Here is a 57,671-nt window from a genome sequence, read left to right on the forward strand (position 1 = left end):
AAGTGTCTTATGCGATTGGCGTTGCTGAACCGACATCTATTTCAATCAACACATTCAACACTGGCAAAGTGTCCGATGAATTGATTGTTCAATTGGTTCGTGAGCATTTTGACCTTCGCCCATATGGCATTACCCGCATGCTTGACCTCATTCAGCCAATGTATAAACAAACTGCGGCATATGGCCACTTCGGCCGTGAAGGTTCAGATACTGCATTTACATGGGAAAAAACAGACAAAGTTGAAGCGCTTAAAGCATCTGCTGGCCTTTAATTTTTCTTGCCGTCCCTAAAGCCTGCATTTATGTAGGCTTTTTTATCGCCTCAATTTATCTGTGCGTTCAAAATTTGACTCAAATTCCCTAAAAAATACCAATCTAAAACAAAATGACTGTGAATTTATCATGCATTGTTCTGATGAAGAATTGCATATCGTCATGGCAGCCTTTCCCTACTTTCAGTACCCCCATGCTGTCAAATAAACTGAATACACAGTGAATCTGACTTTACAAAGTGTTGATAGCATCCTTGAGAGTTGCAATTGCCAAACGCAGCAACTGGATAAATGATGGCGGCATTCGGCAGATGCTGCCATCGCGGTAAAAGTTTTACTGAATGACTGGATCAAAAATGTCTATGCATCAATTTTATTGCCAGCAACAATTGAAGTTTTAATGCGATTTAGATTCTTAGAATAGATAAAGAGGTCAACACTAAAAAATAAAAAATTACACTTAATCAACAATTTTCGTTCAGATCTTGATTGTTCTTTCGGCTAATATATTTTTCAGCCCATGCTACGGGCATAACAAAAAGAGGAATAACACAATGAATAAATTACTTGTTGCTTTAGGCTTGGCCGCTACTGTTGCGCTTGTAGGCTGTAACAAAGAAAAAGCGCCTGAAACCGGCGCGACTACTGGTGAACATTTAGAAAATGCAGCCAGCCAAGCAACTCATGACATTAAGAATGCAGCAGATCATGCCGCATCTGAAACTACAGCCGCTGCTGATCACGCTGCAGCTAAAATTGATGCAGCAGCTGATGAAGCGGCTGCTAAAACTGAGGCCGCTGCTCATGATGTAAAAGAAGTCACTAAAGAAGCAACGGCTGATGCCGCCGCCGCTGTTGAAAAAGGTGCAGCTGACGTGAAAGAAAAAGCGCAGCACTAAATCAGTTTCATAAAAAAGCCTTCTTTATGAAGGCTTTTTTTTCATCAAATCAGAGTTGTGAGCTTGCATCCTCAACTTAATTATGTTCTTTATACAATAAATGAACGCCACGAGTACGCTTCATGCCATTATCACATCATAGTGAAAAACATTATATTCATCGCACTGGCTGGCTCCGCGCAGCAGTATTGGGTGCAAACGACGGCATTATTTCAGTCACCAGCCTTATTATGGGCATGGCTGCCAGCGGCGCATCATCACATACCTTACTCATCACGTGTGTTGCAGGATTAATCTCTGGCGCAAGCTCAATGGCGGCTGGCGAATATATTTCAGTCAAGTCTCAAGTTGATATTGAAGAAGCTGACCTTCACATGGAAGCCAAAGAACTGGAAAAAAATCCGCACCATGAATTAAAGGAGCTGACCCAAATCTATATTCTCCGCGGTTTGACTCCGGAACTGGCACATGAGGTTGCACTGCAATTAACAGAAAAAGATGCATTAGAAGCACATGCCCGTGATGAAATCGGCATTCATGAAAACACCTCCGCCAATCCTTTGCAGGCAGCAGGTTCATCCGCACTGGCATTCTCCGTTGGCGCACTATTTCCAATGTTTTCCATATTGCTTAGCCCAGATCAATATATATCTGTCAGTGTGATGATTGTAGGCATATTATCCCTTGCATGCCTTGGCGCACTTTCCAGTTATGCTGCAGGGACACCTCTGCTCAAAGGCGCTATCCGGGTTACTGCATGGGGAATCGCGGCGATGCTGTTTTCCAGCTGGATAGGTTCTTTATTCAATGTTTCAGCAATGCCGTAGGTAAACCATGATAAGCAGCCAGCGCTCCATTATCCCAAGCTAAATGTATATTTCTGCAATGGGTTAGGGGGTTAAAGCCCCGCGCAAGTTGCAGCCAAAACCCATCCCCAGCTGCGCTTGCTTATATGTTGTATGCTCTTCCAAAATAAAGGTATAGAAAGCGTCTGCATTGGCAAATTTGCTTTTCAGGTTAGATGCAGGCGCATTGTTCATCTTCACCCCATCAAGCTGATTCAAATTAAAATGCCCTAAACGGTACAGCTCATTGAAATAAGCGTTCATCATTTTACAATAAGCTTCTTTGCTGGGTTTTAACGAAGTCGAACTGACTGTATGTAAATTCAGGGTTTTTAAATTATTCACATCTAAAACCGATTGATCTGAAAAAGCCAAACTTTCTGCCTGCTTAAAGCGCTTAAAATCTTCAGAAAATTGCATATTCAGCTGATTGATTTTCTGCTGTAAATCTTGCGCATCTTTGGCTGCATATGCTGCTTCATTCACCGCCGGCTGTTGCGGCTCTTGATTGGAACACGCCGTAAATAGCGCACTGGAAAATACTGCAGCAGCGGCAATTCGCTTCATATCTACCCTAAATTTAATTTCAATCTTGCGCGCCATTATGCCTGAAATCGCATATTTGAACAGGGAAACTCCATGTTCAGCAAAGCTTCGCAGCGGCTATTTTCAATATAGCCAATACCCTGCCCTTAAATTTGGAGCTCACCATACAGCAACTGTCAGCAAGCGTCCTATATATTATTCTCCGAAAAAATAGCGAATATAATTTGCTTAATGCACGCTCCTTGGGCAAAGTGAAGAGATACAAGGAGATAAGTGCATGAGCTTATTAAAACATTTGGGCATTAAACACCCAATTTTTTTAGCGCCAATGGCGGGCGTTTCAACACCTGAACTGGCCGCGGAAGTTTCCAATCAAGGCGGTTTAGGCGCTTTAGGCTTAGGCGCCAGTACGGTGTCCTCTGCACGGGATCAAATTTTAAAAACACAAGCACTGACAGATCAGCCTTTTCAAGTTAATTTTTTCTGCCATCAGCCCGCGGTTTTAGATCCGCATAAGGCTCAGCAATGGATTGACTACCTTAAACCCCAATTCAATACATACGGCGCAATGCCTCCGGCACAGCTGAATTGTATCTACCCAAGCTTTTTAGATAATGATGACTTTTTACAGCTGATCTTGGAAACACGCCCTCAAGCCGTCAGTTTCCATTTTGGCATACCGCATGCACATCAGATTCTGGCTTTAAAGTCCGCGGGCATTCTGACCATGGTTTCCGCAACAAATTTGGCGGAAGCTCTAGCAATTGAAGCGGCAGGCATCGATATCATTATTGCGCAAGGCATAGAAGCTGGCGGACACCGGGGCATCTTCAATGAAAGCTTTGACAGCAGTGTCAGAACTGCTGATTTAGTTCAATTATTTAAACAGCATTGTCAGCTGCCAATCGTGGCAGCCGGCGGAATTATGTCAGGCCAGCAGGCAAAGGGTTTGCTTAATTTGGGCGCAGATGGCGTACAGCTTGGCACTGCATTTGTTCAATGCAAAAGCTCCAACGCCAATGGCGCCTATCGCAAAGCGCTGTTTGACCAGCCAATCACCCAAATCACAGCCAGTATTTCAGGCCGCCCTGCGCGGGGATTAATCAATCATTGGCACATGGATATTGATACGCCCGACAGACCGTCAGTTCCCGCTTATCCTTATGCCTATGATATCGGCAAACAGCTGCATGCAGCCGCATCACAGCAAGGCGATCATGGTTTTGGCGCATTCTGGGCCGGCAGCAATGTAGCGCAGATCCGTGAATTAGAGGCGGCTGACCTGATTAATCAGCTGGTGCTGGAAATGAATTTTGCCTGAGCGCCAGCTTGTATTTTTGACAGCTATTCAGCTGAAAATAGCCGGTTCTGTTTTCAGCATTTTTTCATCAGCAATTGAAAACTGTCGATTTATTTATGCAAAAACAGCAAAAGGAATTGCAAAACTTGGTCACAAGGTAAACCTAAGTTTTTAAAATATTGAAAAATACCTAAAAATAGGGATACCGCATTTCGTTATAATTATGTAAATTTAGACACAATAATTTAAATAAAAGTTCAACACTATGGCTATCGCTCTGCTTGCATTGGTTTTAATCGGTTTCTCAGCGGATACAGCGATGCATATTAAGGCAGACCATGCTGCCGCCAGCAATTCATCTGTGCAATTGAGCCCAGAAAAGGTCAAAACGGATCCAGCCGCACAAAGTCAAACTGACGCATTGGCTAAAATTGAAGCTCCGCCTCAAAACATAAAATAAATGATGCAATGTATGCCAATGATTTTTTAAACCTCTTTAGGCATAAGAATAGATGCTGTTCAAAAATTAATGATCCAATAAATTTACAGCTTCTGCTTGCACATCACTCATAATTTCGCCATGCGCTAAAAGATGGTCAAAATATTCTTCAACAACTTTGTATTGATCGGCTGTGGATTCCACCTTGTACATATTTTGACGGAATTCATTGCTGGAACGCAGGCCTTTGGTATACCAGGCAATATGCTTGCGCGAAATCCGGCAGCCTGAGTATTCGCCATAAAACTCATACAGCTCGCTTAAATGGCCAAGCAATACAGTTTTGACTTCTTCAATATTAGGTGCAGTCAAATACTCGCCTGTTTCCAGATAATGGGCAATTTCACGGAAAATCCACGGACGCCCCTGCGCAGCGCGGCCAATCATCACGGCATCCGCACCTGTATAATCCAGCACATATTTAGCTTTTTCAGGGCTGTCAATATCGCCATTGGCAATCACTGGAATGTTCAGCATGCTTTTCACGTCTTTAATCAGCGAATAGCGAGCCGTGTTTAAATACATGTCTTCACGGGTCCGGCCATGCAAGGCTAAGGCGGCAATACCCGCTTCTTCTGCGCGCTTTGCAACACGCATAATATTTTCATGTCCATTTAAATAGCCCAAGCGTGTTTTCAGCGTGACCGGAACATCTACAGCTGCCACAACCGTATCCAAGATACGCGCAACCAAATCTTCATCCTGCAGCAAAGCGGAACCTGCCAGCTTATTGCAGACTTTTTTTGCAGGGCAGCCCATATTAATATCAACAATCTGCGCACCATTAGCAACTTGATAGCGCGCTGCTTCAGCAAGCTCTTGCGGATCTGAACCGGCAATTTGCGCTGAAATTGGCGCAATTTCACCATCAAAATTCGCGCGGTATAAACTCTTTTTGCTCATACGCAGCGTTTTATCTGCAGTCATCATTTCACTGACTGCATGGCCTGCACCAAAGTATTTGCACAATGTTCTGAATGGGCGGTCAGTGACGCCCGCCATCGGCGCAACCCATAGTTTTTTCCCAATAGGTTTATCAAACAATTCTTTGATTACAATATGCTGAGTCATGCAAAAGTGTCCACGCGCGATGATGATGCTGTACGTTGTGCAAAATGCCTTGCTGAATGGCCAAATAGAAAACGCCGTTTTCTAAATAGCCTGCAAAGGAAACCGCCATGCTGATATACAAGCAAAGAGAACGTGACAGCCCTTGAAGGAGAAATTTCAATGGGAAGCAAGTCTAAAACTTTCTGCACAAAAACTCTAGCCAATGCTGAGCAAATATAATAAGCCCTGACTGTGAAAGTTTTGGATGCAGCAGTCAGGACATTCAGCCAAGCGATTCAAAATTTAAGTTTCAATGCGCACAATTTTTCCCTGTTCATCATGATGAACAATACTGATTTTCTGCTGGCGCCCTTGCTCCACTTCCTGTACAGGCACATTAAAATGATGCACATAATCGGTCATGGTTTTTTGCTGTGTTTTTTGCACAGTCTTAGCAGGCATATAGTTAGACCACAGCAGTAAAGCTGCTGCGCAGGCCAGCAATGCGGTTATGCCGTGCTCTAGGCCCAAACCAAAAGCGCCGAATAAATGCTGCAATACATGGTGCTTTTGCAGGCTGATGAAACCTGCAACCAGCAGCACCGGACGCCACAGCAGCAGCCATACCGCCCACATCACGGCCGTACTGGTACTGGATGCATAGCGCTTATGCCATGGCAGATGACGGCGCAAATCAATAATTAAGCCGTTATTTTTCATTTGTTTTATTCTCTAATGAATTGTTGATGCGTATGCCGCGGTCTGGACTGACCCAGCGCGCACGCTGCCCCGTACCTAATTTTAAAACTTTTGGAAAAGCCACAATGCTTGCGGTGATGGTAATCAGCCAAAATACAAAGGGGTACCAAATCATCCAATAATAATTCTTCGCTAAGGCGGGCTCATAACGGCTGTCCATCCATTTGCTGACCGCAAATTGGAGCAGGCAGGTTGCCCCCAGCAACATCCCCGTTCCATACGGCAAAAATGGTGAACCGACATCTCCAACACCGGTGATAGGCACAATAAAATGCACTAGCCAGACCACGGCCAAGAGGAGCATCAAATAGGACCAAACCAGAGTCAAAATAAGTTCCATCATCAACGGCCATAAGAAATTCAGCTGCGGCTTCATCAAGACATCAATATTTTTCAGCAGCACTTGCGCCCCGCCCATGGCCCAGCGCAGGCGCTGTTTCCATAAGCCATTCAATGTTTCAGGCATCAGGATCCAAACCAGTGCATTGGGTTCAAAATGGATATTCCAGCCTGCCCGCTGCAGCTTCCAAGTGATGTCGATATCTTCAGTCAGCATATCTGGCGACCAATATCCAACAGAGTGCACAGCGCTTTTACGAAAAGCGGTAATGACCCCCGATACCGTAAACAGCCTGCCAAAGCTTTGCTGCGCACGTTTAATCATGCCGACAATGGAGGAAAATTCACCGACCTGAATCCGCCCGATTAATGTGGAACGGGTGCGGATACGCGGATTTCCGGTTACAGCGGCCACGGTTTCATCTTCAAGAAAGTGGCGCATCATCCATGACGCCGCATGCGGGTCGAGCAGCGCATCACCATCAATGCCAATTAAATATTCGGCATCCGTCAATAAACTGCCCGCCTGCAAGGCCATCGCTTTGCCTTGGTTTTGCGCCAAATGCACCACGCGCAGCTTTTCATGCTGCAGGGCGAGGCGGTTTAAAACCTCTGCCGTATTGTCAGAACTGCCATCATTGATCGCAATCACTTCAAAATTCGGGTACTGCAGCGCCAGCGCATGGCTGAGTGTTTCTTCCGCATTGTCACCTTCATTAAAGCAAGGCACCAAAACTGCAACTTTGGGATATTCCGTTAAAGCTGCAGGCTGCTGATACGGCGGATCTTTGCGCTCTTTCCAGTAGAAAATCAGTGCCCCAACCATCCAAAGGTATGACATAAACAATGGATAATAAAAAACAAAGTGCAAAGCCGAATGCCAAAAATGCTGAAATGCCGACATAATCAATTCCTCTAAGGAATAAGTTTGCTTGATTTCAAATCAAAGGCTTTGCGCATTACGCTGCTGTCTGGATGATCTTTAATCGGATCATCCGGATAATAGGCAACATGCATTGCACCCTGTTCATACAAGGACTGAATGGTTTTAGCCATCTCATCGGATGGAATCTTTTGATTGCTGCGCCAATCTACCGCCTGCAGTTCAAATACAGTCTTCTTAATGCCATTTGGATATTTTTCAACCCGATTGACAATATCCTGATAAAACTGCGCGGTATTCGGCGCCTGCTCCATATATGGCATCGCCATAATGGCCGTGAAATCATAGCGTCTTAAAGATTCCTCTAAAGACTGCGAATACCAGTTTTCCGCATAAGGCTTTAGCGCAACCTGCGCATACAGGTTACGCGCAGTCAGCAGAAATGGCTGATACTGGCGGACATCCGCAGCCAAAGACAAAGCAAAGTCATCAATCGATTTTGTTTTAAACGCGGTCCATTTCTGCAAATCGGCATCATTGCTGCGGATTACGGCCAGATCACTTGGCAGCCCAATAGACGCATAGGCTTGCATGGCTTGAGGACTGGCATCCTCATAATCGGACAAAGTCGTATCGTCGTGGAACAGAATTCCATTAAAAGGCACAGACTTTGCCAAATCTGTATAAATGCCGGCAATGGTTTTACGCGCATCTGAAGAAAAAGGGCTGAGGCGCTTATAGCCCATATTTAAATGTGCGCTGTCGCCGCTTTGCTGCGTGACGACAACATCATCCGCCACCGGATTATTTTTTGGCAGCTCCCACGCCAGCAAAGGCATCCACGCATATACACGGCTGACATGGGTGCGGGTTTGAATCTGCCAAGCCACCCGGTTGAATAAGTCCGCACGCATTGGCAAATAGCGGTTCGGGAAGTACACCATATCCGCAGAGCCATTCGCATCAGGATCTGAAAACGCCTGCAAATACACTGTATTCACTTTCATGGTTTCTATGCGGTCCAGCAGGTTGCTGAGATTCCGCTCCTGCTGTGCAGGATTCGAATCATAGATATAGTCCAAATCAATATGCATGATTTTCTGCGGGCGGTTGTTATCACCCAAATTCTTCTGCCGGTTTTCAATTTCCTGCGCCAAATCACTGGTGGACATATTGCCGTCTACCAAGATCCGGTTTAATTGGTTCAGCGCGCTTTTTGCAGAGTCAGCGCCATCATCCAGGCTAATGGCTATCGGCATGCCCAAATGCTTGGCAATAGACACTGTTTGCAAATTATAGCGTCCGTAAGGCCAAACCATCACACGCGGTGATTGAATGCCATGCGCTTTCAAAAGCTGATTGTTGTGCCTTAAATCTTCAGTAATGCGCTGCTGATAATGCAGGTCATCTTCATAAGAGGCTGTTTTCGGGTCATAGAGGCGTGTTACCGCAGCCGGCTCTGAATTGCCTTGCGGGTTGCCTAAAATACCGCGGTGCAGATTGTAGCTGTGGCTGGCAATTTCAACCAAACCGCTGTTTTGCATTTCTTTCAGCTGTTCCCACGACAGCATTGCATTGCGCGGAATGATCTCATCTGAGAAATTGACTTTCTGATTTTCCGCCGGTTCCAGCCAAGAGCCGACCACAGCCAGCACTGCAGGTATTTTATTGGCCTTAATGATTGGGTAAGCATTTTGATAAAAAGACTCATAGCCGTCATCTACGGTCAATAATACCGGTTTAACGGGCAAGCGTGCTTTGCCTGCATGCGCCTGCAGCAATTGATCGACACTGATAAAATGATAGCCATTCTTTTTCAGCCATTCGATATGCTTTTCAAATTGAGCCGAACTTACAGCATACTCAGGAATGAGCGCATTTTGCTTATTGATAATTTCATGATAGCCAATCACAGTCAAAGTTTGGTCGCTGGATGCTGCTTTCGCCCATGCCATAGGGGTGTAAAATACAGAGGCTGAAAGTGATGCTGCAAGAATATTAAGAAGAAAACGAATTTTCATGGAGATTTGCTCAAAATTAAAAGCAGAAACTGAATCTTGAACTTACATCATCCAGATATTTTCGTTTTCCTTAACAAAAATTCAAGTTCAGTTTCCGTTTATACTTTTTACCAACTCAAGATGAAATGAATCTTAAAATCACCATGCAGAAGAGCAATTTAGACTGAAAATCCTATTTAACAAACCACCTATACCCACTGCAGGCATGAAACACTCAAACTGTATTATTTTATTCGTTGGCGCCTCATCGCGCTGCGGCATTTTCACAGGTATGTGAATGTCCGCTTTCTGCACTTCAAGCTTCTGACAAGCCTTAGAACCTGCAAATCATTGCCGATATGATAAGCCGCATTAACTGCCGAATAACCTGAAGATATGCAACAAAACAGCACCAATAAAATAGTTGCTCAGCAGCATAGACAAAGGCCAAAAACTTGCTGTATTTTCAAGAAGGATACAAGATTAGTTCATCCTTTTGCCAGCAGCCATAGTATACTGCCCCTGCGGCTCATCTTTTCGGAACATGCTTTCTACGATATGAAAAAAACTTTTGCATACTCTGCCAGTGTTAGAACAATATCTGTTTTGGCCCTCTCAATCAGTTTAGCGGCTTGCGGCAATGGGTCTTGGTGGTCTAAAAATGATGAGCCCACCTTAAATGCAGAACAAATCCGCAAGGCGATTCCGCCGCGTGTGCAAAACCGCTCATCCTGGGCGCAAGATATTTACGACATTACTGATCAGCTGGGCATTCCTCAGACCAAGCAAAACATCTGCTCGATTGTGGCTGTGATTGATCAGGAATCCAACTTTGTTGCTGACCCGCAAGTGCCGGGCCTCGGTGAAAAAGCGGTTAAAGAAGTGCAAACCCGTTTGGACGAGAAGTTTAAAGAAAAATTAGGCGACGGTATTGGCGGTACAATGGCGGGCTATTTTGAAGAAGTCCTGAAAACCCAGCCCAGCCCAGACAATAACTATTTAAGCCAAATGCGCAAAGTCACAACAGAACGTCAGCTGGACGAGCTGTACCGCGAAATTTTTGACTATATGTCTAAGCACTACCATGTCAGCGCATTAACCGGCGCAGCCAAGCTGGTCGGTCAGGACATTGGTGAAAAAATGAACCCTATTACCACTCTGGGTTCTATGCAGGTTCATATTGGCTATGCCAAAGCGCATAAACGCCAAGGCGGCAGTATCGCTGAACTGCGTTCAGATATGTATACCCAGTACGGCGGCATGTATTACGGCATCCACCGCCTCATGATGTACCCGGCTGATTATGATAAGCCTATTTACCGCTTTGCCGACTACAACTCAGGGCGCTATTCGAGCCGCAATGCGGCCTTTCAAAGCATGCTGAATGATTTGACAGAAGCCGAATTAAGTCTGGATGGTGACTTATTGCTGTATGATAAAGACGGCTCGCCGCGTTCAGCAAAAAGTGAATCTGAACGCGAATTGCTTAAAGTCTTTTCGGCCAATAACGTGATTTTGACGCCGCGCCAAATCAGAGCTGATTTAAAGAAAGAAAAAGACCAAGATTTTGAAGATACAGCCACCTACCGTGCTGTCACCAAGTTGTACAAAGAAAAAACCGGCAAAGAGCCTTTTTATGCCATGATGCCGGAGGTTGTCATTTCGGGGCCAAAACTGAGCAGAGAATACAACACCAATTGGTTCGCGAGCAGAGTAAACGGACGCTATCAAACATGCATGAACAGAATAAAGCATCTAAAAATTTAGCACTTTTTGATTTTGATGGAACCCTGTGCAGCAAAGACAGTTTTACAGGGTTTATTTTTTATTCGCTTCGGAAGCGGCATATTGTCCGTCAAGGGATTAAAATCCTGCCGTGGATTCAAGGCTACTATTTAAATCTTTACCCCGCGCATGCCATGCGCCCAAAACTGTACCGCGCCATGTTCAGCAATTCGGATGCGCTTGATGTACAGCGCATCGCGGAAGAATATGCCGAAAAACTGCTGGACTCACTGAACCCTGCCCTGCTCAAGCAGCTGCGCGAACATCAAAATTTAGGACATGATGTCGCGCTGGTTTCCGCGTCAGTCGATCTGTATTTAAAACCCATCTGCCAATTATTAGGCATAGACCTAATCTGCTCTGAAGTCGAAATTAAAAACCAAAAAATTACAGGGCACTATCAGACTGCAGACTGCAGCGGTGAACAGAAAAAACTGCGCATTTTAGAAAAATTCAATCTGCAGGATTACGCCAATATCTATGCCTATGGCAACAGTTTTGAAGATCAGGAAATGCTGGAACTGGCAAACCACCGCTTTATGGTTGGAAACGATGCAGATCTGCCAAAATTGACTCATCCTCCCTCAAGCAGCTATGCCCATACACCTTAAATCATTCCTAAACTGATTCAATCTTAAAACAACGTAATTCTGCACAATAAAAAAGCCATGCATTGCATGGCTTTTTTATTGTGCAATTTATATTGCATACGGCTTACTTTTTAAATGGAAACGCATATTTCACAATACGCTTAATGACGCTGCCATACTGTTTAACCAGACTGGCATTGTTATAGTTCAAGCCATATTTTTCACAAACTGCCTGCACTTTTGGCGCCATTTTGCGGTAACGGCGCGCCGGAACATCCGGGTATAAGTGATGCTCAATTTGATGGCTTAAATGGCCAGTTAAAATATGGAAGGCCTCTGAACCTGTTAAGTTTGAAGAACCACGGATTTGACGCATGTACCAGTGACCGCGGCTTTCATTTTGCAGTACAGATTTAGGGAACACTTCCACATCTTTGGTAAAGTGGCCGCAGAAAATAATGCTGAAAGTCCAAATATTTCGGATTCCGTTTGCAACCAAGTTTCCAGTAAAGACCGGTAAAGCCGCTGGTCCGGCAATTAATGGAAAAAAGACATAGTCCTTAAACAATTGCTTGGTGATTTTTTTCTGCATCGGCTTCCATTCTTCTTTGGCCTGCGCTTTAGTCTTGCGTCCATACAGCAGTTTGCCGATTTCTAGGTTCTGAATGGCAACCCCCCATTGGAACAGCAAACAAAATGGAATGCTGTACAGCGGCTGTAGAAGATAGCCCGGTTTCCAGCGCTGCTCAGGGAACAGGCGCACCATACCATAACCGATGTCATCATCCATGCCTTTAATATTGGTATAAGTATGATGCTTATAGTTGTGGGTTTGACGCCAGTTGTCTGAAGTGCCGACAATATCCCACTCGTAGCTCGGCCCATGGAACTTCGGATCATTCATCCAGTCATATTGGCCATGCATGACATTATGGCCCAATTCCATATTTTCCATAATTTTGGCAAAGCCAAGAAGGCCTGTGCCCAGTACCCACGCCGGCGGAAACCATCCTGCAAATAACAGCGCGCGGCCTGCCAATGACGAATAGCGGATCGTTGAATACACGCGGCGGATATATTTGGCATCTTTTTCACCAATATCATCCAGCACTTCTTGCTTAATGGCATCCAGCTCAAGCGCAAGATTATCCAAGTCAGCCTGGCTCAGCTCACGATTTTTCGGGTTTTTAAAATATTCAAATTTTACAGGCATATTCATGTTAATTGTCCTACCTTATAAATCAATCACGAGATCGGACTGGGCCGAGTTCACGCAAATTTTCAATGCATTGCCAGGCTCTGAGTTTTGTGCGCCGTTCAGTAAATTTTTAGTTGCGCCTTCAGCCTTGTTGCACACGCATTTATTGCAGATGCCCATCCGGCAGCCATGTGTCGGCTTAAGATTCTGCTGTTCCAAGCCCGCTAAAATAGACTGGCCTTTTGGAATGCTGACCACTTTATTGGATTGCGTTAATGTAACATTCACAAAGCCAATATCGTCAGTTTGCGCAAGGCTCATACTGAATGCTTCACTTTTAAACACTTGCGCAGTTTGAGCAAATAATTCTTCTGCTTTGCCAGAAAAGCCTGAAGGCCCGCAAGCAAAGACTGCGCTTTCCTCTAAATCTGCAATTTCAGCCGCATGAGCTTCATTCAAGCGCGCATCGTGATCCGCTTCTTGTGTATAGAAAATCTGAACACTGAAATTTGGGTTTATTTCCGCCCACTGTTCAAAAATCGCTTTAAACGCCGCATCTTCATAATGCTTTACCCAATACATCAATTGGATCGGCTGTGCGTTGAGCTGATTGTTTTGGTTCAAGGATTTCAGCAAACTGTACATCGGCGTAATGCCGCTGCCTGCCGCCAGCAAAACCAAAGGTTTATCCATTGGAACGGTCATGTCACCGAATGGAATGCCAAATTCAAGAATATCGCCTGCTTTTGCCTGCTCTGTCAGCCATGTGCTAACTTTGCCTGCTTCTACTTTTTTTACACTCAGCAGCACATGCTGATGATCCAATTGAGTCAAACTGTAAGTCCGTTCATAACGCACGCCATTGACCGTTACAAATATTGGATGATGCTGACCTGCTTCACCGAATTTAAAATGGCGGTTGACCTGCAAAGTCAAACTGACCATGTCATCCGCGGCAAATTCCTTATGCACGACTTTCGCCAAAGCTTGATTGCTTGACCAAAGCGGATTGAATTTCTGCAGCCAAAAATTGACAGCATTGAAGTCGATAACGCTTTCTGTAAAGAAACTCAAAGGCTGTTTCGTTTTCTGAAGTGCATGCATTGTCATAGACATCTCATTGCGGTTTTATAATTATTATACACATGTATATATATTTGTATATATATTCGTTCATTTTATCTAAACCCTACAAAAACTGTAAGCTTTTGCGATAATATGGTATGGTTTCTAATCCCTTGAAAAATATGACTCCGTCTGCATTGAAAGCGAAAATAGGTACTATGCTCCAAGAACAAGCAATCCCTGAAACAAATGCTGTCCGCACAGTTGGCCGTAAAGCGACCATTACAAAAGAAGAACTGTTTCAAGCAGCATTGCATTTAATTGGTCCGCAAAAAAGCATCGCCTCATTGAGCCTGCGTGAAGTCGCACGGGAAGCCGGCATTGCGCCAAATAGCTTTTACCGCCATTTCAAAGATATTGATGAGCTGGCTATTGAACTGATTGACCGTTCAGGCTTGGTGCTGCGTCAAATTCTGCATGAAGCGCGGCTGAAAGCATCTAAACAGAACAGTATTATCCGCAGTTCTGTTGAAGTCTTTATAGAGCAGCTCAATATTGATAAAGGCAATTTAAGCCTATTGCTGCGCGAAGGCTATACAGGTTCAGCATCGTACAAGCAGGCGGTCGAACGCCAGCTGAACTTTTTCCAGCAAGAGCTGAAAGAAGACCTGATTGTTCTGGAAAGGCTCAACCAAAGCAAATTGGCGCATCCGGACATTGTCGCCAAGGGCATTACGCAGCTGGTATTTAATATGGGCGCAAAAGTGATTGATTTGCCGGCAGATGAACGCAAAGAAGTGGCCGAACAAACCATGATTATGATTCGGATGATTCTGGAAGGCGCTCGCCATCTGGATGAAGCGAAGATTCGTTAGATTGTAAATAGCGCAGCCTTAATGGATTAATCCAATCTGCTTGGCTGCGTGAATAGCTTTAGTTCTAGAATTCACAGCTAATTTCTGATAAATATTTTTTACATGCACATCTACCGTAAATTTTGAAATATTGAGTTCGGCACCAATTTCACGGTTGCTTAAGCCTGTTGCTACGCAAGCCAATATCTCCCTTTCTCTCGCTGATAAATTAAAATCATTTTTTTCATTTTGCTCTAATGATGGAATAGTAGTTGAGGTTAAATTTTTTAAAATTTTCTTTGCAATCACCGGATCAATAATTGCACCGCCATTTAGCATGGTCCGTATAGAGAACATGAGTTCAAAATCATCTTTTTCTTTCAAAACATAGCCTGTTGCACCCGCATGCAAAGCTTTATAAATAACATCGAATGTATTCCATGAAGAAAACACCATAATTGGAACAGTGCTTGCAATTTTATCCCGAATGCTTTGAATAAAATCAATACCGCTGCCATCAGGCAGATTTAAATCTACCAGCATAAATTCAACTGGATTTGAACGGCAGATATTTTTAGCAAAATCAATTGTTTGAGAAAATAAAATATCCTGCTTTTCATAACCAAAACTTTCCAAAATGTTATAAATTCTAGACTGATGTGCTGGATCATCTTCCAGAATCAGTATTGGCTTAAGTAAAGGGAAGTTCAGATTCAGCATTTTACTGTCCGATATATTTTTTTATATTTTTTGCTATATTTTGTAAAATTCCTATCCCTAGAATTGGGGATTTATTGATTAGGCATTCACTCTTTTTTTAGATAATTTTTAGCAGCTTAGCAAGCCAAAAGGCGGAAATTCAACTGAACAGCTTAGGCGGATTCTCGCGTGTCGCCGCATTGAATCATGACTGGGCTAGAAAGGCCTTTTTCCAAATAGAAACTTTATTAAAAAAATATCAGGCTGCTGTACAGTTCTGATTTTTTATGCAGCTCAGCGGATCAGAAATACTAAAAGCTGCGCAGCCTTTAGTATTTCTTCAAGCAGCTTACTTGATTGGCAGCGTATCGTAGAAGCCTTCCAATACTGCAGCGCCTTCCAGCGGTTTAAAAACTAAAGCCCACTTAGTTGTATTAACAGCATTCGGGTAAATTGGCTTAACTTCCACCTCAAAGCAGTAATGCGTTCCAGCAACAACCTGCTCATAATAAGCCGTTAAGGTATATTCACAGCCCAGAAGCTTTGAAAAAATTTCATCAAATGTTTTCCATACTGGACTGCCCAACAGTGGAGTTTTTTTCGCACTCCAAGCGCCAACTGCATGATTCATAATATTTTCCTTGTTATCATAATGCTTTATAAGCGTTAAATACTGCCTGATGGAATACTTAACGCTTATTTTTATAGTCATTTTAATTTTTCATGGGCATACCTAAAAATAAGTATTTTTCATGCGGGCCGAAAATTCATGATATATACCTAAATTTAGGTATCGCTAAAACTGCATTGCAGCAGCATAGTTTCACTTACTATGAAATAAGTTAAAGCTGACTGCTCATGCTCAAAATTAAAAATTTAGCTTTTTTAAGCGCAATACTCAGCTGCACGTTTACATTGAACAGCTACGCCGACAACTGCACCGTTACGGCGCCAGTCACAAATGTTAATTTAAATTACGCTCAAGCTGGGCGCGTATCTGCAAATTTTAAAAATTGTAAAATTCGAGTGCGCCCTTCTTTTCAATGGTCTAATCCCGCAGGCAATAGTTCAGTCTTCCGTTTAGACGGCAAACCCGATGTTTATATTCCGGTCAGCTTCTATTCCAGAATCGGAGGAGATTGGGATGGCAACTATCCTGTCGTAGGTGCATCAATGACCGCCGCAAATGCTTATGCAGATTTCAACGTCCACTTCAACAGCTCAAGCCAAACCAAAAACCTGAACACTTATGCAGAACTTTCTTCCTCTCACTATAAAGATTTAGCACAATATCCAGTCGGCACTTACAGAGCCAGCCTCACTTTATCCGCAGTTGAATGGTAGCGCTGCGTCATTCAATATTAAGGTTTTGGGTTATTAGGTTTTATTCATCAGGCTGATGATCAAACAATGCGCCGAATGAATTCAAAATACCTAAATTTAGTTATTCCCTAAAAATCATTCAAATCTAAACTCAATCATATATTTAACATTTTATAAATATATTTTTATTCAGCTATAACACAGCCCGTTTTTTAAGCCTTGGGAAATTAAAAACATGAAATTACTATTCAAACTAACCAGCGCCTTGCTGCTTGGAACAAGCGCTTTTGCAGCGCATGCAGCAACACAAAGTGTCACTGTGCAGTATACATTGACTGTTCCAACCGCATGTACGCTCTCCAAAGCCGGCACGACAGTTGCAAAGTCGCTGCCAGTTGATGGCACGCCTGTAAACGAAACTTTCAGCGTCATGTGCAATGCGGATTATACAATTTCGGCCCAAACCAAGAACTCTAGCGGTTCTGTAAATCAATCATGGCTGCGCTATGCCGGCCCTAAAGGAACCTCACTTATTTCATATCCAATTACCTTATCCAGCCCTTTACGCAATGTGCCTGTGAATAATGCGGCAGGCACTAAAGTTACAGCGGGGCTGTCAGCCACGCCTGAAATTTACACATTAACCGCAAGCGCTCCAGCTTTTTCGCTGTCCTCATTACTTGCAACAGACTACACCGACGAAGTTACGATTGAAATATCCTATTAATTGGTTTTATTAAGAAACATAAATTCATTTTATGTTTCTTAACTTATGTATTTTTAAGCCATGCTGCCTCAAAATATTTTAGCTGGCAAGCCTGTAATTGAACCGAACTGATTTTAAATAAATCATCTGAAGTCATGAGTAAATTAAATCTGCGCTGCGGAATGTTTAATTTATTTTGTTTATAAAATCATATACTTCCATCAAGCCGATTCATTCTCCCGAAGGGCTTTTTATGTGCCAGAAAAGACCTGCAGCTGTTTTTGAATTGCTTTGATTTTTAGATTTATTAGGGGAAAAAAGAATAAATGCCTTCCATCTTGAACAAATTATCGTGCCTGCTTATTGCTTCAATCGGGGCAGTCAGCATCCCCGCACATGCTGATTTGTCTATTTTTCCAATCAAGCTTTTCATCACTGGCGATAATGGGCAGCGCACAACCACGATGAATGTGATTTCTTCAAATGAAGAACCGCCGCAAAGCTATGAAGTTCATGTATTCCGCTGGACGCAGGATGACAAGGGCCATGAACTCTTAACTCCAGATACAGAGTTGATGATCAATCCGCTTACTTTTATGCTTGAACCGAACAGCAAGCGCATTATCCGCATGGGGTTCAAGCAGCCTATTGCGTCCATGCAGCTGCAGCAAGAAGCCGCCTGGCGGATCAAATTTATTCCCCTTCCTGATGCCGAGAAAGCTAAAGGCTTAAAATATGCTTACAGTTTTAATGTCCCATTATTTGCTGGTACGAACTTTAAGCCTGAGATGTCTTTTCAGCTGGCGAAAAACAATAAAAATCAGCCAGTGCTGCTGGCAAAAAATTCAGGTACCGCCCATTTTCAAATCACGGGTTTCAAACTACAGAATGCTGCTGGAAAAGAAATTTTTAATTCCCAAGAACTGAAGTATGTTTTGCCGCATAAACAAGTTGCATTTGATTTAAATACATTGGCTGTTAAGCCTGATTCAAACCTTAAGCTTATTGTTCAAACAGCAGACTCTAAAACACTGCAATTTGATGTGTCGGAGTAATGACAATGCTGATAAGACAATTATGCAAGATCCGCAAATCCCCGCCTGTGCTGATCCTGCTGCTGTGCTGCATTCAGTTAGAACATACGCAAGCGCAGGACGTTTCGCCTGCATCCGTAGCAAAGCCGCCTGTAAGCAGCCCAAATTCAGAAAATGCAATTTTGGGGCTTTGGATTAATGGTGTAGACCTGAAGCAGGATGCATTTATTTTAAGGGAAAACGGCCAGACCTATATCGAATGCAGCCTTTTAAAGGGCGGATTTGTCGATATATCCAAATTTATCCATTTAAATAAAGACAATCTGCAATATTGTTTAATTGACCGCCCGGATATCAGCAGTCAAATGGATGAACAGCATCAATTATTCAAGCTCAGCATTCCTGCGCAATATATGCTGGCGCAAAAGCTGTCATCTCAGCAGCCATACCTGCCGGATCTGCCCAATTTAGGCGGTTTTGTAAACTACAATCTCTATTTTCAAGATGGGGATTTTAATAAGCAGGCAAATGCCTCTACAGACTTAAATCTCTTCTGGAAAAATATACTCTTCAACAGCAGCCATGTTTTCCGGAAAAACTATAATCATGAGCAGGCTAATGTCCAGAACAGCAGCCGTTTAAATACCTCATTGAGTTTTGAGTTTCCAAAACAGATGAGCAGTTTAAAACTGGGCGATAATATCAGCACCTATACCGGCTTAAACCAGTCCTTCTATTTTGGCGGATTCAGCTTTGGCACCAACTTTACCAGCCGCCCCAATTATATCTATTGGAACACACCCTCGATTGAAGGCAGCGCGCTGACTCAATCCAGCGTCGATTTAATTATTAATGGCACACAAGCCTATAATGCCAAAGTCAATCCAGGCCAGTTCAATATAGACAGCAATCTTGGCTTTAATGGCCTCGGCAATGCTGAAATTGTCGTAAAGGACATACTAGGCAATACAACGGTTAAAAGCATACCGATCTTTGTCAATCAGCGCCTGCTGCGCCCCGGATTGACGGATTATAATATTTCCGCCGGCAAGCTCCGCTATAACTATGCCTATGATGACAATGATTACCGCGACTGGTTCGGAAGCGCCTATATCCGCAGAGGCATCAGCTCATCCACGACATTGGGCGCTGTTGCCGACTACAGCAAAAAACTGGAAAGCGCCGGGCTGTTATGGAGTCAGTATCTGTATAAGCTTGGCTTGCTGGAAGTGAATTCTTCCTATAGCCATGCAGATGGCCTCGGTTTAGAAGGCTATACCGTCAATACTGAATTTAAGCGTGATACGCAATCGTACAGTATTGGCTTGCGCGCTCAGTATTACAGCCCAGAATTCCGCATGCTGGGTTTAGATGACTATACAGCCAGTTACCTGCCTAAACAGGAAAGCCAAATCTACTTATCCAGAAATCAAATTCCATTCATTAACAACTTATCGTTAAGCTATGTTGAAAGAAAATACCGCGAAGGCACTGACCGGCAGGATCAGCGGATTTTCAACTTAAGAACCAGCCAATCCCTCGCAAAAGGGCTTTTTGGCAGCTTCGGCGTGGCCTATGATGCAGAAAGCGGCGACCGCGCCAGTGTCGATTTGATGCTGAGCTATAACTTTGATGACCGCAAGCATTCCGTCACCTTCTCACAGCATGATGATGACGAGACCAGCCTGCAGTTCAACAAGTATTCTTATGAAAACACAGGTTTTGACTACACGGTCGGCGCAAGCCGCTCACATGATGTATATTCCGGCAATCTCAGTACACGCTTTAAAACCAACGCCGGCGACTTGAATTTACAGTATTTGCAAACAGATGATCAAAAATATTACACCGCAAGCTATATGGGGTCACTCGTTTGGCTGGGCAATCGCTTTGACCTGAGCAAATACATCAACAACAGCTTTTCGCTCGTCCGCTTAGAAAATACGCCAAACATTGATGTGTACAGCAATGGCTCATATATAGGAAAAACCGATAAAAATGGGGAGATTTTCAGCTACAACTTAGCAGGCTATACCAAAAACAGCATTGCCTTTGATGAAAGCCAAGTCGGCATTGATGCCAATATTGCCGAAACATTCCATACCTTTATGCCAATGAATCAGCGCGGCTACATCGTTGATTTTCCAATTAGCAATCATCAAAGCAGAGATGTAACCTTCAGGTTTATTGATGTAAATCAGCAGGCTTTAGCCAGTGGCAGCGTGGTCCATATTTTAGGCATTCCAAATGCGAAATATCCGATTGCCAGCAGCAGTCTCGTTACATTCTATGACTTGATGCCTAGAGATTACAGTTTGGAAGTTCAAACTGCGGATAAAGTCTGTAAAAGTGAATTTACCTTGGGTCCCGATACAAAGGTCGATGAGCCAATTACCCTCACTTGCCAATAACACTCAAAAAACATTAAAAGGAGATTCTTAAGAATCTCCTTTTTTTACGGCCTGTAAATTTATTATTTTTTGCACACATTGAGCAGTTACTTCCGGCTGTTCCAGCGGGAACATATGCCCGCCATTAACAACACTAAACTCAATACCATACGTTTTTTTCATGCCTTGCGGCAATCCCTGCTTATAAAAATGGCTTTGATCTGCTGTGATGAGGTGTACAGGCATATTCGGCGCTTTACGCGGCGTCCGCCACCACCAAGCCGGTACAGTACGGAAAATATGCGCTTCTACATGCTTAGGAATGCTCAATGTCACGCCGCCGCGCTGTTCATCAGCCTGAATGCCATGTGCAAAATAATCATCAAAACATTCCTGATCAAAATTTTTAAACAAACGGTTATGGCGCAGTGCAACATAAGCTTCATCAAAACTTTGCCAGCAATCATTGCGCTTGAGCGTGATCGCTGCAGGCGTGATTTTATCAACCGCTTTCAGCCTTAACTTTTGCATGCCTTCAAAAATAGCCGATTTGGGACCAATTACAAAAGGCGGGTCCATAATGACCAATTGCGAAAACAGATCGGGACGCTGATACGCCGCCATTAAAGTCACCAAAGAGCCAAAGGAATGTCCTAAACCAATGACCTGCTGATTTGGAAACTGCTGTTCAATATCTTGAATCACTTGGCTGACCAAATGGCTCCATGTATACGTCACAGGAAATTGAGCACTCATTCCCAGCACAGGAATGGCTTTTATTTTATATTTTGCATCAAATGCCTGAAAAAATTTAGCATAGCTGCCAGCAGGAATACCGTTGGCGTGAGTAAAATGTATAGGCTGAAACATAAAATTTAAAGAACAGGAATCATTGCTAGTAGCCTATCGCGTTATGCATTTTTTAGTAATTGCATTTCTGCATATTCATCTGAATGTTCAGTCATTCTTCCATCTCAATACACCAGCAGGCAATCTGCTACTTTGCAGAAACCACCAAATTTTGATTTGGCATAAATGTTGCGCCGCAGGTGGTTTGATCTCCAGCAATGACCACCGCCCGCCCTTTAACCACCGTAGTTTGATTGGATGCAATCGCGACGGTCATCACGTTGCATTTTGGACAAAAATGCTTCATGCCGTTCAAATGCACAGCAATGCCATTAATTGTAAAGGTATTTTCGCATTCAGAGACCACGCCGCCATGTGAAGTTTGTGAGCCTAAAGTCACCAGTGCTTTTGCCATTCTTTTTATCCTCACTATATCCATTGTTTTAATTATGCGTGCATTTTAGCTGAATTGATCTCCAGCCTCCAGTCTCTGCACAATGTGCAGCTCTCATTTTATCAGGATAAGTGCCATATCTTGGCAATGATTAAGTTTTTAGCTGTATTCCAGCTATAATGTTTTTCAAACCATATGTTCCATTTTATGAGGCTTTCATGAATTCCGAAGAACGTTCTGAGTTATTTATTCAGCAAATTCAAAACGTATTGCTGCATGACTGGGATCCATTAAACATCCGCAAAGATGCATCGATGCAAGACGAATACGATGCGTATATTGTTGATGTCTTGGATGTGCTCGAAGATGAAAGCGCAGCAGCTGCTGAAATAGCCCGCTGCCTGCAGGAAATTGAACATGAATTTTTAGGCATAAAAAAGCAAACTGACCGCGCTGAAAAGGCCGCGGCCAAAATTTGGCAGCATTTTGAAAATTTTATCGCTTAACCAATATCAGCTTTTTACTTTGGCAAAATAGCCTGAATTATTTTCTAGCAGCTCATAAAAAAGCGCCCATAGGCGCTTTTTAAAAAAAATGATACGGCATTGAAAGCCTTGAATTAAGGCTTCACTACAACCATGACTTGAATCGCTTCCGGCGTAACAGACAGACCATCCAGCAAGCCCAAGCCTTCTTTTTGGAATTTCTGCAGACGCGTAATTTCATCTTCACGAATGCTTGGATTGAACTGCTTCAGGTAGCTTAAACGGTCAATTTCATACTGCCATTTACTGCCATACAATTCTTTAGCCTGCTGCTTGAAGTTTGGCAATGCTTCTTTCGCAATCTCCAGCGCTTGGTTATACCGCTCTTCAATCACATCACGGCGCGCTTTCACCACTTGACGGCAGCTGTTGCTGTCTAAATGATGCAAATAAGGCTTCAAAATTTCTGGCGCAATTTTTTGCGATAAATCTTGGCCTTTTTCACTCAGAAGCACACGCACCAATTGCTGCGGCAAGCTCGACGGCAAGTTCAGCGCTTTCGGCGCAATCACATCCACCTTAAACCACACTTCAATCAGCACAGAACCTTGCGGCAGCGCTGCCGATTTCAGCACAGCCACATTGGTGCTGCCGAAACCTTGAGTATTGATCATTTCCATCACGCTTTCTGTGAATGGATGTTCCAAAGTCAGATACTGCGCATCTTCACGCAGCTGCGCTTGGTCGCGGTAGAATGTCGCCGTCATGCCGTCTTCATCCAAGGTCAGGCCTTGAACCTGCATTTGATCAGTCGGCTTAATAATCACCGTGCCATTGCTTTGCTCATCAAAATCAATATTGGTTGCCGCCATAAAGCGCTTCATGAACATCGGCAAAGTGGTATTGTCGTCGTAATCTTCTAATGCAGTGACAATTTCCTGCGCGACGATTGGACGGCAAGAGTTGTATTCCAGCAAGCGGTCACGGCCGGCCTGCAGCTCGGCCTCCAGCGCTTCACGCTGTACAGACACTTCTTCCAGCAAATCTTCAAACTGCTGCCCTAAATCTGCCAATAAGCAGTCTTTTAAGCTCACAATGAAGTTTTCCTGCAAAGTTTGCGCCGTTGGCGAAATATTGCTGAAAATGTTCAGGCCTTCGTTGTACCAGCGGAACATGCGCTCTTGCGCAGTGCCTGCTAAGTACGGCACATGAATTTGAATGCGGTTTTGCTGGCCAATACGGTCTAAACGGCCAATACGCTGTTCCAGCACGTCAGGGTTTGCAGGCAAATCAAACAAAATTAAATCTGAGGCAAACTGGAAGTTGCGGCCTTCAGAACCAATTTCTGAACACAGTAAAATCTGCGCGCCATAAGACTCCTCTGCAAAGTATGCAGCCGCTTGGTCACGTTCCAGCAGGCTCATGCCTTCATGGAACATCGCTGTGCGGATACCGGCATGCAGGCGAAGTACATTTTCCAAGGCTTCAACCACTGGGCCGCTGCGGGCGATCAGCAAGACTTTATTGTGTTTTAAATCTGTTCGCAGTTTTTCCATCAGCCACATCACGCGCGGATCATGCTCCATCCAAGCGCCATCCAGCTGCGCTTCTTCTGGCCACATCTGTTCACGCAGCTTGCCGTCTTTAGACCAGTTTTCCGGCGCCGGCAATGGTGCAGGCTGACAGTCACGGCCTGGGAAGCCTTGAATCGCTTCACGCGTGTTGCGGAACAAAATGCGGCCTGTGCCATGACGGTCTAAAATTTCATGAATCGCGCGGAAGCGCTGTTCAGGCGTATCGTCTATACGCTGCCCCAGCAGCGCTTCAACCGCATCTAAATGCATTGCTTCTAACGGCATATCCGACATCAGCACTTCTGCAATTTTTGCAGTTTGCTGATACTGCTCTTCTTCATCCAAGAAACGGTCAAGTGAGTTGAACCGTGAAGGATCGAGCAAACGCAAGCGCGCAAAATGGCTTTCTACGCCCAGCTGCTCTGGCGTTGCAGTTAACAGCAGTACACCAGCCGTTTGCTGCGCCAATTCTTCAACCAGATCATAACGGTCATTGCCACCTTCTTCTTCGCTCCACATCAAATGATGCGCTTCATCGACCACCAGCAGATCGAAACCGGCCTCTAAAGCTTGTTCGCGCAAGTCATCGTGGTCAATCATTAAGTCAATGCTGGCAATAATGCGCTGTTCAGTTAAGAACGGATTCTGTTCTGGATCATGCTCTTTAATTGATGCGGTTCGGGTCAAATCAAACAAAGAGAATTCAAGATTGAAGCGGCGGCGCATTTCAATCATCCACTGATATTGCAGTGAATCCGGCACTAAAATCAGGATGCGCTCTGAACGGCCCGTTTTTAACTGCTGATGGATGATTAAGCCGGCTTCAATGGTTTTACCCAGACCCACTTCATCTGCCAGTAAAACACGCGGCGCGAAACGCTTGCCGACTTCATGCGCAATATACAGTTGATGCGGAATCAGGCCAACGCGTGAACCGACCAAACCGCGCAATGGGCTGGACTGCATATTGGCCTGCATCAGCAGTGACTCAATACGCAGGTCATACCATTCTTTGTAGTCAATTTGGCTGGCCAGCAGGCGGTCTAAAGGCTTAGACAGCTGAATGTTGGCGCCAATACGGGTTTCGTTCAGCGCTTTGCGCTCTTCAGTGCCATCCGCCAATGTCCGGATCACGTTGTAGCGCAATACGCCATGGCGGTCTTCTGCAGACTCAACTGACCATACTGTGCCTTCCTGATCCTGAAGTTCATCACCTGAGTTAAAAACAATACGGGATAAAGGCGCGTTGTGGCGTGCATACACACGGGTTTCATCGCTTTTGGGAAATAAAATGCTGACCGATCGTTCATCTACATCAATAAGAACCCCTAAGCCAAGTTCTGTTTCTGTGTCCGATAACCAACGTTGACCAATAGCGAACTGCTGCAATTTTTCCACCTTTATCTTTAGTAAGGACTGCAAATTTATGACCCAAATCCTGTTGGATATTTGAGCAAAAATTCACACCGAATAGCAATGTATTTTGACATAAAGCCCACTAAAAAGTGAGCCTCATTTTGAATGTTTAATCAGTATTTTCTAGAATGGCGCCGGACAATGAAATTCAATGACCTGATCTGTCACAGGATGCTGAAAACTCAAGCGTTCCGCATGCAGGCAAAGACGAGGCATGAGCGCTTGATGCGGTTCATCAGCATACAGCGTATCCCCTACAATCGGATGACCTAAATATTGCATATGCACCCGCAGCTGATGTGAGCGGCCTGTAATGGGCGTCAATTTTACACGTGTTACTGGCACACCATTAATTTGAAATTTTTCAATAACTTCCCAATGCGTGAGTGCTGGCTTATTGTGCGCTGGGTCTGCAATATGCAAGGGCGGACGGCTCGGATCATAAACCACGGGAACATCAACAGTGCCTTCACCTTCTAAAGTACCCGCCACAACAGCATGATAAGTTTTAGACGTTTGGCGCTCTTGAAATTGACGGGAGATGCGGTTTTGACCTAAGCGGGATAGACCAAAAACCAGAATACCTGATGTATCGCGGTCTAAGCGGTGAATCAGTAAGGTTTTTGGTTCTTCTTGGAGCAGACGGCTGATCAAGCAATCCTGCAAGTCTGGTGTTTTCCCTGGAACAGTGAGCAAGCCTGCTGGCTTGTGGATTACCATAAAATCCTCATCACGATGAATCAGATGTTCCGTCAGAAAACTATTCAATGTTTAATCCAGGCCAATCGCGAAAACAAGGGCGCAATGATAAAAAGCTTAGCCAAGAAATACAATGCGAAATGTCAGATTTAATACCGTTTTTTACGATTTTAGAAAAAAAAAATTCCAATTGGCCTAAATTAAATTTTTAGGCATCAATATTTACAGCAATTCATACGGAGTTGCATGCTTTAATAAATCTTCAAAGCTGATATTTGCCTCATTTTCGCGCCATAATCCCGCCAAGCTGACCATTGCTGTGGAGTCTAATCCGTACTGCAGCAAAGAACTGCAGCAAATGTACTGAAAGATCGGTTTCAATAAATGGAGAACCCGATCTTTGAGCAAAATCATTGAGGCATGCAATATGCTCATTGACATCTAATAAATAGAGATACCGTGTTAATAAAAGAGAACATCATAAATCCCCTAAATAATCTGCTCTCTGAAAGCTAGGCAGTTTGATTAAGCCACTTTCAAGAACTGTATTCTTTGAATTTGACCTTATTCTTAATGGCTGTAATATTGGTTTACTTTTCAAGTAACATTATTGCTGTTTAATAGCTATTGCTTTTATTTTCGGTTGAATTATATTCTGATAGACGAGGTTTTAAATGCAACCCGTTTTTTATCAAAACTTTTAAATAATATATAAATATCATTAACTTAATATTCAGGAAATCAATTATGACTCCCCCTAATAAAGAAGTAAAAGCAATGAAAATTGATATTGGTATTTCTCACAATGATCGAGAAAAGATTGTCGAAGGTTTATCTAAATTACTTGCTGATAGCTATACTTTGTATCTAATGACACATAATTTTCACTGGAATGTTACAGGGCTACAGTTCAACAGTTTACATACCATGTTTATGGATCAGTATACTGAACAATGGAATGCTTTAGATACAATAGCTGAGCGTATTAGAGCCTTGGGATTTCCTGCCCCTGGAACCTACAAACAGTTTGTTAAATTGACAGCAATTCAGGAAGTTGAGGGTGTCCCAAAAGCAGAAGAAATGGTTAGCTTATTGGTGAATGCTCACGAAACTGTTGCAAAAACAGCCAGAGGGATTTTCCCAATTGTCGATGAAGTTAATGATCAGCCTACAGCAGACTTAATTACGCAACGACTTGAAATACATGAAAAAACTGCATGGATGTTAAGAAGCACTCTAGAATATTAATAAATATGCATATAACTCTTAAATATTTAAGAGTTATATCAAAACAGAGCATCACATAGAATCGAGCTGTCCCCCCAACTGAACATACATAGACCACAGCCTTGTGGTCTTGGATTTAACTTAGATTTACCCCATACGGCTTATTCAAAATAAAATTTGAGAGATAAAGTTCATCTTGCTGCTCTGCAACTGCAAGCATTTCTGTGCAGAAGCGCCTCTCTACCGCCTTTATCACCAATGGCTGGTAAAAGATCGAATGCAAAAAAATTCTGAGCGGTATTTACCACGATACTAAACACGCTGTCCTTTCATGTTCTTTAGAGTCATAGACAGTATTATGCCCCCTACGGCTTTAGAGCAGCCAAAGCTGCTAGGGCTTTCTCTTGTGTTGATTCATCTTATTGTTCAAGCCATTCATTAAACCGATCTATCGAAATTTATGATGTTGGCAAATGAGCAATTTAAGACAATAAAAAGGCCCAACATCCTGTTGGGCCTTTTTACATATCAGTTGCGTTGGCATAACTCCTGTCGTACCTTCGTCCTTGTTCTTTGTTTTCTTATTCTTGTCTGGAGCATCCTGCTCTCTATGTCTCCATGATAGGAAATCAGTGTGAGATCGTATAGCGGCAAAGGGCGGGAATTGTTGTAAGCCAATGCGTACAAGGCTGATCACTTTTCCCTCTAAGAGTTGTCCGCAGAAATTGAAGGATGGTTTGAGCCATGGATGGGTTGATAATGCACAACAAAACATTAATTCAATTAAATATTGATCTGTTTTAATGGCTGAATATATCAAAATCGCTCACAAAAAAACCAATTTGTTTCTAAGTCGGCTTTTTGAGGTTTTTTCAGGTCGCTCACAAAATTTTAACAAACTGAAAAACAACAATATTTTAAATTTTCGTTTCGTATAGCAACCTTATGTTAAATGGATGTAGTTTGACACATCAGAATACATTGTATAAATTAACAGGAACGATTGTTCCAGTATGAATTTATGCGTGTTAAAGAATTTGATCCAGAAAAAGTTACTGAGTCTGCTATGGACGTCTTTTGGCGTAAAGGTTTTGCGGCTACTTCTATTCAGGATCTGGTTGAAGAGACTGGTTTATCACGCAGTAGTTTATATAGTACGTTTAAAAATAAAGAGGAATTGTACCAAAAAGCTCTACACCATTATCAAATCAAAACAAAAGCTAATATTGAATTATTATCTAGTCCAGGTTCAGTAAAAGATTTAATTAGCCAACTTTTATTTCAAATTATTAAAGATGAATTAACAGATTCACAGCATCGTGGCTGTCTAATTGCTAATGCTAGCCTAGAACTAGCAGGACAGGATGAAAAAATTGCTAAAACAGTAATTTATAACTTTGAAAGACTAAAAAAAGCATTGGAAAGCTTAATCATGAGAGGGCAAGAAAGTGGTGAAATTTCTATACATCATTCACCGCTCGCACTAGCTCTTTTTTTTGTGAATACAATTCAAGGGATAAGAGTTTTAAGTAAGGGCTGTACTGAAGAAACTCGTCAAGAATATCTGACTAATGTCGCTAAAGTTGCTTTAAATATATTGTAATAATTATTAATCGATCCTTAGCTAATATCGATGATAGCTAAGGATTTCATTTATCACCTATTGGAACGATCGTTCCTTTATAAATAAAAGTCTAGAGATATTTTCTATATGAACAGCGTCAATACCTTCACAACAGAGCACTTACCAATTGGGAAATTACTAGCATTCACACTTGCTGGCTTTATTACAATTATGACTGAAATTATCCCAGCAGGTTTATTGCCTTTGATAAGTAAAGACTTAGGTATTTCAGAGTCTTTAGCGGGACAATTAATTTCAGTATATGCATTAGGATCTGTAGTTACAGCAATCCCTATCGTTTCTGCAACACGCAGTTGGTCAAGAAAATCACTATTCTTATTAGCAATTAGTGGCTTATTTATTTTTAATAGTCTTACAGCGATATCCTCAAACTATATCGTCATATTATTACTAAGGTTTTTCGCAGGAATGTCTGCTGGAGTTATATGGGGAATTTTAGCTGGTTATGCTCGCAATATGGTATCTGGCAATCTACAAGGCAGAGCTATGGCGATCGTTGGCGTTGGTCAACCGATTGCTTTATGCATGGGAGTGCCTATAGCAACATGGCTAGGGAGTATGTTTGATTGGCGTGGCGTTTTCTTTATGATTTCTAGCTTAGCTTTGTGTTTAATCATTTGGGTACAAACAAAGTTACCTAATATCCAAGGGCAGTCGGTTGATAAAAAAACATCGGTAAAGGAAGTTTTCTACTATCCTGGAATACGTTCAATTTTAGCTGTTATTTTTTTATGGATATTTGCTCATAATATTTTGTATACCTTTATTGCTCCTTATCTTAGTTCAGTCCATCTCAATGAATCCCTTGATTTTATACTGTTAGTATTCGGTTTATCTTCAATTTTAGGTATTTGGATTACAGGTGTTTTTATTGATAAAGCATTAAGAAAATTAGTTTTAATTAATTTATTAGGTTTTGCTTTTGCCGCTATTTTTATGGGGCTGTTTAGTGGTCACACTTTGATGGTCATAATAGGTATAGCCTTATGGGGAGTTACCTTCGGCGGTGCTCCAACACTATTGCAAACGGCTATTGCAGATACTTCAGGGAATAATGTCGATATTGCTCAGTCTATGTTAGTGACTGTTTTTAACTTAGCTGTTGCAGGTGGCGGTATTGCAGGTGGAATTCTTCTCAAAGAAATAGGCATTAGTTCTTTTTTTGTCAGCATGACCTTTTTATCCTTGATTGGACTATTTATTGTATTTTCAGCACATAAAAATGGCTTTAAATCAGGTTCTCGACTTAGTATTGAATAAAATTAACATAATGCACCTTATACGAATTGCTTGAAGTTTTTTTATAAGCATCAATATTCTATATGAAACCATGATGGGGTTCAGCGCACTATCATGGTTTCTTTGTGACTATTCACGTTACACGCCTATTATTTAATACGCGCTCCGCAAGTTTGTAGAATTTACCTTAGGAATGCTTTGCACATTCCTAAACATAAAACCGTTAATGCACTTGCACTAAAAACTTTTCAATCGCCTGCTGCGCAATTTCCGCATCTTGAAAAGACTTCACGCCAGATACACCTACTGCCCCAACCAGCTGACCGTCATACACAATTGGTTCTCCGCCTTCCAGCATGCCATTAAAGGTATTCATGGTTAGAAAGCCCATCTGCCCGCCTTTAATCAAATCTTCAAACAGCTTTGACGGGCGTTTACTCATGGCAGAACACTTGGCTTTTTCTAAGCATAAGTTTGCCGTCATGGGTGAAGCGCCATCCATACGTTTCATCGCCAGCAAATTACCGGTTTCATCTGTAACCGCAATGCTGACATTAAAGCTGTTTTCAATTGCATATTGATGCGCCTGATTCAGCAAAAACTCAGCGTCTGCAAGTGTTAGATAATGTTTGGTTTTCATTGGCTCATTCCCTGTGCATTTATTTGCAAATTCATATAAAAAAGCCCGCAATATTATGCGGGCTTTTAGTGTACTGGATTTCAGCGCTTATGCATTTTTCATTTCAGCAAAAGTTTCTTTCGCCATTTCAATGGTAAATGCAATATCTTCATCACTGTGCGCGCTAGAGAAGAAACCGGCTTCAAAAGCGGACGGCGCCAAGTTTACGCCGCGTTGCAGCATGCCATGGAAGAACTTGCGGAAAGCATCGACGTCACATTTTAAAATGGCATCAAAACTGGTGATTTCTTCTTGATCGGTAAAATAAAGCCCAAACATGCCGCCGACTTGCTGGGTAAAGAATGGAATGCCCGCTTCATCTGCTGCAGACTGTAAGCCTGCCAGCAAGCCTGCCAATTTTTCAGTTAGGGTTTCATAGAAGCCTGGCTGACGCAGATGCTTAAACATTTCAATGCCGGCACGCATGGCTAATGGGTTGCCCGACAATGTGCCTGCTTGATACACCTTGCCTAAAGGCGCAATGCATTCCATCACTTCACGCTTGCCGCCAAATGCGCCAACCGGCAAACCTGCACCAATAATTTTACCCAACGTGGTTAAATCAGGTGTCACGCCATAATGCGCCTGCGCACCGCCAAGACCTACACGGAAACCCGTCATTACTTCATCAATAATGAACACTGAACCATGTTCATCACAGACATCACGAATGGCTTGCAAGAAACCTTCAATCGGTTTCACTAAATTCATGTTGCCTGCAACAGGTTCTACAATCACGCCTGCAATTTCAGAGCCGAATTTTGCAAAGCACTCTTTTAACATCGCAATATCGTTATACGGCAGCGTTAAAGTATGCTTGGCAAAATCTGCAGGCACACCAGCCGAAGTTGCTTCGCCTTCACCTTTGGTCAGCAAGCCAGAACCGGCTTTCACTAAAAGTGAGTCTGAATGGCCGTGATAACAGCCTTCAAATTTCACAATCTTGTCACGGCCTGTATAGCCGCGCGCCAGACGGATCGCGGTCATGGTGGCTTCTGTGCCTGAATTGGTCATTCGCACCAATTCAATTGACGGCATAATTTCACAGATAATATCCGCCAGAGTCGTTTCATGCACGGTAGGCGCGCCAAAACTTAAACCATCGACCGCGGCTTCTTGAACAGCCTTAATAATGTCTGGCTGGGCGTGGCCTAAAATCATTGGCCCCCATGAACCCACATAATCCACATAGCGTTTACCGTCTACATCATACAAGTATGCGCCTTGTGCTTTTTCAATAAATACTGGCGTACCGCCCACGCCGTTGAACGCACGTACAGGTGAGTTCACACCGCCGGGAATATGCTTGCTGGCTTGTTTAAACAGCTGTTCTTGCTTTGGAGATAAGCTCATGAAATGTCTCAACTAAAAATAAAGCCGCATCAAAAAAAAGCTTACGCTTTTGATGCAAATAAATCAGACCACTCTTCGATTCGTGCAGGAACTGCAGACATTGACCGGTTCAATATATCACTAATCACGGCGCAAAGGTCAGCGCCCGCTTCAATCACATCACCTGAATTTTCAACGGTTAAACCGCCAATCGCGCAAATTGGCACGTTAAATTTTGCTTTGGCTTGCTTTAACGTTTCTATACCGATATTGCCCGCTTCCGGCTTGGTATCCGTAGCATAAATTGCACCAAACGCCACATATGTCGCGCCTTGTGCAATAGCCTGTTCTGCAAGCTCTACCGAATTATTGCAGCTGCTGCCAATCAGCACATTTTTTGGCAACCGCGCTGCCGCTTCTGCAACTGAGCCGTCTTCTTGCCCTAGATGCACACCCACGCCATAGTGCACTGCCGCTTCAAGATCATCATTGATGACAAAAGGCACTTTATATTGCGCACATAGATGTTTCATGTACTCAATTTCATAAGCCTGATTTTCTTTAGGCACTTTTTTCCGGCGGTACTGCAATACTGCAACATCATAGGTCGCCATAGCCCCTTCAAGCTTAGCTAGAAGCAATTCAATAGGATCATCATTGGTAATTAGATATAAACCGCGCATACAACATTCACATCAATTAAATTTTTTCTATTATAGGCAAAGCGTGAATAATATTAAGCAGTTCTCATGTGAAATATTGTTTAAACCCGCTACAGACAATGCTGAACAAATAAAATTACGACCAGAAAGTTATGTAATGCCAATTTTAGAGTGAAAAATACCAAATTCTGGGGATAGCCTTGCTTTGGGTTAATTGTAAAATAACAGATATAGCGATAAAAAAATAAACTTAATAATTATAAATCACACCGCGCAAGATTAGGCCTTTTAATGATTTAAGATAAACGCATGGGGAGCGTAAATCATTAAAAGGCCTACCCTATTTTCAGAAAATCAAAACTTCTTAAAAAAACCGAAACCTTATAATAAAAAAAGCCTAGAGAAAGGTCGCTCTAGGCTTGGAAAGCATTGATCTTGCAAATGCTGTTCATCTTTTTCAAATATCAATCTTAATATTATTAGAACAATTACTTAAAAAATGCAATATTAAAATCTGAACAAAATTCAAGTTATTGATTCAGCAATAAATATATGCATATTTTTTAATCAGACGTCTGCAAACTCTGCATAATTATAACCATCATGCAGAATCCGCGATGAATTTCTCCATGGCAGCCCGCTTAGGTAGTTGAAATTCAGCTTTCAATTTTATCTCGACTGCGGTCTGCCAAGCTCAAATTGCCGCAAAGCACATCTGCAAGCATGCGCCAGTCAGATATAAAGCTGTAGATTGGCTGTTTAAAACTGGCAGGCTTATTCTTTTCAAATACAAAATGCCCTATCCATGCACAGGCATAGCCTGAAACCAAGCCGTAAACAAAATATTTAGCTTTGCGCTGGCGTACAGCCTTGGAAAAAAAATACAGCCCAATCGTGCTGCCAGCCACATGCAAGCGCCTGCTCATAATATTTCTGTGCTCAGTTAGATAAAAACGGTAAAAATCTGAATAGTTACGGATTGGCAATTCAAAAAACGGTTCTGATGAGGGCTCAATTGAAACTGGCGCTTGGACATTCATTTTTCGCATCTTCCTGATGATTTTCAATCACCATAGCGCAAATTTCAAGCAATGAAAAGCCAGTACAGCTGGAGCGTAAATATTTATTGCATGGCTATTTCATTGCCCTATGCTTGCGTGTTTTTCAGAAAATTGGTGCTAATCTCTGTTCAATTAAGCACTTTAGCATCGCGTCAAGTCTTACATGCATTTTGTTTTTGGTTAAAATCAAAAGCTAAAAAATGACATATGCATATTGCTGCAGGCATTTGATCAAGTGCTCCAAGCGCTGCGCCGATTAAATTGCCGACATAGATCTTATCAATTAGGACATAAACATGGTTGAAGTTGAATTGAAATTTCAAATTCCCGAAGCGCGCCGCACCGCGTTGCTGAAGGCGCTTGATCCAAAAAAATCACAGCAGATTCAACTGAAAGCTAAATATTACGATACGCCTGACCGATTAATGGCTCAAAAACATGCCGCTCTGCGTCAACGCTTGGAAGGCAGCCGCTGGATTCAAACTTTAAAAGCAGCCGGCAAAAGCCACATTGAACGCTTTGAACATAATGTAGATCTGGGTGAATCAGAACAAGCCCCCGAACTGAATCTGGAAATTTACGCACAGCACGCCGAGGCTCAAGCGGTACTGCAGAATGCTTTAGGCAATCAGCAGGATCAGCTCACTCTGCAATTTGAAACCGATATCGCCCGTACTTTACGGGTTATTCAGTATCAAGATGCAGAAATTGAAGTCAGCTTGGATATCGGCTGCATCCGTACCGGGCAAGCGGAACAGGAAGTGCATGAAATTGAGTTTGAACTGAAAAGCGGATCTATTCAGTCTTTATTGGCGTTTAGTTTTGAATGGGTGAAAAAATATCAGCTGTGGCTGGATGTGCGCAGCAAAGCCGAGCTTGGCAATTTATTAGCAATGCATCAGGCAGCCAGTCCTGCCACAAAAGCCAAAGAATTTGTACTGAGCAAAAAGGAAGCCGCCAATAAAAACTTACGGCAGCTGGTTGGCCAGCAGCTGCAGCACTTATTGCCAAATATTGCAGCAATGTCCGCGCAAACAGCTGCGCCAGAACATATAGAAGAAGCGCAACTGGCGCTGCAGCATTTGCAGCTGACTATTTCATTGCTGAAAGACTGGAACAGCGATATCTCCGATAAATGGGGCTATCAGCTGGAAGCATTTGAACAGCAGTTTGAACAATTGCATCATTTCGAACATATGCAAAATACGCTGGGCGCTTTTTTACAGAACCGGACCACCTCTGAAAATTTAGCCAAAGATATTTTATATGCTCAAGAAAAACTGCATAACTTGGTCAAGTCGACACTGAATGTGCATCACTATTTAGAACTGCTGATGTTCAGTTTAAATCCGCAAGACCAGCCGCAGCAGCATGATTTAAAATGGTTTGCGCAAAACACCCTGCAAAGCCAATATAAAGCGCTGCAAGACAGTTTAAATGATGCTGATATTGCCAATTTTGAAAGTTTGGATGTACTGGCAGCCAAAATTAAGGAGCTGAAATTCAGCTTTCCGATTTTGACATCCATTTATGATGTCAAAAATCTGCAAAAATACAGCAAGGCCTTAAATGATGCGCAATTGGCCGCCAAGGAATACCAAGTATTAGCCTCATCAGCAGCCTATATCCAGCAAACTGAGCTGGAAGCCAGCGACTGGTTTGTATTGGGCTGGCTGACGGCAAAGCAGGAAGTTTATGCGCAAAAACTGTTAGAAGCGACAGAACAATTTTTGGTGAGCCGTAAATTTATGAAATAGCTTCGGCTGAAAGAACCGTCCAGATGCAATACGGGCTGCCGCACACCCGCATTGCATCAATCTGTATATTTTTCAACCGCTTTGTTTTATAGTCAATACTCAAGATGTAATGCTGCTTTTAACTTACTGGGAAAGGTTGTTTTGCAATGTCCGAGATTGAACTTAAATTCCAAATTCCTCAGGCTAAACTGAAAGCCTTAAGCCGCTATGTGCAGCAGCAGAGCCCTAAGCGCTTGCAGCTGCATGCCAAATATTTTGATACTGCAGATTTATATTTACAGCAGCACCAGATTTCATTGCGCCAGCGCCTAGAAAATGAAAAATGGCTGCAGACCTTGAAAGCGCCTAAAAATAATATCGAACGGATTGAAATTGAAACCGAACTGAATCCGCACGAATCCAATTCAATCGGCTTAGAGCCCTATCTTCAGGAAAAGAGCCTGCAAGCCATACTTTTGCCTGCCCTGCAATCCCCATTATCTGTTCAATTTGAAACACAAATTCAGCGTCAGCAGATTCTGCAGTCATTCAATGGCAGTGAAATTGAAATTGCTTTTGACCAAGGACAAATCACAGCCAATGACCACGCCCTTCAGATTCATGAAATCGAATTTGAACTCAAGCAGGGCGATATACGCGATTTGATTCAAGCTATTCTGCCGTGGATTAAAAAATATCACATCTGGCTGGACAGCGGCAGTAAAGCGCTTAAAGGGCAAATGCTGCAGCAGTCGTGTTCAGCAGCGCCGGTTCAGTATCAATCTGCCCTTAAACTGAATGCGGCAGATGACTGCGATACGGCCCTGAAGAAAATCATCGCCAATTGCCTGGAACACCTGCTGCCAAATTCCAGCGCAATCGCTTCAGGTCAATTCAGTTCAGAGCATGTGCATCAAACCCGCGTTGCCATACGGCGCCTGCGCAGCGCGCTGAAAACCTTTGCTTTTGAATCGCCTGCGGTATCTAAAGCGGCCCTTTGGCAGCAAAAGCTGGCTGATTTGTTTCGGCAGTTTGGCACTACCCGCGACCGTGATGCCTTGTCTGAAAGCTTCATGCCCCAGTTAATTGCCGCTGGTTCACCGATTGTGCAATTGCCGCTGCTTCAAGAAACTGAAACTGTAAATATCCCTGATATATTTCAAACATCAGCAACAACGCTGCTTTTACTGGAGCTGATTGAATTTGCCTATTCACCGCCTCAGAAAAGCCCAAAACTCAAAAAACCGCTGAATAAACGGCTCGATAAAATGCATGCGCATATTTGCCGTGCGCAAACGCAATTTGCGCACATGCAGGATGCAGAAAAACACCAATTGCGCAAACGGGTAAAAACACTGCGTTATAGTGTAGAGTTTGCATCCTCACTCTATTCCAAAACCAAGGTAAAAACCTATTTAAAGGCCCTTAAGCCGTTGCAGGATAACTTAGGACGCTTTAATGACTTATCTGTCGCGTATTCATTATTTGAAAAAAATACACAGCAGCAGCCTGAAGCATGGTTTGTTCTCGGCTGGATCACAGCTGAAAAACAGCAGCTTGAAAAGCATATTGTTAAAAGTTTGAAACGCTTTAGCCAAGCGCAGCCCTTTTGGTAAATGTGCAAATGCATTTTTCGAATAAATCCGAAGCATCAGACCGGCTTCATTGATGCCATTCACCAAAGCGCATCTGAAATGAACTGATAATTAACGGTATTTGCCAAAAACTTTCCAAGTATGATTGTCAGCCAAGGGATCGCTATAACTGTCATTGCGCTGCTTGCGCGGTTTATCCCGAGCATCAACCAGCTGGAAATCATTTTCAACACTCAGCACAATGCCATTCACATAAAACCGTGTACGGGTATATTCGCTCTGCCCAAACTGAAAGACATAAGTGCGCAAGTCGATAAATTCACGGTGCGCAACCAAGGCCGCTGTATCATCTGCGTCCAGCCAGTGATGCATGGCGGATATTTCCTGAGGTTCAAACTGGCCGCATTTTTCCACTAAGCTTGCAATGCCGCGAAACGTTTTTGACTCTTTGGCGCGGGTTTTATTAATCCGGATGCGGTCTACATGAAAATAAAATAACGGCAAATTTAAATGGCTTGGCAAATGAATGGCGTCGATGACTTCATCTTCCATAAAAGGCTGGAACAGCACTTGCGCCCGCTCTATCAGCCCTTCCCATTGCTGATAATATTCATCAACTTGCTCTTTGCTGCCGTAGTAAATGGGCAAGCCTTCAACATTGGCTAAATTTGCCGGCGGCCAAATATTTTGACGCAATAACGCAATGTCGCTTTTTAAACTTTGTACTGCAATTGCATCTTGCATGGCGGTTTCCAATTTGCTTAGGCTATTTTTAGATTAAGTCAATGGTTTTGTTTCTGCAAGGCTTTGCCTATAATTAACCTTTAAGATTTTAGATGTCAGGAAAAATTCATGGTTCAAAAGATTGATGCGACCGATGTAACTGAAGAAGAAGCGTTAAATGCGGCTTTCTTTGAACGTGCTGATGAATTTATTAAACTTGCAAATGAATTTAGCCGCGTAGAAAAAGGTAGCCAAGAAAAGCCTGCTGAAAAACGCGCGCAAATCAGCGCTGCGATGCTGTTTGGCACAGCCCGTTTCAACACTTGGGTAGCAGCCAATAACTTCAAAGATGGCAATGAAATGCGCGATGCCAAAGATCAAGTCATGTCATATATCTTGCAGCAATTCCAAATGATGCTGGAAGACAACTACGATGAATACTGTGAACAGTTCGAAAACTATTTGCGCTTCCGCCATAATGAAGAATTCCATGCCAACAAGCATGATCACGATCATAAGCACTGAACGCCTTGAGTTTTGACCAAGTCATTCAGTCCTGCTGAATGCACGCAAACGCATTTAAAAGCCCTTCGGGGCTTTTATTGTTTTGATTGAATAGCATTCACCGCCTTAAAATACGCAGCGTTTTGTCATCTTTTTTGCAGATCTGCGGCTTTTTTATGATAAAAGTTTTGTTCAACACCACAATACTGCACATTAGGGAACGCCATGCAGCAGCTCGATTTTGGCATCATTGATGCGCACATTCACCAATGGGACCCCTACAGCACACCGCATGCGGCAGCCACCGCGGTAAAACTGCTGGGCAAGCACCCCAAGCTGCTGGACAAAATGATGCGCATGCTGAAACCCAGCGATCTGATAGAAACACTCGGACTGACCCAGCATGTCACATCGCCCTATTTACCTGCCGATTATAAAGCGGATATTGGCCGCTATGCCGTAGAGCAAGTGGTGCATGTTGAAGCCAGCTGGCATGACCATAAGGGCAAAGGCGTCATTGGCGAAACTGAGTTTATCTCTAAACTGCCTTTTGCACAGGAAGGCTTGAAGCTTGGCGCAATTGTCGGCACAGCAGACCCGAGAGACAGCAGCTTTAAGAAAATTTTAAAATTGCATCAAAAAGCGTCGCCAAAATTCCGCGGCATACGCAAAATGGCGGCGGCGCATGAAGACCGTCAAATTCATGCTTGGGCTGATGAGCCGCATTTATATGTCAATAAAAAATTCATGAAGGGTTTTGAAGCACTGGCGGCTCTAGATTTAAGCTTTGACGCATGGGTCTATTCCACTCAGCTGCCAGATTTAATCAAACTGGCTAAAGCGTTTCCTGAGACGTCAATTATATTAGATCACTTTGGCACACCTGCCGGCCTGTTTGGCCCTGTTGGCGCGCATACAGGCATCACCCAAACAGCTCGGGAAAATATTTTATTCCGCTGGCAGGATGATACCGCGGAACTGTCGCGCTGTCCCAATGTCTACACTAAAATGTCCGGCTTATTTATGCCGATCTTAGGCCACGGTTTTCATAAAGAACGCCGTTTAGCCAGCAAAGATGAAGTTTTTGATTTGGCATATCCGATGATTCATCATGTGCTGAACTGCTTTGGCAAATACCGTGTCATTTTTGCGTCCAATTTTCCTATGGACAGCGTCAGCACGTCACTGGTGAATATTATCGATGCATTCAGTGATGCCGTTGCAGCTTATGATCCAGATGCGCTTTCACACGTTTTTAGACATAATGCCAAACAGTTTTACCGTATGTAAATTTGCGGCGGGCTGACTGCCGCTTCAAATGCACAAGCTATAAAACAGAAACTTCAGCAGCAGAAGTAAAAAAACTCCCAGAGCGTCAAGCTCTGGGAGTTTTTTGCTGAATGCAATGAACATTGTATCAAATTATTTTTTATTGGGCGTTTGCGCTTTACCGTACTGATCCGCCATCACCTCGACCAGCTGATCTAGACGGATGTATTTTTTAATCGCAGCATCAACATCTGCCTTGGTTAATTTCGCAATGTCTTGATCACGCTTTTCGCGGTCAAGCAAATCACGCCCTTTTTCAAGCTGAGGAATCAGCATGCTGTGAATACGGCGTTCATCTTCCAAAGCAGTCACGCGCTTTTTCAGCATAGACGCTTTTGCAGACTCCAGCTCCTGCTCCGTCACACCCTTGTCCAATAAAGCCTGCAGCACTTTATGCACCGTCTGCGAAACTTGCGCTGATTTCCCAGCCGTATAATTTGCGCTGATCATTAAGGCGCCGGAATCTGTCCAGCTGTCAAAATTCATATTTGCGCCAAAGCCGTAAACCAGCGCGTTTTTCTCACGCAGCTCCTGCGCCAACCGTGACGATAGCTGCGAATCGCCTAAAATGTGCCGGAAAATTTGCAATGCAGGCATGTCTGGATGATCACTGCCGACAGGAACGGTTAGCAGAGCTTGATAGCTGCCGAACTCGCGCTGCTCTGACAGCGCATGCACTTTCTGCCCGCTATAGGCGGTATAGTCATCACTTAGGCGCTCATAAGGCTCCGCTGTAGTCCAGCTGCCAAATTCAGATTTCAATAATTTTTGAATTTTCTTGGCATCAAAATCACCAGTAATGGCAATTTGACCATGATTGGTTTTAAAGAATTGCTGATACAGCTGCTGCACCTGCTCGCGTGTCGCCGCCTGATACTGCTTTTTCACCAGTTCCGGCTCAAAGTGGTAGCGCAAATCACCCGGCTGATGCGTTTCAATTAAACGCGCCATGTTTAAAGCAGCAACCGTATCGGGCTCTGTATAGGGACGGTCTAAGCTAGACAAGCTTTGTGACTTAATCAAGTCAAACTGCGCCTGCTCAAAAACAGGGGTCTTCACCGCCTCTAAGAAATATTTAAAGAATTCTTCAAATTTGTCTTTTTTGGCAGAAATTTGAATAGTGAAACCATTGCCGCTGGCGCTGACACTGGCTGAACCGCCTGATTCAATAATCTTGTCCGCAATCTGCTGCAAGCTCTTGCCTTCCGATGCGCGGAACAGCAAATAAGCGGTCAAATCCAAAGTCACATCTTTATTCATCAGCGACTCTGCCGTGCCAAAATCCAAAGCAATCGAGGCATAGGTTTTGTCGTCACGCGTCGTTGTCGGGTACAGCGCATATTGAATGCCATTTTTAAGCTTGCCGCGCTGAATCTGTTTTTCTTTCTGCTCTAGGTATGTTTTTGACTGCTGAACATATTGCTTCACTTCCTCTTTATAAGCACTGGCATCTTTCAGCGGCTCTTCTGCAGCATCCTGCTGACCCAGTGTTTTAGCGGGCTGAGCTTTTTTCTGCTCCATTGCCTTTTTCTGATCTTCCGGTGTCGGCAGAATATTCCCGCTAATACGGTATTCAGGCTTTAAAAAGGCTTTATAAGTTTGATTCACCTCGGCTGGCGTCAGCTTTTGAATATCCTCTAAATCTTTAAAATAACGCGTCCAGTCGCCATTATACGCCGCATAATAATCACTGAGGCGGGAACCTAATGCCGCTGCATTATTTTTAATGCTGTCGGCCTGATTTCGGGTCATGCTTTTTACCCGATTCAGCTCTGTATCATCAAAGGCTTTGCTCTGCTCTACCCCTTGATTCAACTGCGCTTGAACTTTGGCGGCATCATGATTGGGCGCATACACAGCGCCTAAAAAGACCAAGTTAAAATCCTTATCCAGCCACGTTGATGCCGCAACACCTGTCGCTAAACCAGTTTCTACGATACTTTGATATAGATGGCCGCTGGGCTGCAGCGTATAAAGCGCGGGGGATACTGACAGCGCAGGCACAATGGCCTGATCTACGCCATTCAGATAAATATTGAATTTGGCGAAATCACTGCCTTTTTGCACGCTGAACTGGCGCTGTTTGATCTTGCTGCCATCCAGTTTAGGCACAACCGCTTGCGCAGGCACAGCGCGTGATGCGATTGGGCTGAATTGCGCATCAATTTGCTTCAGCACCGCAGCTTTATCAAACTTGCCGGAAAGCACCATGACCGCATTGTTCGGCGCATACCACGCACGGTAGAACTGATTCAGCTCCTGCATGTTGATGGACTGCAGTTCTTTCAGATCGCCAATGGGCAAACGCCCCAAGTGCTGATTGCCATATGCGCTTTTAAACACCTGATCCATCAACACAGCAAAAGGTTGGTCTAAACGCACTTCACGTTCCCGCTTCACAATCGAAATTTCAGAAGGAACATATTTTTCCTGCAGCACCAGTTTATCCATGCGCTCCGCTTCAAGATGAATCACTTCATTCAAAGCCGCCTGTTCTGGGCGCACAATATTGGTGTACTTGGTCGAATAATAGTCCGTGCTGGCATTGGTCATTAAGGTGTACTGATCCAGTCTGCGCTGAAACTCATCGCCTTTGACATTCTGCGTGCCCTTAAAAGCCAAATGCTCCAGCAAATGCGCCAAGCCGCCTTTGCCTTGCGGATCATTCAATGAACCAGTCTTATAAACCGTGTTCATAAAAATTTTATTTTCTTTATTATTCTGCGCCAGAATAATACGAAAACCGTTGTCTAATTTATATTCTTCAATATCCTGTTCTGTTTTAACCAAAACCGGCTGTGCAAAAATTGCTGAGCTGCAGCCAAGAAAAAAAAGTGAGAGAGTAAGCTGTTTAAAACGCATGGATAAAATCTTTCCAATCAAGTCTATTAATTTGTAATGCTGTTTATTTTAGAGAATGATTCTCATTATATACAGAATTTTTTTAAATCTGCCGTACTTTTAATACATTTGCCATATGAATCCAGCACACATCAAGCTATCAAGCAAAATTGAATGCCTGCTTAAGCTTTAGCGAAAGCTAGCAATCCGTAAAAATTTCTGCCTGCATGTACAGCTTGGCATAGCCCGAAATCTCGATACGGTCATTTTCCAAAATGCGGCAATACAGCTCACCGCCCCGCGCCGAAGCCTGATACGCAGTAAGTTCTTTTTTGCCCAATTTATCGGCCCAAATCGGGACAATCCCTGTATGAATAGAACCGGTCACAGGGTCTTCATTAATGCCGTTGCCAGGAGCAAAATAGCGGGATACACAATCATACTGCTGATTGCCTGATGTAATTGCAACATCCACACAAACATCGCCATCTGAAGCGGTAATAGCTGTACGGATGCGGCCTAACTGTTTCAGCAATTCAAAATCAGGCTGCTCATCCAAGATATCCTGAACATTTTCATATTCAACAATATAAGCTTGGGCATTCAAATACACTTGCTTAAAGGGTTTAGTCAACGCTTGCCTTAAAAGATCAGGATATTCCGTCACTGCCTGCGCCCGGCGCATGGGGAAATTCATCTGAATTTGGCCGTCATCTGCCTGTACTACAGTAAAGATGCCCAATTTTTTAACGTGAAACTGAATCGTTTGAGCGTCGGTAAAATCTTTAAAAATGACATAGCTACTGGCCAATGTCGCATGCCCGCAAAAATCGACTTCTGTCGTGGGGGTAAACCAGCGGATTTCATAATTCAACGAATCCAGCATTTTCACAAATGCTGTTTCAGAGAGGTTATTTTCCAAAGCAATATTCTGCATGGCTGCTTCATCCAGCCAATGATCCAATACAATTACCGCTGCCGGATTGCCCTTAAACAGCTGCTTGGTGAATGCATCGACCTGATACATTTTCATCTGTGCTTTTCCCTGATTGATCACTGATTTTTCATCATCTTTGATATGTATGTGAAAAAGCCAACACGGATGCATTGGCTTTTAAATTTAACCTTATAGTCAGATTGTGTCTTTAAACGTGTGTTAAATCTACATCTTCTTGATTGAAAATTGTTTTATTCGTTTGCCCCAGCAGCTGGCTGGTCACTGTGCCTGCCGTCATCGACCCGCTGACATTCAGCGCAGTCCGCCCCATATCAATCAAAGGCTCAATCGAGATCAGCAGCGCCACCAAAGTCACAGGCAAGCCCATAATGGGCAGGACAATTAAAGCCGCAAAAGTCGCTCCGCCGCCCACACCCGCAACACCAATTGAACTGAGTGTCACCACACAGATTAAAGTCAGTATCCATAATGGGTCTAAAGGATTGATGCCAACCGTCGGCGCGACCATCACAGCCAGCATCGCTGGATACAGTCCTGCGCAGCCATTTTGACCAATGGTGGTGCCAAATGACGCAGAAAAGCTGGCGATTGACTCAGGCACGCCAATACGGCGGGTTTGCGCTTCAATATTCAAGGGGATGCTGGCTGCACTGGAACGGCTGGTAAAAGCAAAGGCCAAGACCGGCATGACTTTTTTAAAGAATTTAAAAGGATTCATGCCTGTAAGCGCCAAAATGACCGCATGCACCGCAAACATAATCGCAAGGCCAATATAAGACGCGACCAAGAACCCGCCGAGATTCAAAATATCCGCCAAATTTGAACTGGCGACCACTTTGGTAATTAAAGCAAATACACCATATGGCGTCAGCAGCATGACAATCCGCACCAGCTTCATCACCCAGCCTTGCAGCGTTTCAATGGCAGTTAATACACGGCGCCCTTTTTCAGGCTCTTCATTAATGAGCTTGATCCCTGCTATCCCCAGCATCACCGCAAAAATCACTACACTGATGATGGATGTCGGGTTCGCGCCTGTCAGTTCAGCAAAAGGATTGCTTGGAATAAATGACAGCACCAAATCCGGCACGCTTAAATCTGTCACTTTCGAGATGTATTCTGTATTCAGCTGGTTTAAACGCGCGGTCTCTTGAGTACCCTGCACCAAACCGGCAGCGCTTAAGCCAAATAAGTTGGTTACCATCACCCCGACAAAAGCGGCAATAAAAGTAGTCAGCAGCAGTGTGCCGATACTTAAAATACTGATTTTGCCTAATGAGCTGGCATCATGCAGCCTAATAACCGCCCCTAAAATGGAAATAAACACCAGCGGCATCACCACCATCTGCAGCAGCTTGACATAACCATTGCCAACAATATTGAACCACTGTATCGAGTCTTTTAAAATATCAGGTGAACTGCTGTAAACGGCATGCAGTCCTAAACCAAAAATCACACCTAGCCCTAAACCGGCAAAAACTTTCTTTGACAGGCTCCATTGGGTTTTATGCATCTGCGCAAGCAACAACAAGAGTGCAATAAATACTGCGATATTCAGCATTATTGGTGTATTCATGAGCTTTCCTTTAAATTTCTAGCTCTATTATACGCTTTCAGCTCAACGTTGCCCAAGAGCACCCATTCAGCCGGCCACAGCTATTTTGTATTTATTCCCCGCCTCTTGATGATATCTTCTTCAGCTTCATGTTTATGCGCAGTGCAGAATTACAAGCTTTGCAGTCCCTGCTTGATGGTTTAAGCTTCAATCAGCGTTCCCTCAGTTTATTAAATCCATTTAGATTTCAGGTTCACTGCATGCTTACACATCTTCTTCCCGTTGAATTAGAAAAATCATACCGCCTGCTCAATCATGGGCCAACAGTGCTGGTTTCGGCTCAGGATCATGAACATACCGATGTCATGACAGCCGCTTGGGCCTGCGCGCTGGAGTTCAGCCCCGCTAAAATCACAGTCGTGCTGGATAAGAGCACAAAAACCCGGGAAATTATTGAAAATTCAGGATACTTCGCACTGCAAGTTCCCACGCTAAAACAGCTGAAAATGGTGTATGCCTTAGGCATGATCAGCCTCAAGGATGCACCTGAGAAACTGCGCCATTCTGGGGCTGAACTGTTTAAATTTCCGCATTCCAATATTCCTGTTGTTGAAGGATGCGCCGCCTGGCTTCTATGCGAACTCATTCCAGAACCGCATAATCAGCAGACGCATGATTTATTTATTGGCAAGGTGATCGGCGCTTATGCAGATGAGCGGGTTTTCAGGGATGGCCATTGGCACTATCAGGATGCCGCAGATGAATGGAAAAGCCTGCATCATGTGGCTGGCGGGCATTTTTACACCATCGGCGATGCCGTCAGCGTTTACACGGATCAAGAATGAAGCGGATTCAGCAGAATGCCGATGCCGGACAGTTTCCGTATTTTTTGATATTAACACCCGCAAATATTCAATTTTTGCAGTATTAGCAATGCGCTTTACATGATAAGTTGAATTTATGCAAAAAATTAAGAAGTAAGCCCTATGTCTTTTAAAATTCACTGCATAGATGTTAAAAATGCGCTTCAAAATTACATCTGGCTTTTAGAACATAAAGATTCTCAAGATGTTATTGCCATCGATCCGACAGAAGCGGGCTTGGTTGAACAATACTGCCAAGCGCATCAGCTGAACTTAGCGCAAATTTGGCTGACACACTGGCACAAAGACCATGTTGGCGGCGTGCCGGAGCTGATCAGTGAGCGCAATATACCTGTTTATGGCCCGCGGGATGAATTATCTAAAATTCCATTTATCACTCACCCCTTGGCAGATGAAGACCATTTTGAATTTCACGGCTTAAAGATCGATATTATCGCTGTTCCAGGCCATACCCTTGGGCATATTGTGTATTTTATTGATGCTTTAGATGTGCTGTTCTGCGGTGATACACTGTTTGCAATGGGCTGCGGGCGCGTCTTTGAAGGAACCCATCCGCAAATGTTCCACTCATTAAACCGGCTGGCTGCCCTGCCGCCGCGGACCAAGGTCTATTGCACGCATGAATATACATTATCCAATGCGCAGTTTGCACTGCATGCAGAGCCCGACAATATGGCCATCAGAGAGCGTTTTGATCGTGTTGAAGCGCTGCGCATGCTGGGACAGTGCACTCTGCCCAGCACAATTGAATTAGAACTTGAAACCAATCCTTTTCTCCGAGCGGACAATGCAGAAGAGTTTCAGCGCTTAAGAGAAATGAAAGATCAGTTCTAAGGAAAAAGACTCGGACTTTAAGCAATATCCAAGTGCTAAAACTCGAATTTTTCTATCATAAAATTTGATTTGTTTCAGCGAATGCATCCAGTTCCGCCTGTGTCACCACACGGACTGCATGCATTTCATCCACACGGACCAAAAGCAGCCCACCCAATGCCGGCTGATAACGGCGCGCACTGCCAAATGGCGTATAGGCGACCTTCGATTCAGCAGAAAAAATCAGCCAGTCTTCATGGCCCAGCATCACCGCGGCTGGATCTTTATCACTTTGCGTCATTCTGTCAATTTGATTGGCAACGAATTGTTCAATGGTTTCAGACCGCATGACTATTTCCCCTCTTCGGTTTGGCTTTACTTGCAAACTCAAATATACAGCGCAAAAAATCCTGCATCATGCTGAAAGAATGATGCCTTGATCAAAGACCGCATTTTAGCGCTAACTGCATACTTTATTCTTTTTATCGCGTTTTATCGCGTTTTGATTTTGATCAGCTGTATGATTTACATTCAGATTTAATACAGCATAACCTTGAATAATATATTTTTCATTGCATTTAAGTTTGTTTTACCAATGCAATCATAATTAGTTACACTCTATAAAATAGATTATAAATTATATATTTAATTTAAAATCCTTATCATTTTAACCAATTTCATTGTTTATTTATTCAGCAAAAAAATGTAATTTTATAAAAAGTTCCATTTTGCCCTTTAAAAAATATTTAACCATCCCTATTAAATATTTATCAATGAATAAGGAGTTCTCTCGTGAAAAAAGTGGTTAAAGCAAAAAATCTGATCGCATTTCGTCTTTGGCTTGAAAAATTAGGCTATAACGTCCGCAGCTTAGCAGACAACCGCGGCTTCTCATTCAGTTTTAAAAAAGAATACGGCTTAGTCACCTGTGACCTCTCCGGCAATGCTTTGGCCATGCAGCTGGGCGAAGAATTTGAGGATCACTTAAAAGCATAATTCATCTGCCAATTTTTGATCGAGAAAAATGGATTTTTCGAACCTAGGCCCTCCACTGTGAGGGCTTATATTTTACAGCACTGCAGCTTTATCTTGCCTCAGGCAATAAAACACAAGGCTATAAACTCTGCCTCTGACTTTGTTGTACAAACCAATCATCAGTGTTTATTGAACTTTATCATTTATAAATAAATCTTCCCGCGCCTAACAATGAATGGGGGGCTTCTTAATGCGCTTTGATTAATCACAGAAATATAATATTGAGTTTGATCTCCGCACCCTATGGTACACCGAATCTACAGGCGGCCAGGGCAAAAACCATACTTATTCAGATACAGCCACCCCATCCTGCAGGGTGTTCAAGGCTTTATTTAGATTATCTTTGCATATGGCCGCAAGCTTTGTTCCAAGCATGATGAAATTTTGCAAGTTGAATTAGGCAGCGCCTGATTACCCAGCCCTTTGCAGACTGATGTGTGCTGATAAAAAAAGAAAACGTTGAATAGCCGCCAAAAATTTAGACACCTATTGCCCGTTTTATACGGCTGTCACTTGCACTAAGAAAGAGTATTTCAATAGATTCAACAAGATCTAATTTTGCTTCAATTCCCGATGCATCAGTTTTCTTTTTATTTCATCCCAAGTTTAACCGTTAAAATCGGTTGAACTTCAGCCTAATCAACGGCGTCCCAAACATTAAATTAAGCAATAAAAAAAGCCTTAATTCTTTTGAATTAAGGCTTTTTACTTCATATAAGGCTATATGAAGTTAAATTCTGGTGGGGATAGAGAGACTCGAACTCTCACGCCCAGAAGGCGCTGCGACCTGAACACAGTGCGTCTACCAATTCCGCCATATCCCCTTAGGTCGCCAATTATAACAAGATAAATGGACTTTTTCACATATTTCTGTTTAAAAAAACAGCTATTAAATCAATAATAAACCCATGATTTAATATTTGATGGTGGGGACGGAGAGACTCGAACTCTCACACCTTGCGGCGCTGGAACCTAAATCCAGTGCGTCTACCAATTTCGCCACGTCCCCATCAGGGTGCTGACACAAAGTCAGTCTTTTAAAGCTTGGCAGAGGATCAAGGACTCGAACCTTGACGAACGGTTTTGGAGACCGTCATGCTACCATTACATCAATCCTCTATTTTCTTAATGCTTAAACCTGAATCTAAGCTTTAAGTGGTGGGGACGGAGAGACTCGAACTCTCACACCTCGCGGCGCTGGAACCTAAATCCAGTGCGTCTACCAATTTCGCCACGTCCCCAGCTGGGTGCCAATTATATACAATATAAGTGGACTTCTTTAACAACATACTGCCGCTTTAAAACTTGCAATAAAAAAGCAAGGCCAACAACCTTGCTTTAATACTTGATGGTGGGGACGGAGAGACTCGAACTCTCACACCTTGCGGCGCTGGAACCTAAATCCAGTGCGTCTACCAATTTCGCCACGTCCCCATCAGGGTGCTGACACAAAGTCAGTCTTTTTAAAGCTTGGCAGAGGATCAAGGACTCGAACCTTGACGAACGGTTTTGGAGACCGTCATGCTACCATTACATCAATCCTCTATTTTCTTAATGCTTAAACCTGAATCTAAGCTTTAAGTGGTGGGGACGGAGAGACTCGAACTCTCACACCTCGCGGCGCTGGAACCTAAATCCAGTGCGTCTACCAATTTCGCCACGTCCCCAGCTGGGTGCCAATTATATACAATATAAGTGGACTTCTTTAACAACATACTGCCGCTTTAAAACTTGCAATAAAAAAGCAAGGCCAACAACCTTGCTTTAATACTTGATGGTGGGGACGGAGAGACTCGAACTCTCACACCTTGCGGCGCTGGAACCTAAATCCAGTGCGTCTACCAATTTCGCCACGTCCCCATCAGGGTGCTGACACAAAGTCAGTCTTTTAAAGCTTGGCAGAGGATCAAGGACTCGAACCTTGACGAACGGTTTTGGAGACCGTCATGCTACCATTACACCAATCCTCTATTTTCTTAATGCTTAAACTTAAATCTAAGCTTTAAGTGGTGGGGACGGAGAGACTCGAACTCTCACACCTTGCGGCGCTGGAACCTAAATCCAGTGCGTCTACCAATTTCGCCACGTCCCCAATGGCTGTGTATATTATAGAGATCACCTGTACATGACAAGCCTTTTTTAGAAAAAAGCATTTTGATTGCTTAAATAAAAATCAAAAAAGATAATTTGGAGATTTCTTAAACATTTTCAGATATTAAGCGCATTTTTATTTGCGAAAAATCACGCATTCTCTGCGTTTTTTGCTTCGCAAGCATATCTCGCAATATCGGTTCGAAAAATATAAATTGCTGTGGAAGATCAATTGTTAACCGCTGACAATGCAAAACAGCCCAATCTTCATATGTATGGGCCTGCAAACGCTGAGCTGTCAGCCATTCCAGCAGCACAATGCCTAAGGCGTAAAGATCACTTTGCACACTTTTGAGCTGCCCGTGGAATAACTCCGGCGCCATATAGCGCGGTGTTGCGTTCATAGCCGGGCGCTTTGCAGACGCTATCGGCACGGCCTGTTCAAAATCCAGCAGCCTCACCTGCCCTTGATAGCGCACAAAGTGCGCTGCTTTTAGATCTGCATGCAGCCACCCGAACTCAGTTAACTGCGCTAAGGCGCTAACAATCTCTATCATCAGCGCTTTAATTTGGCTTAAATTGAATTGATTCGAATCCCGACTAAAAATCGATTCTGCATGAGGCAACAGCAATAGTTGCGGATGCAGATGGTCTGCTTGAATTAACTGCCGGTGATCCAGCTGATTGACCGAGATAATGCGATGCGGCAGCAAAAAACTGTGACGCTGCAGAGACCACTGCTGATACAGCGCAAGTTCCTGTAAAAACCCTTGCTGTGCATGTTCAAAGCCATCTTCCCGCATGGACTGCCCTTTGAGCCAAAAACAGGAGGAATTAACTTGATCACCGTTAGACGCATTTTGCAGCTGATACAAGTACCGTCCAAAATTCAAACTCTGGGCTTTGGCTTTTAAGCGATATACAGCTGTCTGCAATAAATCCTGATCACACTGCAATAAATTCTGCATGCTGCTTTTCAGGTGATTTTTGATAATGCAGCAGCTCTAAACAATGCTGAATGGTTTTTCCAACCCGCGCATGGGTTTCAATCAGTGAAATTTTCGGCCAAGTCGCCCGTTCACCCTCTCGCTGCAACACTTTAAATAAATATGGGCGCGGGTTTTGCAGCATATAGCTGTAATGGCGCAGGCTCTGCTTACCGACAATATTTACATCGCCATAATAACGCTGATCAACCACGCCATAGCCATGATCCAGCAAACGGCGTATCGGCGGCACACTGCCTACACGTTCACGGGCAAAATCCATCACCCCTTTAGTAATCACCTTGCCCTGCCGGCGGATAATCCGCTCAGGCCAGCTCAGCATGTCTTTGCGGAAGCGGGAAATATCATTTTGCATAAAGGGCACAATATGCGGATTCACCTGACTGGCAATCGTATAATTGATGTTGTATAAGCGCGCCATTTTCTCCTGCGGAAAATCACTGCGCACACTGCCATCCACCCAGCGGGTAGATGCCATATAAGGCGTGAATTGACCATCATAGCGCTTGCTTGTCAGCTTAACTGGCGGAAATAGAATTGGCACTGCGCAAGAAGCCAGAACAGCACTCCACACCAGCAAATCCGGCGCAGTATATGCGTTCATAATGCGCGCATCCTGCGAAGCATCATAGGGCGCAACCGCAATATTGATATTCAGCCCAGAGGTTTTTTTCGCCTCTGCAAAGGTCATATCCCCTAAATTTTCTTTGAGAAAATTCTTTAAATATTTTACATCCGCCAATCCGCCATTGCCGCGCAGCAAATCGCTGAGCTTTCTAAAGTGAAAGGCTTCACTGTAAAAATTATGCCCCTTCAAAATTTCCATAAACTCAGACGGCTTTGACACGCCCAGCATGCCGGTCATGATGGCGCCGGCACTCGAACCAGACAGCACTTTAGGCATTAAATCCTGTTCCATCAGCGCCTTGCAGACGCCTGTATGAAACAGGCCGAGGGTTGACCCGCCAGAGAACATCATGGCAGGCTGTCCAAAAGCTTTTTGGCACTGTTCAAAGAAACCAATTTTTTCTTCTGATGTTAAACATTCACAGTCTTCGGAAGCGATAAAAGCCAAGCCTTCACTGACTTCCGAAACATAATCTTCAATAATTTTTTTTGTCCCGACATGCGTTACGGAAAAGAGCAATGGATGGCCAATATTCGCAATATCGTAAGTTAAGCCTTCACTCAAAATATACATCAGATCGCGAGTGCGCTTTTGCTGGCGGTAGCGCCTCAGCAAAGCCAAACGGTGCACAATAATTTCTGCATCAAAGTAGGGAGAGCAATTATCCAGCTTCCACTCTTGAGCGCCAGATTCCTCATCAATTTTCAGCGCAATGCTTTTCCACTCGGCATAGCTTTCTGCAGTTTCCAGTTGCCGGCTTAGTTTTTTTATTCTGTACGCCTGGTGCGGATTTACATCCCTTGCAAAGTCTTTAAATAGCATATCCATCCCTCAGCGCTGGCTTTTATCTGCTGCATAATCATTAGATTCTTATGCAGCTTAAACTTTTGCAAAATTTGATCATTAATTCAATAGGCAAAAGTTGCTTCCGTTGGCATATCATGCCGAAATACTATACATTGTTGTTGTAAAATTACATCTATTCATCGATTAATCACAAGCTGAATACCCATGCCAACCTTAGATTTACCAGATAATATTTTAGAGTCCCTGTCCAGCGTTCTTTTGCAATTGCAGCAAACGCTTCCTGAACTTAGAAAAGCGCCAGACTTTACCGCTGCTGCCTATAAATGGCAGGATAAACAGCTGAAAGCAATTCAGCAATCAAAAAAAATGTATCTGGAAGATTTAAAAGGCATTGAGCGCCAAAAAGAAAAAGTCATCCAAAACACTTTGCAGTTTTTAAAAGGCTTCCCTGCCAATGACGTTTTGCTTACAGGTTCACGCGGCACGGGCAAGTCGTCTATCGTGCGCGCGCTACTGACTGAATACGAATCTCAAGGCCTGCGCTTAATTGAAATTGAACGTGATGATTTGTCTGATCTGCCTGAAATTCAAAAACTCATTGCCGGCCGTCCGGAAAAATTTATTGTCTATTGTGATGATTTGGCCTTTAACGCAGAAGATGAAAATTACCGCAGCTTAAAAAGTGTTTTAGATGGCTCACTGCAGTCAGGTTCAAGCAATTTCATTATTTACGCCACCAGCAACCGCCGCCATTTGCTGCCTGAATTTATGCATGAAAACACGCCTGTAACCAAGGTGGATGTCCCTCAATATACAGAACTGCATCCGCAGGAAGCCATTGAAGAAAAAATCTCTCTGTCTGACCGTTTTGGCATGTGGCTGTCATTCTACCCCATGGACCAAAAGCTGTATCTGGAAATTGCTGAACATTATTTAGCGAAAGCCAATCTGCCATGGACCGAAGATGCCCGGACAGCGGCTTTAAGATGGTCTCAAGGACGCGGACAGCGTTCGGGGCGCGCAGCGTATCAATTTTCTAAACACTGGATTGGTTCACAGCAGTTATTGAATCTATAACTCTGTTTTTAAGTTTTAATTTCCTTCATACGGCAATAAAATAAAGGCCCTGTTTATTTTGAATAGAGCCTTTTTTCACAAAAACATGTTGATATTACAGGTCTTACCCACAAAATAAGCATAATTAAGATACTGACTTAAATACTTTTATGATTCATCAGCACATTATTTTTATCCCCTTTCCACCCCATAAATAGCGAACGTAGACTGCAGAGACAACGGTTATTTTTTTGAAAAACCCCTCTTGAATTAATCGATTGGCAGAATTTATAAAACTAAAATTCCATTTTCATCTTCTTAACGAAAAATACAGTCAATCCAACTATCTTTAAAATTTTTATCCACTATTCGTATCTAAACCGATTTCACTCCTCAGCGAGCTTGCATTTACTTCAACTGCCTTTCGCATCAAGAAATCAATTTCCCTAAAATAGTCTTATAACCGATATAAAAAAGCCCAGATCTCATGTCTGGGCTTTTTTATATCGGTTTGTGTGATTCAGTACTTAACCTTGTTCAGGATTGCTCAATTCCGTCATCGGCCAGCGCGGTGTTGTGGTTACCGCCAAGCCATCATGCTGTCCTGCTTTTAAGCGCTGATAACCCGCAAAAGCAATCATGGCGCCATTATCGGTACACAATGCAGGCTCTGCATAAAACACATGGGCACGAATTTTAGCCAGGTCGGCTTCTAAGCGTTCTCTCAGGCGGCTGTTGGCACTTACACCGCCAGCAATCACCAAACGCCGCAAGCCGGTTTGCTTTAATGCTTTCACTGATTTTTTCACCAGTGTATCCACCAATGCTTCTTGGAATGAAGCCGCAATATCGGCTTCGCGGCCTTCGCCTTCCACTTTTTTCAATTGCACAGATACTGCTGTTTTCAAACCACTGAAAGAAAAATCTAAACCTTGATGCAGCATTGGGCGTGGAAATGCAAATGCATTCATGTCACCAGCTGCAGCCAGCTTAGAAATATTCGGCCCGCCCGGATAAGGCAGACCCATCATTTTCGCGACTTTATCAAAGGCTTCGCCTGCTGCATCATCAATAGATTCGCCCAACAGTTCATATTGGCCAATGCCATACGCAGCCATGAGCTGTGTATGGCCGCCCGACACCAGCAAAGCGACAAATGGAAATTCTGGCGGAGTTTTGGACAGCAATGGCGCCAGCATATGACCTTCCATATGATGCACGCCAATCGCCGGCTTATTCAGCGCAAAGGCTAAAGTTCGGCCAAACAGCGCGCCTGTCATGAGCGCGCCCATCAGACCTGGCCCGCGGGTATAGGCAATGGCGTCAATTTCAGATTTTTTAATGCCGCTGTCTGCCAGCAATTGGGTGATTAAAGGAATTAATTTGCGCACATGGTCACGCGAAGCCAGCTCCGGCACGACGCCGCCATATTCTGCATGCAGTTTAATTTGGCTATACAGCACTTGCCCGCGCAAACCCAACTCGCTGTCATACAATGCGAGCCCTGTTTCATCACAAGATGTTTCTAAGCCTAAAACGATCATTAAACTGCCTATAACCTGTATCAAATCTATTGCGAAGCCTATTATAGACTTGTGGTATGAGATGTAAATGAGTAAAATACTGACCTTCACTTGTGATCGAAGGCAATTTCGCCCTAGATCTTATCCATAACTTAATGAGGATTCTTCATGCCACAAGTTAAATTGAAAGAAGGCGAACCAGTAGACGTAGCTATCCGTCGTTTCAAACGTTCATGCGAAAAAGCGGGTGTTCTTGCTGATGTTCGTAAACGCGAATTCTACGAAAAACCTACTCAAGAACGTAAGCGCAAAAAAGCTGCTGCTGTTAAACGCTACCAAAAGAAATTGGCGCGTGAATCAGTACGCACGACTCGCCTTTACTAAGATTAATTTGTGATTGATTGACTAACCTGGACAAAATAAATGACTACTTTAAAAAACCAAATAACTGATGTTTTGAAAGCAACTATGCGTGCTAAAGAAATGGGCAAGTTAACGGTAATTCGTAGTCTACAGGCAGCAATCAAGCAAATTGAAGTCGATGAACGCATTGAGCTTGACGATACTCAGGTTCTTGCGGTCATTGAAAAGCAAATCAAACAACGTAAAGAATCGATCAAAGCCTTTGAAGGCGCTGGTCGAGAAGATTTAGCTAGTAAGGAACAAGCCGAACTTGAGGTTTTATCTCAATTTCTACCAGAAGCTATGACTGAGGAAGAACTTGATTCCATCATTGCACAGACTATTACTGCGCAAGAAGCTACTAGCATGAAAGATATGGGTAAGGTGATGAACTCTCTGCGTCCGCTCATAGCCGGGCGCGCCGATCCTTCTCAAGTTTCTGCAAAAATTAAAGCAAAACTTGCTTAATACCCACACCGTTAAATCTTGTTTTGAGTATTTTTAATATTCAAAAATATGTTTGATTTGGTCTATTTGATTTAATTATTTTCTACATATAAATCAAATAGCCAATTAACTATGCACCCATAAACCATCCTCTCCAATAAAATAAGAATTATATCCGTCAATTTCTAAATTATATGTTCTCACTGCTAATTTCTTTGGTTTTGGTACATTCCAATGTGTATTATAGATATAATCCACTGCCCTATCATTAATGTAATCTGATTTTATAATTTGCGATTCCAATATATAGTAATCTGAATTGTATTTATTATGATTAACAAAGTAATAATTATCATCTGTAAACTGAATAATCATATCAAGTTCACGAGTTTCCTCAAATGTGAGTTCAAAACAACCACCCACACTCAAACCACCCTCCAAGCAACCATACCAAACAGTATGTGAATCCAAAAATCTTAAACTCTTTTCGTCACTTATATTTGACAACAAACTACAACCATCAAGCTTTGAAGCAACAATCCATTTTCGAAATGCCTGAACTTCAACAGTAGATTCCACCCAAAACAATTGTGATGCAGCTGCAAATTGAGTATAAATTACTGGGTAAGATTCTTCTATTTGAGCATTTTTAAAGCAACTTATACGTAAAATTTCTTCGGAAAGTAAACCACTTACTTCTGTCACATTTCTATATTCAATAACGCTACTATCAGATTTAGATAATACCAAATCACCGACTTTAATATTCTGAATCGGAAGAAGCCCCTGATCTGTATGAATTAAAGTACCAGCCACAAATCCAGACATTTTTCACCTATTTCAAATCACACTGAATATTATATTTTTTCAATAATTGCATTTCTGGTGACACTATCACTTTATCGATCACTGTTTGCTTAGTCATAGATTGTGCAGAAGGTGGTAAGTACGCACGGTTTTGATCTGTAGTTTGATACAAATCGTCGACGTATTTTTTGACAATTCCACAAAATTGCTGCTGTTGTTGTGCTGAAAATTGAGAAGTTTTAGCATCTAAACTGCGTAAAAATAACTTCATATCCACACTATATTGACTAGAAATTTTTTCTACATCACGAGCATACTGTTCAGCACTCGCGGCTTGCACTGCCTGTACAGCTATTCCCAAACCCAACAGGGTAAATATTAATTTTTTCATCAATTCAATCTTTATCGTTTATCTAAAGGCGCGCTTACAATTGTATCACCAGCCAACTTTCCAAACTATTTTAAATGTGTCTATGATAATGAATTTATACAAATAAATTCAGGCTGATATTCTTTATAAGCCAGTTCTTCAGGCGCAGGCAATGCGCCTTGTGTGACCGTTCCCAAACGCAGCCGCAAGACATCCGGCAAATCCGTACGGTACGAATACATCGGGCTGCCGCATTGACTGC

At 43.2% G+C, this 57,671-nt stretch carries 56 protein-coding genes and 10 tRNA genes (2 of these 66 running past the window's edge); 28 read left to right on the forward strand and 38 right to left on the reverse strand.

Annotation, left to right across the window (positions count from 1 at the left end; genetic code table 11):
* The 3 genes from metK to F941_RS09315 form a co-directional block, all read left to right on the forward strand.
* Positions 1-272, forward strand: partial view of a methionine adenosyltransferase gene (metK, locus tag F941_RS09305; RefSeq protein ID WP_005010491.1) — the 3' end only. It extends 895 nt beyond the left edge of the window; the window shows 272 of its 1,167 coding nt (coding positions 896-1,167); its start codon lies beyond the left edge, outside the window; it ends in the stop codon at positions 270-272.
* Positions 273-826: 554 nt separating this feature from the next.
* Positions 827-1,171, forward strand: a complete 345-nt coding sequence (locus F941_RS09310) for a hypothetical protein (protein WP_005010492.1) — start codon at positions 827-829, stop codon at positions 1,169-1,171.
* 122 nt (positions 1,172-1,293) lie between these two features.
* Positions 1,294-1,998 carry a VIT1/CCC1 transporter family protein gene (locus F941_RS09315; protein WP_005010494.1) on the forward strand — a complete coding sequence of 235 codons (705 nt, stop codon included), beginning with the start codon at positions 1,294-1,296 and terminating at the stop codon, positions 1,996-1,998.
* A gap of 63 nt (positions 1,999-2,061) precedes the next feature.
* Here F941_RS09315 and F941_RS09320 read toward each other — a convergent pair whose 3' ends face one another.
* Positions 2,062-2,583, reverse strand: a complete 522-nt coding sequence (locus F941_RS09320) for a hypothetical protein (protein ID WP_005010496.1) — start codon at positions 2,581-2,583, stop codon at positions 2,062-2,064.
* A 256-nt stretch (positions 2,584-2,839) separates the two neighbouring features.
* Here F941_RS09320 and F941_RS09325 point away from each other — a divergent pair, with 256 nt between their 5' ends.
* The 3 genes from F941_RS09325 to F941_RS09330 all read left to right on the forward strand — a co-directional run bounded on the left by F941_RS09325 (position 2,840) and on the right by F941_RS09330 (position 4,322).
* Entirely contained in the window at positions 2,840-3,883 is a 1,044-nt protein-coding gene (locus tag F941_RS09325; RefSeq protein WP_005010497.1) for an NAD(P)H-dependent flavin oxidoreductase, read from the forward strand.
* Positions 3,876-4,037, forward strand: a complete 162-nt coding sequence (locus tag F941_RS16535) for a hypothetical protein (protein WP_018572987.1) — start codon at positions 3,876-3,878, stop codon at positions 4,035-4,037. The genes F941_RS09325 and F941_RS16535 overlap by 8 nt, the downstream gene beginning before the upstream one ends.
* A gap of 90 nt (positions 4,038-4,127) precedes the next feature.
* Complete coding sequence (locus tag F941_RS09330; RefSeq protein WP_005010499.1) at positions 4,128-4,322, forward strand: hypothetical protein; 195 nt, start codon at positions 4,128-4,130, stop codon at positions 4,320-4,322.
* A 66-nt stretch (positions 4,323-4,388) separates the two neighbouring features.
* On the opposite strand, the gene dusB is transcribed toward F941_RS09330, so the two are convergent.
* The 4 genes from dusB to pgaB form a co-directional block, all read right to left on the reverse strand.
* The gene (gene dusB / locus F941_RS09335) at positions 4,389-5,432 is read right to left on the reverse strand and encodes a tRNA dihydrouridine synthase DusB (protein WP_005010501.1); all 1,044 of its coding nucleotides are present in this window, start codon (positions 5,430-5,432) and stop codon (positions 4,389-4,391) included.
* A gap of 282 nt (positions 5,433-5,714) precedes the next feature.
* Positions 5,715-6,131 carry a poly-beta-1,6-N-acetyl-D-glucosamine biosynthesis protein PgaD gene (gene pgaD / locus F941_RS09340; protein ID WP_005010503.1) on the reverse strand — a complete coding sequence of 139 codons (417 nt, stop codon included), beginning with the start codon at positions 6,129-6,131 and terminating at the stop codon, positions 5,715-5,717.
* Positions 6,121-7,413 carry a poly-beta-1,6-N-acetyl-D-glucosamine synthase gene (gene pgaC / locus F941_RS09345; protein ID WP_005010504.1) on the reverse strand — a complete coding sequence of 431 codons (1,293 nt, stop codon included), beginning with the start codon at positions 7,411-7,413 and terminating at the stop codon, positions 6,121-6,123. Before pgaC ends, pgaD begins: the two co-directional genes overlap by 11 nt.
* Before the next feature lie 11 nt (positions 7,414-7,424).
* Positions 7,425-9,413 carry a poly-beta-1,6-N-acetyl-D-glucosamine N-deacetylase PgaB gene (pgaB, locus tag F941_RS09350; RefSeq protein ID WP_005010507.1) on the reverse strand — a complete coding sequence of 663 codons (1,989 nt, stop codon included), beginning with the start codon at positions 9,411-9,413 and terminating at the stop codon, positions 7,425-7,427.
* Positions 9,414-9,950: 537 nt separating this feature from the next.
* Between pgaB and F941_RS09355 the strand changes: the two genes are divergently transcribed.
* Together F941_RS09355 and F941_RS09360 are read left to right on the forward strand one after the other, a co-directional pair.
* Positions 9,951-11,159 (forward strand): DUF1615 domain-containing protein, encoded by a 1,209-nt coding sequence (locus tag F941_RS09355; RefSeq protein ID WP_005010509.1) that lies wholly within the window; start codon positions 9,951-9,953, stop codon positions 11,157-11,159.
* Positions 11,126-11,788, forward strand: coding sequence for an HAD-IB family hydrolase (locus tag F941_RS09360; protein ID WP_005010511.1), 663 nt, complete (start codon positions 11,126-11,128; stop codon positions 11,786-11,788). The genes F941_RS09355 and F941_RS09360 overlap by 34 nt, the downstream gene beginning before the upstream one ends.
* Positions 11,789-11,891: 103 nt before the next feature.
* Here the strand turns inward: F941_RS09360 and F941_RS09365 are convergent, their stop codons facing one another.
* Positions 11,892-12,986, reverse strand: coding sequence for a fatty acid desaturase family protein (locus F941_RS09365; protein ID WP_005010513.1), 1,095 nt, complete (start codon positions 12,984-12,986; stop codon positions 11,892-11,894).
* A 15-nt stretch (positions 12,987-13,001) separates the two neighbouring features.
* Positions 13,002-14,069, reverse strand: a complete 1,068-nt coding sequence (locus tag F941_RS09370) for a ferredoxin reductase (RefSeq protein ID WP_026253433.1) — start codon at positions 14,067-14,069, stop codon at positions 13,002-13,004.
* Positions 14,070-14,212: 143 nt separating this feature from the next.
* On the opposite strand from F941_RS09370, the gene fabR reads away from it, so the two are divergent.
* On the forward strand, positions 14,213-14,905 hold the full coding sequence (fabR, locus tag F941_RS09375) for an HTH-type transcriptional repressor FabR (protein WP_026253432.1): 693 nt from the start codon (positions 14,213-14,215) through the stop codon (positions 14,903-14,905).
* 18 nt (positions 14,906-14,923) lie between these two features.
* Here fabR and F941_RS09380 read toward each other — a convergent pair whose 3' ends face one another.
* Complete coding sequence (locus F941_RS09380) at positions 14,924-15,604, reverse strand: LuxR C-terminal-related transcriptional regulator (protein ID WP_005010518.1); 681 nt, start codon at positions 15,602-15,604, stop codon at positions 14,924-14,926.
* A gap of 328 nt (positions 15,605-15,932) precedes the next feature.
* Complete coding sequence (locus F941_RS09385; RefSeq protein WP_005010519.1) at positions 15,933-16,214, reverse strand: hypothetical protein; 282 nt, start codon at positions 16,212-16,214, stop codon at positions 15,933-15,935.
* A 227-nt stretch (positions 16,215-16,441) separates the two neighbouring features.
* Here F941_RS09385 and F941_RS09390 point away from each other — a divergent pair, with 227 nt between their 5' ends.
* From F941_RS09390 to F941_RS09405, 4 genes are all read left to right on the forward strand, one after another.
* Positions 16,442-16,927, forward strand: coding sequence for a hypothetical protein (locus F941_RS09390; protein WP_005010520.1), 486 nt, complete (start codon positions 16,442-16,444; stop codon positions 16,925-16,927).
* A gap of 214 nt (positions 16,928-17,141) precedes the next feature.
* Positions 17,142-17,633, forward strand: coding sequence for a spore coat protein U domain-containing protein (locus F941_RS09395; RefSeq protein WP_005010521.1), 492 nt, complete (start codon positions 17,142-17,144; stop codon positions 17,631-17,633).
* Between the two features lie 305 nt (positions 17,634-17,938).
* Positions 17,939-18,667 carry a fimbrial biogenesis chaperone gene (locus F941_RS09400; protein ID WP_005010522.1) on the forward strand — a complete coding sequence of 243 codons (729 nt, stop codon included), beginning with the start codon at positions 17,939-17,941 and terminating at the stop codon, positions 18,665-18,667.
* A gap of 5 nt (positions 18,668-18,672) precedes the next feature.
* Complete coding sequence (locus tag F941_RS09405) at positions 18,673-21,057, forward strand: fimbria/pilus outer membrane usher protein (RefSeq protein WP_005010524.1); 2,385 nt, start codon at positions 18,673-18,675, stop codon at positions 21,055-21,057.
* 27 nt (positions 21,058-21,084) lie between these two features.
* Here F941_RS09405 and F941_RS09410 read toward each other — a convergent pair whose 3' ends face one another.
* Both F941_RS09410 and F941_RS09415 read right to left on the reverse strand, forming a co-directional pair.
* Entirely contained in the window at positions 21,085-21,906 is an 822-nt protein-coding gene (locus tag F941_RS09410; RefSeq protein WP_005010526.1) for an alpha/beta fold hydrolase, read from the reverse strand.
* Positions 21,907-22,033: 127 nt separating this feature from the next.
* Positions 22,034-22,300 (reverse strand): PAAR domain-containing protein, encoded by a 267-nt coding sequence (locus F941_RS09415; protein WP_005010528.1) that lies wholly within the window; start codon positions 22,298-22,300, stop codon positions 22,034-22,036.
* 197 nt (positions 22,301-22,497) lie between these two features.
* On the opposite strand from F941_RS09415, the gene F941_RS09420 reads away from it, so the two are divergent.
* Complete coding sequence (locus F941_RS09420) at positions 22,498-22,785, forward strand: hypothetical protein (protein WP_005010530.1); 288 nt, start codon at positions 22,498-22,500, stop codon at positions 22,783-22,785.
* 113 nt (positions 22,786-22,898) lie between these two features.
* Here the strand turns inward: F941_RS09420 and rapA are convergent, their stop codons facing one another.
* On the reverse strand, positions 22,899-25,736 hold the full coding sequence (rapA, locus tag F941_RS09425; RefSeq protein WP_018572982.1) for an RNA polymerase-associated protein RapA: 2,838 nt from the start codon (positions 25,734-25,736) through the stop codon (positions 22,899-22,901).
* A gap of 141 nt (positions 25,737-25,877) precedes the next feature.
* Positions 25,878-26,522, reverse strand: a complete 645-nt coding sequence (locus F941_RS09430) for an RluA family pseudouridine synthase (protein WP_018572981.1) — start codon at positions 26,520-26,522, stop codon at positions 25,878-25,880.
* A 678-nt stretch (positions 26,523-27,200) separates the two neighbouring features.
* Between F941_RS09430 and F941_RS09440 the strand changes: the two genes are divergently transcribed.
* The 3 genes from F941_RS09440 to F941_RS09455 all read left to right on the forward strand — a co-directional run bounded on the left by F941_RS09440 (position 27,201) and on the right by F941_RS09455 (position 30,585).
* Complete coding sequence (locus F941_RS09440) at positions 27,201-27,701, forward strand: Dps family protein (protein ID WP_005010535.1); 501 nt, start codon at positions 27,201-27,203, stop codon at positions 27,699-27,701.
* 1,000 nt (positions 27,702-28,701) lie between these two features.
* Positions 28,702-29,283: a TetR/AcrR family transcriptional regulator gene (locus F941_RS09450; protein ID WP_005010537.1), complete on the forward strand. Its 582-nt coding sequence runs from the start codon at positions 28,702-28,704 to the stop codon at positions 29,281-29,283.
* Positions 29,284-29,391: 108 nt separating this feature from the next.
* Entirely contained in the window at positions 29,392-30,585 is a 1,194-nt protein-coding gene (locus F941_RS09455; RefSeq protein ID WP_005010539.1) for an MFS transporter, read from the forward strand.
* Positions 30,586-30,787: 202 nt separating this feature from the next.
* Here the strand turns inward: F941_RS09455 and F941_RS09460 are convergent, their stop codons facing one another.
* The 4 genes from F941_RS09460 to F941_RS09475 form a co-directional block, all read right to left on the reverse strand.
* Positions 30,788-31,204 carry a GlcG/HbpS family heme-binding protein gene (locus F941_RS09460; protein ID WP_005010541.1) on the reverse strand — a complete coding sequence of 139 codons (417 nt, stop codon included), beginning with the start codon at positions 31,202-31,204 and terminating at the stop codon, positions 30,788-30,790.
* An 87-nt stretch (positions 31,205-31,291) separates the two neighbouring features.
* Complete coding sequence (hemL, locus tag F941_RS09465) at positions 31,292-32,596, reverse strand: glutamate-1-semialdehyde 2,1-aminomutase (RefSeq protein ID WP_005010543.1); 1,305 nt, start codon at positions 32,594-32,596, stop codon at positions 31,292-31,294.
* 41 nt (positions 32,597-32,637) lie between these two features.
* Positions 32,638-33,258 (reverse strand): thiamine phosphate synthase, encoded by a 621-nt coding sequence (thiE, locus tag F941_RS09470; protein WP_005010544.1) that lies wholly within the window; start codon positions 33,256-33,258, stop codon positions 32,638-32,640.
* A 635-nt stretch (positions 33,259-33,893) separates the two neighbouring features.
* Positions 33,894-34,277, reverse strand: a complete 384-nt coding sequence (locus F941_RS09475; protein WP_005010552.1) for an Mpo1-like protein — start codon at positions 34,275-34,277, stop codon at positions 33,894-33,896.
* 317 nt (positions 34,278-34,594) lie between these two features.
* Here F941_RS09475 and F941_RS09480 point away from each other — a divergent pair, with 317 nt between their 5' ends.
* Together F941_RS09480 and F941_RS09485 are read left to right on the forward strand one after the other, a co-directional pair.
* Complete coding sequence (locus F941_RS09480) at positions 34,595-36,055, forward strand: CYTH domain-containing protein (protein WP_005010554.1); 1,461 nt, start codon at positions 34,595-34,597, stop codon at positions 36,053-36,055.
* Between the two features lie 146 nt (positions 36,056-36,201).
* A complete protein-coding gene (locus F941_RS09485; protein WP_005010556.1) occupies positions 36,202-37,650 on the forward strand; it encodes a CYTH and CHAD domain-containing protein in 1,449 nt (482 codons plus the stop codon).
* A 90-nt stretch (positions 37,651-37,740) separates the two neighbouring features.
* Here the strand turns inward: F941_RS09485 and F941_RS09490 are convergent, their stop codons facing one another.
* Entirely contained in the window at positions 37,741-38,373 is a 633-nt protein-coding gene (locus tag F941_RS09490) for a hypothetical protein (RefSeq protein WP_005010559.1), read from the reverse strand.
* Positions 38,374-38,481: 108 nt separating this feature from the next.
* Here F941_RS09490 and F941_RS09495 point away from each other — a divergent pair, with 108 nt between their 5' ends.
* Together F941_RS09495 and F941_RS09500 are read left to right on the forward strand one after the other, a co-directional pair.
* Complete coding sequence (locus tag F941_RS09495) at positions 38,482-38,877, forward strand: DUF3144 domain-containing protein (RefSeq protein WP_005010560.1); 396 nt, start codon at positions 38,482-38,484, stop codon at positions 38,875-38,877.
* A 204-nt stretch (positions 38,878-39,081) separates the two neighbouring features.
* Positions 39,082-40,146 carry an amidohydrolase family protein gene (locus F941_RS09500; protein ID WP_005010563.1) on the forward strand — a complete coding sequence of 355 codons (1,065 nt, stop codon included), beginning with the start codon at positions 39,082-39,084 and terminating at the stop codon, positions 40,144-40,146.
* Positions 40,147-40,278: 132 nt separating this feature from the next.
* Here F941_RS09500 and F941_RS09505 read toward each other — a convergent pair whose 3' ends face one another.
* The 3 genes from F941_RS09505 to F941_RS09515 form a co-directional block, all read right to left on the reverse strand.
* Positions 40,279-43,047: a M16 family metallopeptidase gene (locus F941_RS09505; protein ID WP_005010565.1), complete on the reverse strand. Its 2,769-nt coding sequence runs from the start codon at positions 43,045-43,047 to the stop codon at positions 40,279-40,281.
* A 178-nt stretch (positions 43,048-43,225) separates the two neighbouring features.
* Positions 43,226-44,059: a PhzF family phenazine biosynthesis protein gene (locus F941_RS09510; protein WP_005010567.1), complete on the reverse strand. Its 834-nt coding sequence runs from the start codon at positions 44,057-44,059 to the stop codon at positions 43,226-43,228.
* A 112-nt stretch (positions 44,060-44,171) separates the two neighbouring features.
* The gene (locus F941_RS09515) at positions 44,172-45,560 is read right to left on the reverse strand and encodes an L-cystine transporter (RefSeq protein ID WP_005010569.1); all 1,389 of its coding nucleotides are present in this window, start codon (positions 45,558-45,560) and stop codon (positions 44,172-44,174) included.
* A gap of 239 nt (positions 45,561-45,799) precedes the next feature.
* Between F941_RS09515 and F941_RS09520 the strand changes: the two genes are divergently transcribed.
* Both F941_RS09520 and gloB read left to right on the forward strand, forming a co-directional pair.
* A complete protein-coding gene (locus F941_RS09520; RefSeq protein ID WP_005010571.1) occupies positions 45,800-46,384 on the forward strand; it encodes a flavin reductase family protein in 585 nt (194 codons plus the stop codon).
* A 141-nt stretch (positions 46,385-46,525) separates the two neighbouring features.
* Entirely contained in the window at positions 46,526-47,257 is a 732-nt protein-coding gene (gene gloB / locus F941_RS09525; protein ID WP_005010572.1) for a hydroxyacylglutathione hydrolase, read from the forward strand.
* A 55-nt stretch (positions 47,258-47,312) separates the two neighbouring features.
* On the opposite strand, the gene F941_RS09530 is transcribed toward gloB, so the two are convergent.
* Positions 47,313-47,585, reverse strand: a complete 273-nt coding sequence (locus F941_RS09530; RefSeq protein WP_005010575.1) for a hypothetical protein — start codon at positions 47,583-47,585, stop codon at positions 47,313-47,315.
* A 443-nt stretch (positions 47,586-48,028) separates the two neighbouring features.
* On the opposite strand from F941_RS09530, the gene F941_RS09535 reads away from it, so the two are divergent.
* A complete protein-coding gene (locus tag F941_RS09535) occupies positions 48,029-48,232 on the forward strand; it encodes a hypothetical protein (RefSeq protein WP_005010578.1) in 204 nt (67 codons plus the stop codon).
* Between the two features lie 259 nt (positions 48,233-48,491).
* Positions 48,492-48,671 carry a transposase gene (locus F941_RS16905; RefSeq protein ID WP_081400544.1) on the forward strand — a complete coding sequence of 60 codons (180 nt, stop codon included), beginning with the start codon at positions 48,492-48,494 and terminating at the stop codon, positions 48,669-48,671.
* A gap of 338 nt (positions 48,672-49,009) precedes the next feature.
* Here the strand turns inward: F941_RS16905 and F941_RS09540 are convergent.
* From F941_RS09540 to F941_RS09595, 12 genes are all read right to left on the reverse strand, one after another.
* A tRNA-Leu gene (locus F941_RS09540) sits at positions 49,010-49,095 on the reverse strand.
* Positions 49,096-49,195: 100 nt separating this feature from the next.
* Positions 49,196-49,280, reverse strand: a tRNA-Leu gene (locus F941_RS09545).
* A 36-nt stretch (positions 49,281-49,316) separates the two neighbouring features.
* A tRNA-Trp gene (locus tag F941_RS09550) sits at positions 49,317-49,390 on the reverse strand.
* 37 nt (positions 49,391-49,427) lie between these two features.
* Positions 49,428-49,512: transfer RNA gene (locus F941_RS09555), tRNA-Leu, on the reverse strand.
* Between the two features lie 108 nt (positions 49,513-49,620).
* A tRNA-Leu gene (locus F941_RS09560) sits at positions 49,621-49,705 on the reverse strand.
* 37 nt (positions 49,706-49,742) lie between these two features.
* Positions 49,743-49,816 (reverse strand) — tRNA-Trp (locus tag F941_RS09565).
* 37 nt (positions 49,817-49,853) lie between these two features.
* Positions 49,854-49,938 (reverse strand) — tRNA-Leu (locus F941_RS09570).
* 108 nt (positions 49,939-50,046) lie between these two features.
* A tRNA-Leu gene (locus F941_RS09575) sits at positions 50,047-50,131 on the reverse strand.
* 36 nt (positions 50,132-50,167) lie between these two features.
* Positions 50,168-50,241, reverse strand: a tRNA-Trp gene (locus tag F941_RS09580).
* Between the two features lie 37 nt (positions 50,242-50,278).
* Positions 50,279-50,363 (reverse strand) — tRNA-Leu (locus F941_RS09585).
* Between the two features lie 106 nt (positions 50,364-50,469).
* Positions 50,470-51,330, reverse strand: a complete 861-nt coding sequence (locus F941_RS09590; protein WP_005010580.1) for a protein kinase domain-containing protein — start codon at positions 51,328-51,330, stop codon at positions 50,470-50,472.
* Entirely contained in the window at positions 51,308-52,819 is a 1,512-nt protein-coding gene (locus tag F941_RS09595) for a DUF3336 domain-containing protein (protein WP_005010583.1), read from the reverse strand. The genes F941_RS09590 and F941_RS09595 overlap by 23 nt, the downstream gene beginning before the upstream one ends.
* Before the next feature lie 189 nt (positions 52,820-53,008).
* On the opposite strand from F941_RS09595, the gene F941_RS09600 reads away from it, so the two are divergent.
* Complete coding sequence (locus tag F941_RS09600) at positions 53,009-53,881, forward strand: ATP-binding protein (protein ID WP_005010585.1); 873 nt, start codon at positions 53,009-53,011, stop codon at positions 53,879-53,881.
* A gap of 506 nt (positions 53,882-54,387) precedes the next feature.
* On the opposite strand, the gene tsaD is transcribed toward F941_RS09600, so the two are convergent.
* On the reverse strand, positions 54,388-55,404 hold the full coding sequence (gene tsaD / locus F941_RS09605; protein ID WP_005010586.1) for a tRNA (adenosine(37)-N6)-threonylcarbamoyltransferase complex transferase subunit TsaD: 1,017 nt from the start codon (positions 55,402-55,404) through the stop codon (positions 54,388-54,390).
* Between the two features lie 147 nt (positions 55,405-55,551).
* Between tsaD and rpsU the strand changes: the two genes are divergently transcribed.
* Together rpsU and F941_RS09615 are read left to right on the forward strand one after the other, a co-directional pair.
* Entirely contained in the window at positions 55,552-55,767 is a 216-nt protein-coding gene (gene rpsU / locus F941_RS09610; RefSeq protein WP_001136722.1) for a 30S ribosomal protein S21, read from the forward strand.
* Between the two features lie 39 nt (positions 55,768-55,806).
* Positions 55,807-56,253, forward strand: a complete 447-nt coding sequence (locus F941_RS09615) for a GatB/YqeY domain-containing protein (RefSeq protein ID WP_005010588.1) — start codon at positions 55,807-55,809, stop codon at positions 56,251-56,253.
* Between the two features lie 105 nt (positions 56,254-56,358).
* On the opposite strand, the gene F941_RS09620 is transcribed toward F941_RS09615, so the two are convergent.
* From F941_RS09620 to F941_RS09630, 3 genes are all read right to left on the reverse strand, one after another.
* Entirely contained in the window at positions 56,359-57,060 is a 702-nt protein-coding gene (locus F941_RS09620) for a Hint domain-containing protein (protein ID WP_005010590.1), read from the reverse strand.
* A gap of 7 nt (positions 57,061-57,067) precedes the next feature.
* Positions 57,068-57,430 (reverse strand): hypothetical protein, encoded by a 363-nt coding sequence (locus F941_RS09625; RefSeq protein ID WP_005010591.1) that lies wholly within the window; start codon positions 57,428-57,430, stop codon positions 57,068-57,070.
* Positions 57,431-57,510: 80 nt separating this feature from the next.
* Positions 57,511-57,671, reverse strand: the final stretch of a protein-coding gene (locus tag F941_RS09630; protein WP_005010592.1) for a GFA family protein. It continues 214 nt past the right edge of the window; only the last 161 of its 375 coding nucleotides appear in the window; its start codon lies beyond the right edge, outside the window; its stop codon occupies positions 57,511-57,513.

It is taken from the genome of Acinetobacter bouvetii DSM 14964 = CIP 107468 (assembly GCF_000368865.1).
Taxonomy (GTDB): Bacteria; Pseudomonadota; Gammaproteobacteria; order Pseudomonadales; family Moraxellaceae; genus Acinetobacter; species Acinetobacter bouvetii.

Bases quoted from the DNA above. Each gene is read 5' to 3' on its own strand.
- F941_RS09310 (WP_005010492.1), top strand. From the start codon at position 827: ATGAATAAATTACTTGTTGCTTTAGGCTTGGCCGCTACTGTTGCGCTT.
- F941_RS09315 (WP_005010494.1), top strand. From the start codon at position 1,294: ATGCCATTATCACATCATAGTGAAAAACATTATATTCATCGCACTGGC.
- F941_RS09320 (WP_005010496.1), bottom strand. From the start codon at position 2,583: ATGAAGCGAATTGCCGCTGCTGCAGTATTTTCCAGTGCGCTATTTACG.
- F941_RS09325 (WP_005010497.1), top strand. From the start codon at position 2,840: ATGAGCTTATTAAAACATTTGGGCATTAAACACCCAATTTTTTTAGCG.
- F941_RS09330 (WP_005010499.1), top strand. From the start codon at position 4,128: ATGGCTATCGCTCTGCTTGCATTGGTTTTAATCGGTTTCTCAGCGGAT.
- dusB (WP_005010501.1), bottom strand. From the start codon at position 5,432: ATGACTCAGCATATTGTAATCAAAGAATTGTTTGATAAACCTATTGGG.
- pgaD (WP_005010503.1), bottom strand. From the start codon at position 6,131: ATGAAAAATAACGGCTTAATTATTGATTTGCGCCGTCATCTGCCATGG.
- pgaC (WP_005010504.1), bottom strand. From the start codon at position 7,413: ATGTCGGCATTTCAGCATTTTTGGCATTCGGCTTTGCACTTTGTTTTT.
- pgaB (WP_005010507.1), bottom strand. From the start codon at position 9,413: ATGAAAATTCGTTTTCTTCTTAATATTCTTGCAGCATCACTTTCAGCC.
- F941_RS09355 (WP_005010509.1), top strand. From the start codon at position 9,951: ATGAAAAAAACTTTTGCATACTCTGCCAGTGTTAGAACAATATCTGTT.
- F941_RS09360 (WP_005010511.1), top strand. From the start codon at position 11,126: ATGCATGAACAGAATAAAGCATCTAAAAATTTAGCACTTTTTGATTTT.
- F941_RS09365 (WP_005010513.1), bottom strand. From the start codon at position 12,986: ATGAATATGCCTGTAAAATTTGAATATTTTAAAAACCCGAAAAATCGT.
- F941_RS09370 (WP_026253433.1), bottom strand. From the start codon at position 14,069: ATGCATGCACTTCAGAAAACGAAACAGCCTTTGAGTTTCTTTACAGAA.
- fabR (WP_026253432.1), top strand. From the start codon at position 14,213: ATGACTCCGTCTGCATTGAAAGCGAAAATAGGTACTATGCTCCAAGAA.
- F941_RS09380 (WP_005010518.1), bottom strand. From the start codon at position 15,604: ATGCTGAATCTGAACTTCCCTTTACTTAAGCCAATACTGATTCTGGAA.
- F941_RS09385 (WP_005010519.1), bottom strand. From the start codon at position 16,214: ATGAATCATGCAGTTGGCGCTTGGAGTGCGAAAAAAACTCCACTGTTG.
- F941_RS09390 (WP_005010520.1), top strand. From the start codon at position 16,442: ATGCTCAAAATTAAAAATTTAGCTTTTTTAAGCGCAATACTCAGCTGC.
- F941_RS09395 (WP_005010521.1), top strand. From the start codon at position 17,142: ATGAAATTACTATTCAAACTAACCAGCGCCTTGCTGCTTGGAACAAGC.
- F941_RS09400 (WP_005010522.1), top strand. From the start codon at position 17,939: ATGCCTTCCATCTTGAACAAATTATCGTGCCTGCTTATTGCTTCAATC.
- F941_RS09405 (WP_005010524.1), top strand. From the start codon at position 18,673: ATGCTGATAAGACAATTATGCAAGATCCGCAAATCCCCGCCTGTGCTG.
- F941_RS09410 (WP_005010526.1), bottom strand. From the start codon at position 21,906: ATGTTTCAGCCTATACATTTTACTCACGCCAACGGTATTCCTGCTGGC.
- F941_RS09415 (WP_005010528.1), bottom strand. From the start codon at position 22,300: ATGGCAAAAGCACTGGTGACTTTAGGCTCACAAACTTCACATGGCGGC.
- F941_RS09420 (WP_005010530.1), top strand. From the start codon at position 22,498: ATGAATTCCGAAGAACGTTCTGAGTTATTTATTCAGCAAATTCAAAAC.
- F941_RS09440 (WP_005010535.1), top strand. From the start codon at position 27,201: ATGACTCCCCCTAATAAAGAAGTAAAAGCAATGAAAATTGATATTGGT.
- F941_RS09450 (WP_005010537.1), top strand. From the start codon at position 28,702: ATGCGTGTTAAAGAATTTGATCCAGAAAAAGTTACTGAGTCTGCTATG.
- F941_RS09455 (WP_005010539.1), top strand. From the start codon at position 29,392: ATGAACAGCGTCAATACCTTCACAACAGAGCACTTACCAATTGGGAAA.
- F941_RS09460 (WP_005010541.1), bottom strand. From the start codon at position 31,204: ATGAAAACCAAACATTATCTAACACTTGCAGACGCTGAGTTTTTGCTG.
- hemL (WP_005010543.1), bottom strand. From the start codon at position 32,596: ATGAGCTTATCTCCAAAGCAAGAACAGCTGTTTAAACAAGCCAGCAAG.
- thiE (WP_005010544.1), bottom strand. From the start codon at position 33,258: ATGCGCGGTTTATATCTAATTACCAATGATGATCCTATTGAATTGCTT.
- F941_RS09475 (WP_005010552.1), bottom strand. From the start codon at position 34,277: ATGAATGTCCAAGCGCCAGTTTCAATTGAGCCCTCATCAGAACCGTTT.
- F941_RS09480 (WP_005010554.1), top strand. From the start codon at position 34,595: ATGGTTGAAGTTGAATTGAAATTTCAAATTCCCGAAGCGCGCCGCACC.
- F941_RS09485 (WP_005010556.1), top strand. From the start codon at position 36,202: ATGTCCGAGATTGAACTTAAATTCCAAATTCCTCAGGCTAAACTGAAA.
- F941_RS09490 (WP_005010559.1), bottom strand. From the start codon at position 38,373: ATGCAAGATGCAATTGCAGTACAAAGTTTAAAAAGCGACATTGCGTTA.
- F941_RS09495 (WP_005010560.1), top strand. From the start codon at position 38,482: ATGGTTCAAAAGATTGATGCGACCGATGTAACTGAAGAAGAAGCGTTA.
- F941_RS09500 (WP_005010563.1), top strand. From the start codon at position 39,082: ATGCAGCAGCTCGATTTTGGCATCATTGATGCGCACATTCACCAATGG.
- F941_RS09505 (WP_005010565.1), bottom strand. From the start codon at position 43,047: ATGCGTTTTAAACAGCTTACTCTCTCACTTTTTTTTCTTGGCTGCAGC.
- F941_RS09510 (WP_005010567.1), bottom strand. From the start codon at position 44,059: ATGAAAATGTATCAGGTCGATGCATTCACCAAGCAGCTGTTTAAGGGC.
- F941_RS09515 (WP_005010569.1), bottom strand. From the start codon at position 45,560: ATGAATACACCAATAATGCTGAATATCGCAGTATTTATTGCACTCTTG.
- F941_RS09520 (WP_005010571.1), top strand. From the start codon at position 45,800: ATGCTTACACATCTTCTTCCCGTTGAATTAGAAAAATCATACCGCCTG.
- gloB (WP_005010572.1), top strand. From the start codon at position 46,526: ATGTCTTTTAAAATTCACTGCATAGATGTTAAAAATGCGCTTCAAAAT.
- F941_RS09530 (WP_005010575.1), bottom strand. From the start codon at position 47,585: ATGCGGTCTGAAACCATTGAACAATTCGTTGCCAATCAAATTGACAGA.
- F941_RS09590 (WP_005010580.1), bottom strand. From the start codon at position 51,330: ATGCAGAATTTATTGCAGTGTGATCAGGATTTATTGCAGACAGCTGTA.
- F941_RS09595 (WP_005010583.1), bottom strand. From the start codon at position 52,819: ATGCTATTTAAAGACTTTGCAAGGGATGTAAATCCGCACCAGGCGTAC.
- F941_RS09600 (WP_005010585.1), top strand. From the start codon at position 53,009: ATGCCAACCTTAGATTTACCAGATAATATTTTAGAGTCCCTGTCCAGC.
- tsaD (WP_005010586.1), bottom strand. From the start codon at position 55,404: ATGATCGTTTTAGGCTTAGAAACATCTTGTGATGAAACAGGGCTCGCA.
- rpsU (WP_001136722.1), top strand. From the start codon at position 55,552: ATGCCACAAGTTAAATTGAAAGAAGGCGAACCAGTAGACGTAGCTATC.
- F941_RS09615 (WP_005010588.1), top strand. From the start codon at position 55,807: ATGACTACTTTAAAAAACCAAATAACTGATGTTTTGAAAGCAACTATG.
- F941_RS09620 (WP_005010590.1), bottom strand. From the start codon at position 57,060: ATGTCTGGATTTGTGGCTGGTACTTTAATTCATACAGATCAGGGGCTT.
- F941_RS09625 (WP_005010591.1), bottom strand. From the start codon at position 57,430: ATGAAAAAATTAATATTTACCCTGTTGGGTTTGGGAATAGCTGTACAG.